The following is a 56,746-nucleotide window of genomic DNA, read 5'->3' on the forward strand; positions in this document are numbered from 1 at the left end:
CCTGTCCCTCGCCGCGCCGATCCCCGACCTCCCGCGAAATGACGAGGGCCTGTTGGTGAAACTCGATGGCGCGCCGTGTCTCGCCCAAAGCGGCGTGGGCGAGGCCCAGATTGCCGAGGTGGTTGGCGGCGAGGCGGAGGTTGCCCATCTGGCGCGCGGCGGCGGCGGCGACGGTCAGCCAGACGCTCCACTCCCGTTGGTGCAGGCGCAGATCCAGGACATACACCCCGGCGTCGGGCAACTCTGCAGCGACCCGTTGCGCCGTTGGGTTGTGCTCGGCGTGGGCGATGGCCCAGGCGGCGGCGGCGGCGATGTTGCGGGCGTCGGCGTCGTAGCGGGCCAGTCCGGCGGCCACGCCGTCCTGATCGCGCTTATAAAGCTCATTGGCCGCTTCCAACACCGCCATAAAATGGAGGGCGAAGCGGCCCTGCGCTGTGGCGAGGCGGGCGGGGGTTCCCGGTTCCGGGTCTTCGGCGGGGGCGAACAGGTCACGGGCCAACGGGCGCATCAGGTCGTGCAGGCGGTAGCGCCGCGTCGGCGCGTCGTGCAGCAGCAGGGAGCGGTTGAGCAGGGTGCTCAGGGGACGGGCGGCGTCCGCGTCCGGGACCTTCCACAGCGCCGCAGCGGCGGCGCGGTCGAAGTCGGCGGGGATGATGGACAGGCTTTGCCAGCGGGCGGCCAGGGCGGGATCCTGTTTGGTCAGGCGGTGCAGGCTGTGGCGGAGGATGGCGGCGACGTTGGAACCGCTGTCGCCGTCGAGGAACAACCGGTGCGGGCGGGTGCCCTCGTCCGCCAATTCGGTGAGGTAGTCGGACAGGGTCAGATCGATGGCGGCGGCCAGCGTGGCCCCGGCGACGCGCAGGGCCAGCGGCAAGCGCCCGCACAACTCGGCCAAGCGGGTCCACTGGTCCTCCGTCCCCGTCGCATCGGGGGCAAGGGTGCGCAGCAGGGCCACCGAATCGGCCAGCGGCAGCAGGCCGAGCGTCAACGGCCTTGGGCATCCCGGCGGCTGCACCAGCGTGCGCGCGGTGATGAGCGCGCCGCAGTGGGGTGGCGGGATCAGGTCGCGGATTTGATCGGTGTCGGCGGCGTTGTCCAGCAGGATCAGGGCCTTTTTGCCGGACAGCGTGGCGCGGTAGATGGCGCGGGCCTGGGCCGGATCGGTCAGGGCCGGGGTTTCCGGGTGAAAGGCGCGGATGACGTGCATCATCGCGTCCAGCGGGGCGGTGGGCGCGCCCACGCCATGGCCGTTGAGATCGACGACGATCTGCCGGTCGTAGCGGTGGGTCAGACGTTGGGCGGCGTGCTGGGCCAGCGTGGTCTTGCCCACCCCGCCCATGCCCTGCACCGCCGCAATCACCACCGTCGCGCCGCCGTCCTTGTCCAACGCCGCCGTCAGCGTCGCCAACTCCGCATCCCGCCCAACAAACTCCGGCAAATCCCCCGGCAGTTGCTGAAACGCGGTGGGCGGGACCGGTGGGGCGGGGAGGTGGATCGTCGGGTTGATGACGGCGTTGGGGGCATCCCCGTTGATGGCAACGGCCCCCGGAGCGCTTGCCGTTGTCTGATCTCCGGGGAGCGTCATTTCTTTTCCAGTCTGGTGGAGATCCGCGCACCATTCGCGTTGCCGCCAATCGCCACGGCCCCCGCGCCCGATGCGATGACCGTGTTGCCGCCCGTGCCGTCGGCCAACGCGGCGGCGACCTTTTCCAACAGGTCAGCGTTTCGTTTCAGCAGGCCGGTGATGGCGTCGTCGAGTTCGTTGCGGGCGTCATCGTCATCGGGCGTCGCCGCGAGTTGCTTGGCCTTTGCCACAACACTGTCGCCTTTGGGCGCGCCGCTCAACAGCGCCCAAATCGTCTTTCCCCGCTCAAAGGTGGCGGCAACAGCGGTTTTGCCGATTTCCTTCGCGCCGCCATCCAGAATGGCGGGCAGCAGCGGTGACAACAGAGCGGTGACTTGAGTGGCGGTGGTGACGGCGTCCATGTCGGCGTTTCCCCTGCGGTTTTTACCCGTATGGGTGGAAGCGTAGCAAAGGCATGCGGCGAAATGGAGAGAAAAATGCCCAAACAAAAACCCCGCCGCTGTGGAGCGACGGGGTTGTTTGACCCGCAGGGATGCGGATGGGTGTTACAGCGAGGATTCGACCCACTGGAACAGGGCGCTCTTGGGCAGGGCACCGATCTTGGTGGCGGCGACGTTGCCATCCTTGAACAGCATCAGGGTGGGGATGCCGCGCACGCCGTATTTGGTCGGGGTGGTGGGGTTCTCGTCGATGTTCAGCTTCACGACGGTCACGCGATTGGTCATTTCGGCGGCCAGCTCGTCCAGCGCCGGGGCGATCATCTTGCAGGGTCCACACCATTCCGCCCAGAAATCGACCAGGACCGGACCCGCCGCCTGCAGAACGTCCCGCTCGAAGCTCGCGTCCGTAACCTTGATGGTGCTGCTCATGTGACCTCGTGCCTGAATTCAGGGGGGATGCGAACGCGCGGGCGCGCCGCAGACCATCCACCCCTGTCTGTGGAATTGAGCAAAATGTAGGGTGTACCGCCGGTCCCGGTCAAGTCACCCCATCGGGTCCGGTCCTGCCCCCACCCGGTCGGCCCCCTATTCCACCCCCGTTGGCGGGGCGAAATCAATGGCGTCGAGCAGGGCGGCGGGCAGCTCCATGATGAACGGCCCGTCGGTCCACAGCAGGGCGCAGCGGATGGTTTTGCCGGGGTAAATCGCGGTGAGTGCGGCGCGGTAGGCGGCCATCTGGCGGCGGTAAACCGATGGAACATCGTCCAAAACGCGCGGCGGCGGGCGGTTGGTCTTGTAATCGACGATCCAGACCTCCGCCCCGCGCACGGCCAGCCGGTCGATCCGCCCGGCCAGCGCGCGGCCCTGGACGACGCCGACCAACGGAACCTCCGCCTTCGATCCCGCGCCGAACAGATGCGCGAAGTCCGCATGGCTCAACACCGCCAGCGTCTCCGCCGCGATGGCCTCGCGCTCCTCCGCCGTCAGCTTGTGCGCCGGGCGGTCGAGGAAGCGGCGGCAGGCGTCCGCGCGCGCGCCGGGGTCAAGGTCGGGCAGCGTCTGCAACAGCCGGTGGACCAGCAGCCCGCGCTTGAACCGCTGGCCGTCGTCGGTCCCCAGCGGGGAGCGCACCGCCGGTTCCTCCCCATCCGGGCGGGACGGGGTGAGCGGGCGCGAGGGTTCGGGTTCGGTCGGGGCGGGGGCGGTCAGCCAGACCGGGGTTCCGGGATCGGCGGCGGCGCTGGCGTCGGGCGCGGGAACGGGCGGGGTCGCGGTCTGCGGCCCGGTCAACCGCCAGCCCTCCCCGGCCCAGCCCGCCGGATCCAGCCCGGTGGCGTCGAAGGCCAGCGGCTGGGCGATGCGGCGCAGGGCGGCTTCGACCAGCCGGTACCAGCAATCCTCCGGCGGTTCACGGCGGCCCTGATAACCGCAGACATACAGCCGGTCCTCCGCGCGGGTCAGCGCGACGTAAAGGAGGCGGCGGTATTCCTGATCGCGCCGCCGGTTGGCCCGCGCCCGCGCCTGGGCGCTCTGCCCATCCTCCTGCGCGCGGCGGGCGGCGAAGAGGGGAACCGGGCAATCGGCGTCCGGCCACAGGATCGCCGGGCTTTGCGTCGGGCTGCCCATGGTGTCGGGCAGGAAGACGATGGGGGCCTGCAAGCCCTTGGACCCATGGACGGTCATGATCCGCACCACGCCGCCGCTCTGCTCCTGCTCGCGCTTGATCTCGGCGTCGCTGGCCGCCATCCAGGCCAGGAAATTTTGCAGGGAGGGCGGCTCGGTCCGTTCAAAGGCCAGGCAGGCGGCCAGCAACTCGTCCAACGGATCCTGCGCGTCCGGCCCCAGCCGTTTCAGGATGGCGCGGCGGCCCGACCGGGTGTCGGCCGGGCAGGGGCGGTTCAGCAGACCGGCGAACAGCTCATACGGGGCGGAAAAGTCGGTGCGCGCCAGCAGATCGCCCAGATAACGGCGGGCCGGGCGAAAGGCGGGGTCATGCTCCGCCCGCGCCACCAGCGCCCGCCACAGCGTGCCGCGTCGGCCGTTCGGCATCGACACTTGGGCCAGCGTGAACAGCTCCTCCTCGGTCAGGCCGATCAGCGGGCCTTTCAGCAGGGTGGCGAGCGTCAGATCGTCGTCGGGCAGCAACAGGAAATCGGCCAGCGCCAGCGCGTCCATCACCGCCAATTGCTGGGTCAGCACCATGCGGTCGACCCCGGCCACCGGCACGCCGCGTTCCTTCAGCGCCCGCACCAGTTCGGTGACGAAATCGGTGCGGCGGCGGACCAGCACCATGATGTCGCCGGGCTGGATGGCGCGGCCCTTGGCCGCCAGCCGTTCGCCGCGCGCCAGCCAATCGGCCACGGTGGCGGCCAGCACGGCGGCGAGCCGGGCCGACGGCGAATCGGCGGTTTCGCGCTCCACCGGCGGCGACCATGGCGCGCTGTCCACCGCATCGGCGGGCTTGACCGGCGGCCACAGCTCCACCAAGCCGCCCTGGCCCTTGCGGAAGGCGTGGTGGCGGATGACCGGGGCGGCGTCCGACGCCACGCCGTCGCGCGCGGTGTCGAGCGCGAAGACGGCGTCCACCGCGTCGAGCACGGCGGCGGTGGAGCGGAAGGACACGTCGAGATCGACCGACGCCCACAGCCGTTCCGACGCCTCCGCCTGCGCCTGGAAATGGCGGCGCATCCGGTTGAATTCGGCGGGATCGGCGCGCTGGAAGCTGAAGATCGACTGTTTCTCGTCGCCCACCGCGAAGACGGTGCGCAGCGTGCCGTCCGCCGCCCGCGCGTCCACCCCGGCGAAAAACTCGTCGGCCAGCGCCTCCACGATGCGCCATTGCTCCGGGTTGGTGTCCTGCGCCTCGTCGATCAGGATGTGATCCAGGCCGCCGTCGAGCTTGTAGAGCACCCAGGGCGTGGCGGGCGGTTGCCCCTGCTCGCCGTGCAGCAGGCGGTTGGCCGACAGGATGAGGTCGTCGTAATCGAGCAACGCCCGCCCGGCCTTGCGCGCGCGGTAGGCGTCGAGCATGGCGTCGCCCAGCGTCAGCAGCGCGGCGGTGGCGGCGGCCACCCCGGCGGCGCGCACCCGCTCGCCCACCATCACCAGCCGTTCGGCCTCCGCCAGCAGATCAGCGGGGGCCTGGGGGGCGGACGCGGCGGCCTTTTTGGTGATGAGGGTTTTGCGCGGCGTGCCTTCCGCCGTCAGGAACAGCTTTTGATAGGCGTCGAACCCGGCAACGCGGCGGGGGTGATCGGCGTCGAGCCAGCGTTGCAGGGCGATGCCGCGCTCCTGGTCGGTGGCGCTGCCGCTGGCGAGCGCGGCGCAGGCGGCGCGCAGGGCGGGTTCGTCGGCTGTGGCGTCGTCGCTTCCGCTGGCGCAGGCCGCCGCGATCAGGGCGGTTTCGCTGGTGCCGGGGGCCACCTCCAACCGGCGGTAAACCGCCTCGATCAGCCCGTCCAGCCCGGAAAAGGCGGTGGTCAGGCGCTGGATCTGGCCGCGCTCGGCGGTCAGGGTGGCGAGCAGGCCGGCGAAATCCTCCGCGTTCAGCTCGGCGGTCAGGCGGGTCATCGCCCGGCCCAGCGCGCTGTCGGGGGCCTGCCGCCCGGCGTGGAGCACGGCGTCGCGCGCCTCCACCAGCAGGGCCGAGGCGGTGCGGTCGTCCATCACCTCGAAATGCGGGGCGAGCCGGGCCTCCAGCGGGAAGCGGCGCAGCAGCGATTGGCAAAAGGCGTGGATGGTCTGGATCTTCATCCCGCCCGGGCAATCGACCACCTGGGCGAACAGGCGGCGGGCGTTGATCCGGGTTTCGCGGCTGGGCCGCTCCCCGCACAGCTTGGCGAGCTGGTCCTCCAGCGCGTCGTCGGGCAGGGTCGCCCAATCGCCCAGCGTGCGGTTCACCCGGTTGGCCATCTCCGCCGCCGCCGCCTTGGTGAAGGTCAGGCAGAGGATGCGGGCGGGCGGGGTTCCGGCCAGCATCAACCGCAGCACCCGGTCGGTCAGGACCTTGGTCTTCCCCGATCCCGCCGACGCCCCCACCCACACCGACGCGCCGGGGTTGGACGCCCGCAACTGCGCGACGTTGGGGTCGGGCGGCAGGCTGCGGGCAGGGTCGGGGGCGGGGGTGTCGGGCGGGGAGGCGGGGGCCGTCATCACGCCGCCTGGGTCGCGGTGTCCCCACCGGTCAGGGTGGCGGCCAGCGCGGCGGTGTGGGCGCGGATGTCGTCCGGCCAGGGCTGGATCAGCGCGGTGAAGCGGTCGGCGTCCTGGGCGAACAGGGCGCGCGTGGCCTCCTCGTAATTCGGCAGGTCGCCCGCCATCACGGTCATGAAGCGGTGGACGGCGTCGAGCGCGCGGCGGGCGCGGTCCTTGTCCTGGCTGGCGCGCTTGGCCTCCTCCACCAGCTTGCGCAGCGTCACCGACGCCCCGCCGGGTTGGGTGGCGAGCCAATCCCAATGGCGCGGCAGCAACGTCACCTCGCGCGACACCACGCCCAGCTTGGGGCGGCCCGGCCCGTTCTTGCGCGCGGCCTCCACCGGGGCGGGTTGCGGCAGGCGGGCCAGCACCTCGTCCAGGCTGCCGCGCAGGTCCAGCTCGACCCGCGCGCTGGTCGCGGCCTCGAACACCAGGATCGGGGCGGTGTCGCCGCCGTCGCTGTGCGCCTTGACCGCGCGGGCCAGCGTGGCCAGCGGCCCCATCGCGATGCGGCGGGACCCGGCGAAGGCGATGCAGGGGGTGGTGGGGGACAGGGCGGCGGGGCTGGCGGCGGCTCCGGTCGGGCTGATGGACGGGCTGTCGCTGGCGGACGGGTCGCGGCGGGTCACGGGGATGGGTCTCCTGGTCCTCCGGGAAGCGGAGGGCGGCGGGCGTGGTTTAGCCTGTTTGGTGAAGAAACGTCAATAACGCCGGGGTAAAATCACTCAATTTTTTCGCCGGGGTAGGTCCCCCAGAACTCCGACCGTTGCAACCAGCCGCGATAGCCCTTGATGTCGATCTCGCACCAATCGCCCTGGCACTTCTTCAGGGAACCGATGACGCCGACCTCGGCCCGCGCGATCACGCTGGCGTCGCTTTGCGGGTGCTTGCGCAGGGAACGGACCTGCCCGGTGACGAGCGCGCCGCGCCGCCCGGCCAGCGCGCTTTGGTGGACCCAGCCCTCGGCCCCCTCCCAATCGCGGATGCGCCGCCAGGTGTCGAACTCCTGGATGATTTCCACCGGCATGTCCTTGCGGGTGAACACCCAGTCGATGGGGTAGCTGCCGTTGGGGCCGGAGCGCAGATTGACCTCGCCCACGCGCAGGGTGACGAAGCGCGGGATCGGCAGGCCCGACGCGTGGGTCGGATCCTTTTCCTTGCGCGGTTCGGCGGCGTGGACCCCTCCGGCGCTCCCAATCAATCCAACCCCGAACATCAGGGCCAACGCGACGGAGGCGAAGCGGCGAGCGAGCATGGAGGCACCGGGGCGGAAACGGGTTGGCGAGTCGGGCGGATCGGCTGGACCTTGCGCCGCACTATAGGGAGGCGGACTCGTCCGGGGCAAGGCTCGCGGTGGTGTCGGGGCGGTGTTGGAGCGGTCATTCGTCACAGCGATCTGGACAGTGAAACAACCGCTTGGTATGGCAACCGCTGGCCGTCGCGCGCGCCCGCGCATGGCGATGGAAGGTTAGGGGAGGCACCAGCTCGATGACCGACAAGAAAAAGCCGCTCGTCGTCGTTACCCGCAAGCTGCCGGACGTCGTCGAAACCCGGATGATGGAGCTGTTCGACACCCGTCTGAACCCGGACGACACGCCCCTGTCCGCCGCCCAGCTGGCCGACGCCGTGGCCAACGCCGACGTGCTGGTCCCCACCGTCACCGACCGCATCGACCGCGAGCTGTTGGACAAGGCCGGGCCGCGCCTGCGCCTGATCGCCTCCTTTGGCACCGGCGTCGATCACATCGACCTGAAAGCGGCGCGGGAGCGCGGCATTGTCGTCACCAACACGCCCGGCGTGTTGACCGAGGACACCGCCGACATGACCATGGCGCTGCTGCTGGCCACCGCGCGGCGCGTGGCCGAGGGCGAACGGCTGGTGCGCTCGGGCCAATGGACCGGCTGGGGGCCGACGACCATGCTGGGCCACCGGATTTCCGGCAAGCGGCTGGGCATTCTCGGCATGGGCCGCATCGGGCAGGCGCTGGCGCGCCGGGCGCGGGCCTTTGGCATGTCGATCCACTACCACAACCGCCGCCGCGTGCATCCCGAACTGGAACAGGAGCTGGAGGCCACCTATTGGGCCAGCCTGGACCAGATGCTGGCGCGGATGGACATCGTGTCGATCAACTGCCCGCACACCCCGGCCACCTATCATCTGCTGTCGGAACGCCGCCTGAAGCTGCTGCGCCCGCACTGCTACATCGTCAACACCTCGCGCGGGGAGGTGATCGACGAGGTCGCCCTGACCCGGATGCTGTCCAAGGGCGAGATCGCCGGGGCCGGGCTGGACGTGTTCGAGCATGAACCGGCGGTCAACCCCAAGCTGCTGCGGCTGGACAACGTCGTCCTGCTGCCGCACATGGGATCGGCCACCATCGAGGGCCGCATCGACATGGGCGAGAAGGTCGTCATCAACATCAAGACCTTCATCGACGGCCACACCCCGCCCGACCGCGTGCTGGAAACCCTGCTGTAAGCGGCGGCGGGTTCAAGCAACAGAACCAGCCAACGAAGCCAATCAACGAAACGCCCCTTTCCCCGCCGCTGACGGGGGACGGGGCGTTTCGCTGTCCACCTTCAAGCGGCGAAGAGCTGCTCGTCGGTCAGCGCCATCACCGCGCCCGATCCGGTGACGATGGCGGCGCGCAGCGCGGCCACGCGGGGCAGGAACTGCGTGGCGAAGAAGCGCGCGGTCAGCGGCTTGGCCGACAGGAAGGCGGCGTCGGCATCCCCCGCGCCGCCCGCCAGCAGGCTCGTGGCCACCCGCGCGGCGCGGGCCAGTTGCCAACCGCCCGTCACCAGCCCCAACAGCTCCAGCAGATGGGCCGAGGCCGCCGCCGGCAGGCGGGCGTCGCCCGTCGCCGTCAGCAGCCATTCCACCGCGTCGCCCGCGTGGATGACGCTGTCGCGCAGGGCAAAGCCGGTCAGGCGCAGCGCCTCGTCCGGGCTGTCGCCCAGCTCGCGCCCGAGTGCGGCGATGTCGGCCAGCAGGCCGCGCACCGCCGCCCCGCCGTCGCGCAGGATCTTGCGGTTGACCAGATCGTTGGCCTGGATCGCCGTGGTCCCTTCGTAGATGGTGGTGATGCGGGCGTCGCGGTAATGCTGGGCCGCTCCGGTTTCCTCGACAAAACCCATGCCGCCATGGACCTGCACGCCGTCCGACGCGATGACCTGCCCGGTTTCGGTGCACCAGCCCTTGGCGATCGGGGTCAGCAGATCGACCAGCAGCGCGGCCCGCGCCCGTTCATCCGGGTCGGCGTGGCTGTGGGCGACGTCCACGGCGGCGGCTGCGGTGTAGAGCAGGCCGCGCATCGCCTCGATCCGCGCCTTCATCCCCATCAGAAGGCGGCGCACGTCGGGGTGATGGACGATGGCAAAGCGCCCGTCGCCGCTCCAGCCCACCGGCTTGCCCTGCACGCGGTCGCGGGCGTAGCCCAACGCCTGTTGATAGGCGCGCTCGGCGATCGCCAAGCCCTGCATCGCCACGTTCAGGCGGGCGTGGTTCATCATGGCGAACATGCATTCCAGGCCACGGTTCGGCTGGCCGACCAGCCAGCCGATGGCCCCGCCCTCGTCGCCAAAGGACAGGACGGCGGTCGGGCTGCCGTGGATGCCCAGCTTGTGTTCCAGCGACACGCAGGTGACTTGGTTGCGCGCGCCCAGGCTGCCGTCGTCGTTGACCAGGACCTTCGGCACGACGAACAGGCTGATGCCCTTCACGCCCGGCGGCGCGTCGGGCAGGCGGGCCAGCACCAGATGGATGATGTTGTCCGTCAGGTCATGGTCGCCGTAGGTGATGAAGATCTTCTGGCCGGTGACGAGGAAATGGTCGCCGTTCGGGACCGCGCGCGAGCGGGTGGCGGCAAGGTCCGATCCGGCCTGCGGTTCGGTGATGTTCATCGTGCCGGTCCATTCGCCCGACACCATCTTGGGCAGATAGCGCGCCTTCAACGCGTCGTCGGCGTAGAGCCGCATGGCGTTGACCGCCCCTTGCGTCAACATCGGGCAGAGGGCGAAGGCCATGTTGGCCGATTGCCACATCTCGTGCACGGCGGTGTTCAGCAGGTTGGGCAGGCCGGTCCCGCCCTGTTCGGGGTCGAAGGGCAGGCCGTTCCACCCGCCCTCGATCAGGGTCTGCCACGCGTCCTTCCAGCCATCGGCGGTGCGGACGGTCTTGTCGGCGGTCAGCGTCGCCCCCTGGCGGTCGCCGATTTCGTTGAGCGGGGCCAGCGTGTGTTCGGCGATCTTGGCGGCTTCCGACAGGATGCTGTCCACCATGTCGGGGGTGGCGTCGCCAAATCCGGGCAGGGCGGCCACATCGGCCATGCCGACGAGATGGTCGAGGACGAAGCGGATCTCTTTGAGCGGCGGAACATAGGCGGGCATGGCGAGACGCCTCCCTAACGGATGGGGGATGGACAGGTTTGCGGACGGGGGAGCCTCAGAGCGCGGCGGACAGCTCCGGCAGCGCCTTGAACAGGTCGGCGACCAGGCCGTAATCGGCGACCTGGAAGATCGGGGCCTCTTCGTCCTTGTTGATGGCGACGATGACCTTGCTGTCCTTCATGCCCGCCAGATGCTGGATGGCACCGGAGATGCCGACGGCGATGTAGAGGTCGGGCGCGACGATCTTGCCGGTCTGGCCGACCTGATAATCGTTGGGCACGAACCCGGCGTCGACCGCCGCGCGCGAGGCCCCCACCGCAGCGCCCAGCTTGTCGGCGATGGCCTCCAGCAGGTGGAAATTCTCGCCCGACTGCATGCCGCGCCCGCCCGACACCACGATGCGGGCCGAGGTGAGTTCGGGCCGTTCCGATTTGGACAATTCCGCCGAGACGAAGCGCGACAGGCCGGGATCGGCCACGGCGGGGATCGTTTCCACCGGGGCGGGCGCGCCGTCCCCGGCGGCCTCGAAAGCGGTGGCGCGCACGGTCGCGATCACCAGCGAATCGGCGGTTTCGACGGTGGCGAGCGCGTTTCCGGCGTAGATCGGACGGACGAAGCGGTGGGGGGCGACCACCCCGGTGATGTCCGACAGCATCGCCACGTCCAGCAGGGCGGCGACGCGCGGCAGGGCGTTTTTCGCCGTCGAGGTGGCCGGGGCCAGAATGTGGCGGTAGCCCCCGGCCAGCGTGACGATCAGCGCGCTCAACGGTTCGGCCAGCGGGTGGGCGTGCAGTGGCGACTCCACCAGCAGCACCTTGGTCACGCCGTCGATGGCGGCGGCGGCGCTGGCCACCCCGGCCACGCCCGACCCGACGACCAGCGCGTGGATGTCGCCGCCGATGGCCTTCGCGGCGGTGACGGCGTTGCGGGTCGCGGCCTTGAGCTGGCCCTGCTCATGTTCGACCAGAAGGAGGATGCTCATGGGATGACCTTCGCTTCGTTCTTCAGTTTGGCGACCAGGGTGGCGACGTCGGGCAGCTTCACCCCGCCGCTGCGGCCCGGCGGTTCCGACACCGACAGGGTGGTCAGGCGCGGGGTCAGATCGACGCCCAGCGCGTCCGGCGTCACGGTGGCGAGCGGCTTTTTCTTCGCCTTCATGATGTTGGGAAGGGTGGCGTAGCGCGGCTCGTTCAGGCGCAGATCGGCGGTGACGATGGCGGGCAGCGGCAGGGCCAGCGTTTCCATCCCGCCATCGACCTCGCGGGTCACGGTCAGGCCGCCGTCGGCGGCGGCGATCCTGGACGCGAAGGTCCCCTGGCCCCAGCCCAGCAGGGCGGCCAGCATCTGGCCGGTCTGGTTGCAATCGTCGTCGATGGCCTGTTTGCCGAGGATGACCAGACCGGGGGCCTCCTGCGCCACGATGGCCTTGAGCGCCTTGGCCACGCCCAGCGGCTGGGTTTCGGTGTCGGTCTGCACCAGGATGGCGCGGTCGGCCCCCATCGCCAGCGCTGTGCGCAAGGTGTCCTGGGCGGTGGCCGGGCCGACGGTGACGACGACGATTTCCGTCGCGACCCCGGCTTCCTTCAGGCGCACCGCCTCTTCCACGGCGATTTCGTCGAAGGGGTTCATCGAGAATTTGACGTTGGCGGTCTCAACGCCGGTCCGGTCGGTCTTGACCCGGATCTTGACGTTGTAATCCACGACGCGCTTGACGGCGCAGAGGATTTTCATGGCGGGGATCCTCAAGAACGGATGGGAAGAACGGATGGGGGAGTGGGGGGTGGTGCGGGCGCGCGACGGCCCTGCCCCTCCCCCGCTTGGGGGGCGGGAGAGGGTGGTGGTGGGGACCGTGGCGGGGACCGGGAAAAGGCGGGCGGGTGCCGGGAGGCCCGCTTACAGCTCTTCGGTCTTCTTGCGCAGGACGTATTTCTGGATTTTGCCGGTCGAGGTCTTTGGCAGCGGGCCGAACACCACGGTGCGCGGGGCCTTGAAATGGGCCATGTGGGCGCGGCAATAGGCGATGATGTCGGCCTCGGTCGCGGCGGCCCCGTCCTTCAGGTTGACGAAGGCGCAGGGGGTTTCGCCCCATTTCTCGTCGTGGCGGGCGACGACGGCGGCCTCCAGCACGTCGGGGTGTTTGTAGAGCACATCCTCCACCTCGATGGAGGAGATGTTCTCGCCGCCGGAAATGATGATGTCCTTGGAGCGGTCCTTGATCTCGACATAGCCGTCGGCGTGCCAGACGGCCAGATCGCCGGTGTGGAACCAGCCGCCCGCGAAGGCGTCCGCTGTCGCCTTGGGGTTCTTCAGATAGCCCTTCATCACGTTGTTGCCGCGCATCAGGATCTCGCCCATCGAGCGGCCATCCTTGGGCATCGGTTCCAGCGTTTGCGGATCGGCGACCACGATCTCCTCCAGCATCGGGCCGCGCACGCCCTGGCGGGCCTTGATCGCCGCCTTGTCGTCGATCGACAGGTCGTTCCAGCGGTCGTGCCAGACACAGACCACGGTCGGGCCGTAGCATTCGGTCAGGCCGTAGACGTGCGTCACCTCCCAGCCCATCCGCTCCATGCCCGCGATCACGGCGGCGGGCGGGGCGGCCCCGGCGACCATCACCTTGACCTTGTGATCGATGCCCGCCTTCAGATCGGCCGGGGCGTTGTTCAGCAGATTGAGCACGATGGGCGCGCCGCAGAAATGCGTGACCTGCTCCTCGCGGATCAGGCGCAGCACGGCGTCGGGGCGGACTTGACGCAAGCAGACGCTGGTTCCGGCGGTGACGGCGATGGTCCAGGGGAAGCACCAGCCGTTGCAATGGAACATCGGCAGGGTCCAGAGATAGACCGGGGCGTCGCCCATGTTCCAGGACAGCGCGTTCGACACCGCGTTCAGATAGGCCCCGCGATGGTGGTAGACCACGCCCTTGGGGTTGCCGGTGGTCCCGGAGGTGTAGTTGAGCGCGATGGCCTGCCATTCGTCGGTCGGCAGGATCCAGGGATGCTCACCGTCCGCCCCGGCCAGAAACGCTTCGTAATCGCAGGAGCCGATCAGCTCACCGCCGCTGTAGAGCGGATCGTCGATGTCGATCACTGGGATCGGCGCGCCGAGCAGGGCCAGCGCCTTTTTCGCCACGGCGGAGAACTCGCGGTCGACGAACAGGATCTTGGCCTCGCCGTGGGTCAGGATGAAGGCGATGGCCTCGGCGTCCAACCGGGTGTTGATGGCGTTCAGCACGCCGCCCACCAGCGGCACGCCGAAATGCGCCTCGAACAGTTCGGGCGTGTTGGCGGCCAGCATGGCGACGGTGTCGCCGGTCGTGATGCCGCGCGCGGCGAGCGCTGCGGCCAGACGGCGCACGCGGGAGAAGGTCTCGGCCCAGTTGCGGCGGACGGGACCATGGATGACGGCGGTGCGTTCCGGCCAGACCGACGCGGCGCGTTCCAGATAGGTCAGCGGCGACAGCGCCACGAAATTCGCGGCGTTCCGGTCAAGGTCACGGTCGTAAGCGTTGGCTTCCTTCATCGGACCATTCTCCCCAGGGTAATTTTGTTGGTTGTGATTCTTGTTGGTTGGCGTTGCTGCCGTGACCGGTCGGGCCGGTTGGTTCGGCTCTGATCCGGTGCTGTATCAGGTCAGCTTTGCGAAACTTTCTCCCGATTATGACCAATTGTTGCGGGCGTCCGCGCCACGCCTCACCGCAACCAGGCCACATCCCCGGCAAAGAGATAGCCGGCACCGTAGACGGTCTTGATCAGGCGGGGCGCGCGCGGGTCCTCCTCGATCTTTTTGCGGATGCGCGACACCCGCACGTCGATGCTGCGGTCGTAGGGGAAATCGTCGCGGTCCAGGTCGGGGCCTTGCAACTGCTCGCGCGACAGCACCCGCTTGGGCGCTTTCAGCAGGGTCAGCAGCAGGGCGGCCTCGGCGGCGGTCAGGCTGTCCTGACGCCCGTCGTCGGCGGTCAGGGTCAGGTCGCCCAGATCGAACACCCAGCCGCCAAAGCGGGCGCGCCCGGTTTCCGCCGTGGCGGCGGCGGTGGTCAGTTGCTCGCGCCGCCGGATGGCGCTGTTGACGCGGGCGACCAGCTCGCGCGGTTCAAAGGGTTTGACGATGTAATCATCGGCCCCCAGCTCCAGCCCCAGCACCCGGTCGGAGGTGCCGCCCCGCCCCGACAGGATGATGACGCCAAAGCGGACGTCGGCCCACAGCTCGCGCACCAGGGTCAACCCGTCCATGTCGGGCAGGCCGAGATCGACGATGCACAGGTCGGGGGCCTGGCGCTGGATCGCCTGGCGCGCGTCGCGCCCGCTGCCCCAGGCCGCGACCTCGTAGCCGTAGCTTTCCAGAACCCCGGTGACGAGGTGGCGGATGTCGGCCTCGTCCTCCACCAGATAGATCCGCTTCTTGTGTGTCACGCGCGTTTCCCCCGTTTCCCCGTTTGCCGGGTGTCCTTGCTGCCCCGCACCGTCCGGTCCGTTCGCTTGTTGGACCGTGGCCGTTCAGGCCATGGTTGCTTCAGGCCGTGGCGGCGGGGGTTGCTTCAGGCCGTGGCGGCGGGGGTTTTGGCGGGATCGCCGATGCGGCCGATGGCGGCCACCAGATCCCGCTTGTCCCATGGTTTGCCCAGTATGACCGTGTCGGGGGGCGGCTCGCCAGACTCCACGGAAAAACCGCTGACCAGCACCACGCGCAGGTCCGGGCGCAGCCGCCGGGCGCGGCGGGCCAGCTCGATCCCCGACAGGCCGGGCATGACGATGTCCGACACCAGCAGCGACAGGCCGTCGATCTGCTCCACCAGCTCCGCCGCCTCGTCGCCGCTGGCGGCCTCCACCACGGAAAAGCCCAGCTCGACCAGCTGTTGCCGCATCACCTGCCGCACGTCGTCGTTGTCCTCCGCCACCAGGGCCAGCGTGCCGCGCCACCCGCTGTCCAGTGCGTCGGGCGGCGGTGGGGCGGTGTCGGCCCGGTGCGGGGCCGGTTCGGCGCGCGGCAGCAGCAGGGTGATGGTGGTCCCGCGCCCGGCCACGCTGTCGATGCGCAGATAGCCGCGCGATTGCTTGACGAAGCCATAGACCATCGACAGCCCCAGGCCGGAGCCTTGCGCCTTGGTGGTGAAAAAGGGTTCGACGGCGCGGGCCAGCGCTTCAACCGTGAAGCCGCTGCCGCTGTCGCGGATGCGCAGCTCCAGATAATCGTCGGGGCGGACCGGCTCGTCGAAGGGCAGTTCGTCGGGCGGGGGGGAGTCCGCCACCCCCTCCGCCATCACGGTGCGCCGGGCGACGGCGATGTCGAGCCGCCCGCCGTCGGGCATGGCGTCGCGCGCGTTGATCGCCAGATTGACCAGGGCGTTTTCCAACTGGGTCTGGTCGGCGATGGTCCAGACGTTCGGGGGGGAGGCGTCCGGCCCCTCTCCGGGCACGGTGATGGCGATGTTGCTGGGGAAGGAGCGGCGCAGCAGCACCGCCATGTCGCGCAGCAGGCCGCACAGCTCGATGGGTTCGGGCTTCAGCGGTTGCTGACGGGAAAAGGCCAGCAGCCGCCCGGTGATGTCGGCCCCGCGTCGCCCGGCGCGCTGGGCCGGTTCCAGATAGGCGTCCAACCCCTCCACCCCGGCGTAGCGTTCGCGCGCCGCCGACAGGTTGCCGATGATGATCGACAGCAGGTTGTTGAAGTCATGGGCCAGCCCGCCGGACAATTGGCCGACCGCCTTCAGCCGTTGCGCCTCCACCAGCTGGCGTTCGGTCTGCTTTTCGTCGGTGATGTCGAGCGTCAGCACGAACAGCCCGGCCACCGCGCCGTCCGCCCCGGTGTGGGGGATCAGGGTGGTTTTGGTGATCAGCGTGCGCCCGCCGCGCGGCAGGCTGTATTCGAACGTCACCGCCTCCCCCGCCCGGCAACGGTCGAGGTGGGGGGACAGGGTGGCGTGGGCGCGCCGCCCGACGATGGCGGCCAGCGGCTGGCCGATGACCTCGGCCTTGCTGCGCCCGACCAGCTCGGCCCAGCGCCGGTTGGCGAAGGTCAGCCGTTCCGCGCAATCCAGCCCGGCGATGCTGGCGGGGATGGCGTCGAGGATCACGCGCTGGCGGGCCTCGGCCTCGGCCAGGGCGCGGCGGGCGGTGTCCTGGCTGGCGACGGCGGCGCGCAGGCGGGTGTTGGCGTCCTCCAACGCGGCGGTGCGGTCGCGCACCCGGCTGTCGAGCGTGGCGATGTTGCCGCGCACCCGCCCGACCATGGCGTCGAAGGCGGCGGCAAGCTGGCCGATCTCGTCGTCGCGGCGGATGCCGCTTTCGGCGTTCAGGTCGCCCGCCCGCACCAGCGCGGCGGTGTCGGCCAGCCGCCGCAACGGCCCGACCAGCCGCCGCACCGCAACATAGCCCAGCACGCCGCCGGTCAGCATCAGCGCCACGGCGATGGCGAGGATGCGGTTGCCCAGCACCACCGACGACCGCCGCAGCTCCTCCACATAGACCGACGAGGCGATGTACCAGTCGAAGCCCTGGAAATGCCGGACCCAGCTGATCTTCTCATAGGCGTAATTGCCGGGGTCGTCGGGCTTGTCCCACAGATAGGTCAGCGGTTCGCCGCGCGCGGCGGCGATCTTCAGCTCTTCGGCGATGGGTTTGCCGGTGACGGGGTTGACCAGCGTGCCGAAGGCTGTGTTTTCGATGTTGGCGTTCGGGTGGATGATCATCCGGTTCGCCGAGTCGAAGATGTAGAGATAGCCGGTGCGGGCGATGCGCAGGTTGCGCAGGGCCTGGCGCAGATCCTCGATGGCCTCGGCCTTGCGCCGCTCCACCTCGGCGTCCACGTCGGCCAGATAGGCACCGGTGCCGACGACGATGCCGCGCTGGGGCAGGTCGCGGAAATAGCTGAGCTTGGGCGCGCGCTCGTCGCCGTTGGGCCGCCACCAGGGATAGGTCAGGAAGCCGTCGCCCTCGCGCCTTGCGGTGGCGATGATGGTGGGCAGGATGTAACGACCGGTGTTGTCGCGCAGGTCCGATTTGTCGTGGCCCTGATAGTCGGGCGACGGGTGGGAGAGAATGACCGACTGGTAATCGGTGGCCCAGATGTAGCCGTCGCTGCCATAGCGCAGGGCCTGCAACCCCTCCGCCACCTGCCGCTTGGCCTCCTCGCGGGTGATCTCGCCCCGGTCGGCGCGGCTGTGGACATGGTCGATGTAACCGGCGGCGGCCGACACCATGTCGCGCAGCCGGGTCTTGTAGGATTCGACGGTGGCCGTCCGCTGCTCCTCCAGCCCGCCCCGGATTTTGCTGACCAGCTCGAACACGTTGTCGAGGATGGTGCGGCTGGCGTCCCGCTCGATCTCATAGGCCTTTTCCTCGATCAGCGGGACCGACAGCAGATAGACCGCCGACGAAAACAGCCCCAGCGTCAACAGGATGGCCGAGAACAGCCGGAGGAACAGGGGCGAGCGGACCATGGTCGGGGGCGCGGATGGGGCTGGGGACAGGCCCGGCCATAGTTTCAGCTTCGCCGCCGCCGCTCAACCGCAAAGGCTGCGAAAATTGCCAAATTTGACCTGAAACAATTCGTCATATTTCCGGGAAATTTGGGCAAAAAAGCGGGTGTAGGGGGTGTGGCAGGATCCCCCGCCAAGGGGGCGCGCAACGACAAAAGACGGCCGTCGGCCACGACGGGCATCGTCTGGAGGAAGCATGTCAAACCCCATCTACGCGCGGGTTCGCCAGAACCCGAAATTCCACGATCTGGTCCGGCGGCGCAGCCGTCTGGCCCTGACCCTGTCGGCCATCGTGCTGGTGTCCTACTACGCCTTCATGATGGTGGTGGCCTTTGCCCCGCAGGTGCTGCGCGCCCCGCTGGGCGAGGATTCGGCCCTGAGCGTCGGCTTCCCCATCGGGGCGGCGATCATCGTGGTGTCGTGGCTGCTGACCGGCGTCTACTCGCACTTCGCCAACGGCGTGTTCGAAGAGCTGAACGACCAGATCACGCGGGAGAGCCAGCCATGAGCCGCGCGGGGGAACAGACGGTTTCGGGGCGTTCGACGGCGGCGTTGGTCGCCGGTCTGGCGGGTGGTCTGGTGGCGCTGGCCGCCGGGTCGGCGCTGGCGGCGGGCGGGGATTTGGGCGCGGTGGACAAGCAGCCGGTCAACGTCTCGGCCATCGCCATGTTTCTGGCCTTCGTCGTGATGACGCTGGGCATCACCTATTGGGCGGCGAGCCGGACCAAATCGACCGCCGATTTCTACACGGCGGGCGGCGGCATCAGCGGTTTCCAGAACGGGTTGGCCATCGCGGGCGATTACATGTCGGCGGCCACGCTGCTGGGCCTGTCCAGCCTGGTCTTCGCCAAGGGCTATGACGGCTTCGTCTACACCATCAGCTTTTTCGTCGGCTGGCCGATCATCCTGTTCCTGCTGGCCGAACGGCTGCGGAATTTGGGCCATTTCACCTTCGCCGACATCGCGTCCTACCGGCTGGACCAGAACAAGATCCGCAGCTTCGCCGCCATCGGCTCGCTGACGGTGGTGTGCTTCTACCTGATCGTCCAGATGGTTGGGGCCGGGCAGCTCATCAAGCTGCTGTTCGGGCTGGATTACAATGTGGCGGTCGTCGTGGTCGGCGTGCTGATGGTGGTCTATGTCACCTTCGGCGGCATGATCGCCACCACCTGGGTGCAGATCATCAAGGCGGTGCTGCTGCTGGGCGGCGGGGCGATGCTGGCCTTCCTGGCGCTGTCGCGCTTCGGCTTCAGCCTGGAGGCCATCGCCAAGAGCGCCGTCGCCTCGCACAAGGACGGCATCAAGATCATGGGGCCGGGCACGCTGCTGGCCGATCCGGTGTCGGCGGTGTCGCTGTCGCTGGGGCTGCTGTTCGGCACGGCGGCGCTGCCGCACATCATGATGCGGTTCTTCACCGTCCCCAACGCGAGGGAAGCGCGCAAGAGCGTGTTCGTGGCCTCGGGCTTCATCGGGTTCTTCTTCCTGCTGGTCTGCATCCTGGGGATGGCGGCGATCACCATCGTCGGCACCGATCCGCAATTCTTCGAAGGCGGCAAGGTCGGCGGCAAGCTGATCGGCGGCGGCAACATGCCGGTGATGCATCTGGCCAAGGCGCTGGGCGGCGACCTGTTCCTGGGCTTCCTGTCGGCGGTCGCCTTCGCCACCATCCTGGCGGTGGTCTCGGGTCTGGCGCTGGCCGGGGCGTCGGCCATCGCGCACGACCTCTACGCCCGCGTCATCCGCAAGGGGCAGGCGACGGAGCGCGAGGAGATGCGCGTGTCCAAGATCGCGTCGCTGGTGCTGGGCGTGCTGGCCGTCGTGCTGGGCATCGCGTTCGAGAAGCAGAACGTCGCCTTTCTGGTCGGCCTGACCTTCGGCATCGCGGCGTCGGTCAATTTCCCGGTGCTGATCCTGTCGATGTACTGGAAGGGGCTGACGACGCGCGGCGCGCTGGCCGGTGGTCTGGCCGGTCTGGTGTCGGCGGTGACGATGGTGGTGCTGTCGAACGCCGTCTGGGTGGTGGTGCTGAACAACCCGGCCCCGATCTTCCCCTACGAACACCCGGCCCTGTTCTCGATGACGCTGGCCTTCCTGGTGACGATCGTCGTGTCCAAGCTGGACCGCAGCGCCGGGGCGCAGGCCGAACGCGGGGCCTACGACGACCAGTTCGTGCGCTCGCAGACCGGCATCGGCGCGGCGGCGGCGTCCAACCATTGATGGGCAACCACTGACGCCCTGACCTCCAAACGCCGAGGCGGTGTTGCACGACGACGGCCCTCTCCCGTGTCCACGGGGGAGGGCCGTTGCCGTTGGGCACCGGGGAAGAGCAAGGGGAAAGTCAGGCCCCCGCCGACACCGTGTTGTCCTTGCGGCGGGACAATTGAACCTGACCGTCCAGGCATTTGACGTAGCCGGTCTTGCCCAGCTTCAACCCGTCGAGGATCGTCACCAGGGCGCGGGGGATGGCGGCGAACTCCTTCGATCCCCGGGACTGGGTGTTGTAGTTGGCGATGTGGGCGCGCAGGTCGGCCTTGGACACCGGCTTGCCGTCGTTTCCGATCATGGTGGGCTGTTTCCTGGTTGGGTGGGGCGCTGGGTGGGGGAAGGTTACGCCGGGGGGCTGGGATCGGCCACCGTCGCCATGGCGGCGCGTTCGACGCGGGCGGCGGGGAAGAGGATGCGCACGGTGGTCCCGCGATCCAGATCGCTGTCGATGGTCAATTTGCCGCCGTGCAGGTCGATCAGGTTGCGGCTGATCGACAGGCCCAGGCCGCTGCCGCCGAAGCGGCGGGCGATGGAGCTGTCGGCCTGCTGGAAGGGTTCGGCGATGGTGGCCAGCGCGTCGGGGGCGATGCCGATGCCGGTGTCGCGCACCGTCACCACCAAATCCCCCTGCGCCTCGCCGGAACCGCCGCCACAGCAGACCTCCACCTGCACCTCCACCCGTCCACCGCTGGGGGTGAATTTGACCGCGTTGGCCATCACGTTGAGCAGCACCTGACGCACCGCGCGTTCGTCGGCGTAGAGGCGGGGAAGATCGGGCGGAATCGTCACCGTCAACTGCACCTGGCCACGCTCGGCGGGCAGGATCGACAGCGCACGGCAGGAGTCCAGCGCGTCGGCCAGATCGATCCACTGTTCGTCCAGGGTGAAGCGCCCGGCCTCCAGCTTGGACATGTCGAGCACGTCGTTGATCAGTTCCAGCAGATGGCGGCCGCTGTTCTGCACATGGCGGGCGTAATCGTGGTAGCGCGGGTTGCCCAGAGGGCCGAACAGCTCGTGCAGCATGATGTCGGAAAAGCCGATGATGGCGTTCAACGGCGTGCGCAGCTCGTGGCTCATGGTGGCGAGGAAGGCGCTTTTCGCGCGGTTGGCGGCCTCGGCCTGCTCCTTCGCGGCGGCCAGCCGGTCTTCCGCCTCGATCCGTTCGGTGATGTCGCGCACCAGCATCAGCACGCTGGGGCGCGCGCCGAAATCATCGGCCAGCTTCTGGGTCCGCGCCTCGAACCAGCGCAGCCCCGCCTGCACGGTCAACTGATACTCCATGCGCTGGGGCTGGCCGGTGGACAGGGTGCGGCGCAGGCTGTCCATCAACTGCCGTCCGCGCCAGTCGGGCAACACCTCCTCCGCCCGCCGCCCGATCATCTGCTGGACCGGCAGCACCAGCAGCGCGTCGCTGTTGGCGAAGATCTCGCGGTAACGCCCCTCGTCGTCGAGGATGAAGACCAGATCGGGCAACGCGTGGACCAGAGCCGACAGGCGGGCGGTGCTGGCGCTCAACGCCTCTTCGGCCAGACGGCGTTCGGTGACGTCGCGGGTGACGCCCAGATACAGGCCGTTGTCCAGCCGCACCGCGTTGACCTCGACCCGCAGGGTCGCACCGTTCCGGTGCCGCAACGCCATTTCGCCGCGAAACACCCCGGTGCGTTTGCAGGTGCGGAACCCGTCGGCGCTGCTCGGTCCCATCGGGTGGTCCAGCGCGATCAGGTCCAGCACCCGCCGGTTCAAAATCTCGTCAAGGCTGTAGCCCAGGGTCTGGCAACCGGCGGGGTTCACATCGACGCACCGCCCGGACTCGTCGCTGATGAAAAACCCCTCCATCGCGGCGTCCAGGTAGGAGCGCAAGCGCGCCTCGCTTTCGCGCAGACTGTTTTCGAACCGTTTGCGCTCGGTGATGTCGCGCGCCTCCGTCACCATCAGGACGACGTGGCCCGCCTCGTCGAACACCGGCTTGATCGACACGTCCATGATGCGGACGCCGTCGGCGGTGTGGACGTCGGTTTCGTAGCGGACGAACTGGCCCGACGCGGCGGTTTCGATGGAATGGCGGAACTGCGCGGCGATTTCCGGCGTGCGCGCCCAGCCGCGAAACTCCCACGCCGGGCGGCCGATCACCGCTTCCGGCGGCAGGTTGGCCAGCGCGCAGGCGGGTTGGTTGAGCGCCACCACCAGGCCATCGGGCGACAACAGGCCCATGATCTGGAAACTGCTGTTGAACAGGGCCTGGGATTGCCGTTCGCTTGCGCGCAGGGCCTTGGTGGTTTTCTCCAGCCGTCCGAGATGGCGGAGCAGTTGAACGGCCAGCGCGATCAACAGACCGGTCATCACGGCGGTTTCCGCCACCCGCCGCCAGAGATCGGCGCGCCAGCTCGCCAGATAATCCACCGAACTCATCCGCACCAGAACGTGCAACGGCAGCCCTTCGACCGCGCGCACGGTGCCGACGCGGTCTTCCCCGTCGTAGCTGGACACGCCCGTCAGGGTGTGTGTTTGCAGACCGTCGGTGTAGCGCGGCAGGAAACGGGCGTTGGCGTAGGGATCCGACTCCGTCGGCACGTTGGGGCGCGAGTTGGCCAGCACCGCGCCGTCCTCGTGCCACAGGGTGATGAAGCCCTGCCGCCCGATGTCGAGCGAGGCGTAGAAGCGGGTGAAGCGGCGCAGGTCGATGATGGCGGCGGCCACCCCGGCGAAGTGCCCATCCGGGCCGGTCAGACGGCGGCTGACGGCGATGCGCCACCCATCGCCGTTGCCGTCGCGGAAGGGGGTGGACAGGTGGAGGGTGTCGGTCCGGGTGGCGCGCGGGGTTTCGAACAGATCCAGCCCCTGGACCCGGGTTATGGTCGACGCGCCGGTGTTGAAGCGCACCACCCCCTCCTGATCGGCGACCAGAAGGGAGCGGACGGTCGGGATGGAGCCGCCTTGCGACCCGCTGTCGGGAACCGTTGGCACAACCGCCGGGAGCGGGGCCGGGTGGCGCGCGCCCAGGCTTTCGATCAGCGCCAACAGCGATTGGTCGGCCGAGCGGATGGTGTTCAGCGCGTCGGCTTCCAGCGTGATCGCCAGATTGCGGGTCTGGCGCAGCGCGTCCTCGGTCGCCCGGTCGCGCGCGCGGCGCAGATCCTCGAAGGCGACCAGGGCGATGCCGCCGATCACCGCCGCCAACAGGCCGACACGCCACGCCACCACCCGCCCCATCACGCCGCCCCGTCCGCCCGATGGAAGAGGCGTGCCCCCGGACAGCCGCCAGCCAAACGAGCGTGGCTCCTGGGCCGATCCGGTCCCGGATTCAGGGGTTTCGGGCACTGATGCGTCCGCTCCGTTGGTTCCAACCACGCCATCCGATGGGCCAACCCGCCGCCAACCCACCGGAACGTTCGTCCGATACGAGTGTAGCACGCCCCCCCACCGGGTCCATCCGTTCCCGGCGGGACTGGTGAAAACCCGGATGGTCGCCCCCACGCGCCGGATCGGGCGGGTGTCGGAGTTTTGCTCGACAAAGCGGGCCGTCCGCGCTTCTCTGCCGGTCGTGTCATCGGTCGCCCGCTGGGGGAGCCTTCGTCGTGGATGTTCTTCAGGACCTCGTCAACAGCCCGCTCTATGGGTTGCTGCTGTTCAATCTGGCCATCGTCTGGCCGCTGTGGCGCATCCTGCGCCGGGCCGGTCTGTCGCCCTGGTGGGCGTTGCTGGCGCTGGTCCCGTTCGGGCAGGTTCCGGTGATCGGCGTGCTGGCGCACAGCCGCTGGCCGGTGCTGCCGGTGCGGGAAAAGCGCGCGGCCAAAACCCGCAGGAGCCTGTGAGATGGCCTTCATCAACGATCTGGAACCCTGGCAGCTTCTTCTCTTCATCTCGGTGGTGATGACCTACAGCATGGTCGCGGCCGGGTGGGTGGCGGCCAAGGCCGGGCGCAGCCCGCTGTGGGCGCTGCTGCTGCTCGTTCCTTACCTCAATGTCCTGGCGGTCTGGCTGTTCGCCTACGCCCGCTGGCCCTTCGTGGATGGCCCGGCGACGCCCGCCCCCCGCCCGGACGGCGACGACGCCTGAGGCTGCGGGCGGATGACACCGCTGTGAACGGGGGGGGCCGTGAACGGGGGGCCGTGAACGGGGGGCCGTGAACGGGGGGCCGTGAACGGGGGGTTGAAGGCGGGGGGGAAAGGCCTTACGGTCCCGCCCTATCTCCTTTTCCCACACCGCAAGAGCAGTCCCATGAGCGGCGCCTCCAAAAAGCAGGTCAAGAAAGTTGTGCTCGCCTATTCGGGCGGCCTCGACACCTCCGTCATCCTGAAGTGGCTTCAGGAAACCTATTCCTGCGAGGTGGTGACGTTCACCGCCGACCTCGGCCAGGGTGAGGAGCTGGAGCCGGCCCGCAAGAAGGCGGAGCTGCTGGGCATCAAGCCGGAAAACATCTTCATCGACGATCTGCGCGAAGAGTTCGTGCGCGACTTCGTCTTCCCGATGTTCCGCGCCAACACGCTGTACGAGGGCACCTATCTGCTCGGCACCTCGATCGCCCGGCCGCTGATCGCCAAGCGCCAGATCGAGATCGCCAACCTCGTCGGGGCGGACGCCGTGTCGCACGGGGCCACCGGCAAGGGCAACGACCAGGTGCGGTTCGAGCTGGGTTACTACGCCCTGCGCCCGGACATCACCATCATCGCCCCGTGGCGCGAATGGGATCTGAACAGCCGCACCACGCTGCTGGACTACGCCGAAAAGCACCAGATTCCGATCGCCAAGGACAAGCGCGGCGAAGCCCCCTATTCGACCGACGCCAACCTGCTGCACATCTCCTACGAAGGCAAGGCGCTGGAAGACCCGTGGGTCGAGCCGGACGAGGACATGTTCACCCGCTCCGTCGCCCCGGAAAAGGCCCCGGACACCCCGACCTACATCGAGGTGGATTTCCAGAACGGCAACGCGGTCGCCATCAACGGCGTCGGCATGACCCCGGCGCAAATCCTGACCGAGCTGAACCGCCTGGGCGGTGAAAACGGCATTGGCCGCCTGGATCTGGTCGAAAACCGCTATGTCGGCATGAAGTCGCGCGGCGTGTACGAGACGCCGGGCGGCTCGATCCTGCTGGTCGCCCACCGCGCGATGGAAAGCATCACCCTCGACCGGGGCGCTGGCCACCTCAAGGACGAACTGATGCCGCGCTACGCCGAGCTGATCTATTGCGGCTATTGGTGGTCGCCGGAGCGTCTGGCGCTGCAGGCCCTGATCGACCAGACCCAGGATGTCGTCAACGGGACCGTCCGTTTGAAGCTGTTCAAGGGCACGGTGTCGGTGGTCGGCCGCAAGTCGCCGAACTCGCTCTACCGCATGGATTACGTGACCTTCGAGCAGGACAGCGTTTACAACCAGAAGGACGCCGAAGGCTTCATCAAGCTGAACGCGCTCCGTCTGCGTCTGGGCGCGATGGCCAAGCAGAAGCTGGGCTGAGAGCACGTTTCAGAGTGCGAGAACAGCGGGAGGGCGTTTGCCCTCCCGTTTTTCATGTGTGGGAACCGTCCCTTGGCAAGGGATGGGGTGGTCACTCCGCCGTCAAACTCAGGTTCCCATCCGCGTCCAGCGGGAAGAAGGGGTTCCAGGCGATTTCCCACAAATGGCCATCGGGGTCGGCGAAATAGCCGGAATAGCCGCCCCAGAACACGTCTTGCGCCGGTTTCAGGATCCGCGCGCCCGCCCGTTCGGCCTCCGCCATCAGCGCGTCGACCGCGTCCTTTGACGGCAGATTGTGGGCCAGGGTGATGCCGCCGAAGCGGGTGGGGTCGCCCGCGTCGGGCAAATGGGCATCCTCGGCCAGGGCGGCGCGGCCATACAGCCCCAGCGCCATGCCGTTCAACTGGTAGAAGGCGACGTTCTCGTTGCCCGCCGGGGAGGGCGTCCAACCCAGCCCCTGTTCATAGAAGCGCTGGGCGCGCGGCAGATCGGCGACGCCCAGGGTGACAAGGCTGATGCGCGGTTGCATGGCGGGACTCGCGTGGTTTCCGGGAACGGGCGTCAGGAGGGCAGGGCCTCGACCGCGCCGCAATTGCGGCGGTGGGCCATCAGGCAATCTTCCAATTTGGATTGGCGGGACAAGGCCCCGGTCAGCCAATAGCCCAGCGCCAGCACGATGGCGACGGCGACCAGCGCCCCCAGAGTGGCGGCTTGGCGCGCGCGCTCACTGGTGGGAGAGGGAGCCGGGGACGTGGCGCTGTCAGGACGCGGGGGTACGGGAGGCATAGGCGCAGCGGGCTGATTGAAGAAAGCGGGATGCTACTGCGTTTCTCGGCCGGGCGCACGCCGCTCACGCCGTGGCCTCCCCCCGGACCAGCCGCAGCAGCGCGTGGGCGATCACCTGCTCGCTCATCACCGTGCCGGTGGCCCCGCATTCCTGAAGATGCTCGGCCCCGGCGTCGGAATGGGCGCGGGCCAGGATCTCCAGCGCCGGGTTCGCGGCGCGGGCCTGCTCCACCACCTGACCGGCCTCGAACGCGTCGGGGATGACGACGATCAGGCGCTGGGCGGCGGCCAGATTGGCGGCTTCCAGCACCTGCGGGTCGGCGGCGTTGCCGAACAGCACCTCCGCCCCGTCGGTGCGGGCGGCCTGCAAGGGGGCGGCGCGGTCCTCGATCACCAGGAACGGCACGCCGCATTCCTTCAGCCCCGCCCCGATCACCGACCCGACCCGGCCATAGCCGACGAGCACGGTGTGGTTGGTCAGGCGCGTCGGCTCCAGCGCCAGCGCCGGGGCTTCGGTTTCCGGGGCGGCGCTGGGTGAGGCCACCACCTCCTCCACCGGGACGATGCGGAACAGCAGGGTGAACAGCAGCGGGTTGACCAGGATCGACAGGATGGCCCCGGCCAGAATCAGGTCCTGGCCGATGGTCGGCAGGATCCCCATCCCCACGCCCAGCCCGGCGAGGATGAAGGAGAATTCGCCGATCTGCGCCAGGCTGGCGGCGATGGTCAGGGCGGTCCCCGGCGACCGGCCAAAGGCGCGGACGATCAGCAGGGCCGCCAGCGACTTGCCCGCCAGGATGATGGCCAGCGTGGCCGCCAGCGCCAGCGGGGCGCGGACCAGGATCGACGGGTCGAACAGCATGCCGACCGAAACGAAGAACAGCACGGCGAAGGCGTCGCGCAGCGGCAGGGTCTCTTCCGCCGCGCGCTGGCTGAGCGGCGATTCGTTCAGGATCATCCCGGCGAAAAAGGCCCCGAGCGCGAAGGACACGCCGAACAGCGCGGCCGCGCCAAAGGCCACCCCCAGCGCGATCGCCAGCACCGCCAGCCGGAACAGCTCGCGCGATCCCGTGTGCGCCACCCAATGCAGGAGCCAGGGGATCACCCGCCGCCCGGCGATCAGCATCACCGCAACAAAGGCCGCGACCTTGCCCAGCGTGACCAGCAGCACCCCGGCCAAGCCCAGGCCGAAGGGACCGGCGGCCCCGTCGCCGCCCTTCAGCGCCCCGGCCACCGCCGGAATCACCACCAGCGCCAGCACCATCGCCAGATCCTCGACGATCAGCCAGCCGACGGCGATGCGCCCGCGCTCCGTCTCCATCAGGCGGCGTTCGTGAAGGGCGCGCAGCAGCACCACCGTGCTGGCGACCGACAGGGCCAGCCCAAACACCAGCCCGGCCATCGGCGTCCAACCCAGGACCCAGCCCAGCCCCATGCCCATCGCGGTGGCCACGGCGATCTGCACCACCGCGCCGGGCACGGCGATGGCCTTCACCGACAACAGATCCTTCAGCGAGAAATGCAGCCCGACCCCGAACATCAGCAGGATGACGCCGATCTCCGCCAATTCGTTGGCAAGCTGCTGGTCGGCGACAAAGCCGGGGGTGAACGGCCCCACCACCACCCCGGCCAGCAGATAGCCGACCAGCGGCGACACGCGCAGCCGGTGGGCGAGGGCACCAAAGACGAAGGCAAGGCCGATGCCGGCAACGAGCATGGCGATCAGGGGGCCGAAATGCATGGGTCTCCTGCGCAAGGGCTTGGGGTGGGCGTTTGGGGCAAGCCCCACAGATTGGGGTGCAGGGCGCGGGTTTCAACCGATTGTCGTGGCAAGCGGGCCGGGAAACCTCTCTTGGAAACGAAAAACGGCCCCTGGAAGGGGGCCGTTGCCCGTCGTCGCTGTCCGGTTTGCGCCGGGGTTATTGCGGGGCCATGCGGATGGCACCGTCGAGCCGGATGGTTTCGCCGTTCAACATCTCGTTTTCCAAAATGTGCTGGACGAGGCGGGCGTACTCGTCCGGGCGACCGAAGCGCTTGGGGAACGGCACGGTGGCGGCAAGGCTGTCCTGCACCTCCTGCGGCATGCCCAGCAGCATCGGCGTGCCGATCAGGCCGGGGGCGATGGTCATCACCCGAATGGCGCTGCGGGCCAGATCGCGGGCGGCGCAGATGGTCAGGGCGACGACGCCGCCCTTCGACGCGGCGTAGGCGGCCTGACCGACCTGCCCCTCATAGGCGGCGACGGACGCGGTGTTGATGATGACGCCGCGCTCCCCCGACTCCAGCAGGTCCAGCTTGGACATGTCGGCGGCGGCCAGACGCAGGATGTTGAAGCTGCCGATCAGGTTGATTTCGATCACCTTGCGGAAGGCGTCGAGCGGCATCGCCCCGTCGCGCCCGACGATGCGCTGCGCCGGGGCCACGCCCGCGCAATTCACGGCGATGCGGGCCGGGCCGTGGGCGGCGCGGGCCTGTTCGAAGGCGGCTTCCGCCGAGTCGCCGTTGGTGACGTCGCAGACCAGTCCCAACCCGCCGATGTCGCGCGCCGTTTGCTCCACCGCGTCCTTGTTGACGTCCAGCACCGTGACCTTGGCCCCCAGGCTGGCGAGATGGCGGGCGGTGGCCGCCCCCATGCCCGACCCACCCCCGGTGACGATGGCGGACAGACCGGCGATGTTCATGCTGTTTCCTCCTGATGATGGCCTGACGGTGATGGCCAGATGGCGATGGGCCGCCGCGTGGTGGCCGGTGGATCCGGCCTTGGGTTCCACACCAGTCTATCAGAAGTCAGAGCCTCACCAAACTATACCGTATGGTTAACGGTGCGCGCCGCCAATCATGGGAGGGTTGCGCGTTTCAGGGCGCGGGGATGGGGCGGGAAATTGGGCGAGGGTCAGGCGGCCTGCTGGTGGGCTTCGGACCGGGTGTTGACGGCGCTGGGGCGGCGGGCGTGGCTGGCGTCGCGGTGCATGGTGAACAGGGCGGCCGCCACGATCAGCGCGGCGCCGATCCAGCCGCGCAGATCCATCGCCTCGCCAAAGGCGATCCAGGCGATCACCGCGCTGAAGGGCAGGCGGGCGTAGTCATAGGGCATCACCGCCGGGGCCGGGGCCATCGACAGCGCCCGCGTCATCGCCAGTTGCGCCAGGGTCAACGCCCCGCTGAGCAGGAACAGCCAGCCCCACGCGCTCCAACTTGGCCAGACCCAGGCGAAATGCGATGGCATCGCCAGGGCCGGCAGCGCGGCCAGCGGGGCGGAAAACAGGCTGAGGAACAGGACCACCACCAGCACGCTGTCGTCCCGGGTCAGGCGGCGGGTCATCAGCAGGGTGGCGGCGGCGGCGACGCAATGCAGCACCAGCACGGCGAACGACGCGTCGATCCCGCCGCCGTCCGGTTTCAGCACGATCACCACGCCGGTCAACCCCAGGGCGATGGCGGCCAGCCGGTGCGGGCGCAGCCGCTCGCCAAAAAACAGGGCGGCGCCCAGCGTGACGAACAGCGGGGTGGTGAAGCTGACGGCGGTGGCGGTGGGCAGGGGGATGTGGGCCAGACTGTAATACCACGCCATCATCGCGGCGACGTTGACGGCGGCCCGCGACGCGAACAGCCCCAACCGTCCGCCGGTGACGACGGCGCGGCAGGCGCTGGCCCCGCGCGTGACGATCCAGGGCAGCAGCAGCACCACGCACAACAGGTTGCGCAGGAACACGATTTCCAGCGACGGCAGCGAATCCGTGATGTGGCGGATGGTGGCGTTGCCCATCGCAAACAGCAGCGTGGCGGTCAGCATCCACAATGCGGGTTGCAGCAATCCCCCAACGGAGCGGGTCGACGGGACGGTGGACGGTTCGGTTGACATTGTGGTGCACGCCCGATGGTTGGCGAGCAACACCATGGGTCACGGGGACAATGATGCTGCCGAAGCGTCATCATTCTCGTGCAACCCATGCTCTTCAAGTCTGACCTTAGCGCTATGGTTGTTTGGAATAGCGCATAGTGCGCGGAAACGGCTGTTTCATCCATCTGCCACCCCCCAAAAGGGTTGAGCGGCCGGGGCGGGGGTCAGACCAGCTTCAGCGCGATCACCGCCAGCAACCCGGCGATCACCCACAGGGCGGCGCGGTCGCTGCGGCGGCGACGGTCCCAGCCTTGCAGCATCTGGCGCACCGTGTGCGGGTGCAGGCGCAGGCCGCCTTCGGCCATGTCGGCGGTCACGCGTTCGGCCTCGCGCACCAGGGCGGGCAGGCGGCGGATGGTGGACAGGGCGGCCCCGACATCCTCGACGATCTGCGCCTCCGGCCCGCGATTCTCGCGCATCCACTGCTCGATCAGCGGGCGGGCCAGTTCCCACATGTTGATGCTGGGGTTCAGCAGCCGTCCCACGCCCTCGGCGGTCAGCATGCTTTTTTGCAGCAGCAGCAATTGCGGCTGGGTTTCCATCTCGAACTGTTCGGTGACGGCGAAGAGCTGGGCCAGCAGCCGCCCGACCGAAATCTCGCTCAACGGCTTGTTCTGCAACGGCTCGCCGATGGCGCGGCAAGCCTGGGTGAAGATCTCGATTGATTGATGGCGGGGGACATAGCCCGCCTCGAAATGGACAATCGCGACGCGGCGGTAATCGCCGGACAGGAAGCCGATCAGCATGTCGGCCAGATAGCGGCGGGTGGCCTGGTCCAACCGCCCCATGATGCCGAAATCCACGGCGGTGATGGTCCCCTGTTCGTTGATGAACAGGTTGCCAGGGTGCAGATCGGCGTGGAAAAAGCCGTCGCGGAACACCTGGTTGAAGAAGCTGGCCGAGGCCATGGCGAGGATGGCGTCGCGGTCGAAGCCCGCCGCCTCGATCCGCGCGGCCTCGTCCACCTTGAAGCCGCGAATCCGCTCCAGTGTCAGCACCCGACCGCCGGTGCGGTCCCAATCGACCGCCGGGACGTTGAAGGTCGGGTCGTCCGTGAAATTGCCGCCGAGTTCGGAGGCCGCCGCCGCCTCCATCCGCAAATCCATCTCCAGGCGGGAGGTGCGGGCGAAGGTGTCCACCACCTCGCGCAGGCGCAGGCGCTTCAGCCGGGGCAGCACCGTTTCGGCCAGCGCGGCCAGCCAATAGAACAGGTCGATGTCGCGTTCGAACGCGGCGGCGATGCCGGGGCGCAGCACCTTGACCGCCACCTCCTGCCCGTCGGCGGTGACGGCGAAATGCACCTGCGCGATGGAGGCGGCGGCGACCGGCTTGTCGTCAAAGCTCTGGAACAGCGCCGACAGCGGTTGCCCGAACTCCTCCTCGATGATGGCGCGGGCCTCGCGACCGGGGAAGGGCGGCAGCTTGTCCTGCAACTCCGCCAGATCGACGGCCATCCGCTCCCCCACCAGATCGGAGCGGGTGGAGAGCAATTGCCCCAGCTTGATGTAGGTCGGCCCCAGTTCGGCCAGCGCGCGGGCCAGACGCTGGCCGTCGCGGCCCGGCACCCCGCGCCGGGCGATCCGCCGCCACAGCCAGGACAGGGCGGGGGCGTTGGCGAGCAGCGAGTCGGGCAGGGCGTCGTAACGGGCCGCCGTGCGGCCGATCACCGCCAGACGGAGGAGGTTGCGCAGAATCAGGAACACGGTGCGTCAGATCCGCCAGCCGGAATGAATGGCGGCGATCCCGCCGGTCAGGTTGCGCACGCGCACGGAGGCAAAGCCCGCCGCCGCGATGCGCCGGGCCAAATCCTCCTGCGCCGGAAAGCGCCGGATGCTTTCGGCGAGGTAGCGGTAGCTGTCCTCGTCCTTGGCCACGATGCGCCCGATCTTCGGCAGCACCTGAAAGGAATAGACGTCGTACAGCTCGCGCAGCACCGGCAGCACGACGTGGCTGAACTCCAGGCAATAGAATTTGCCACCGGGCTTCAGCACCCGCCGCGCCTCGGCGATGGCGGCGTCGATGCGGGTGACGTTCCGCAGGCCGAAGGCGATGGTGTAGGCATCGACGGAGCGCGAGGCGATGGGCAGCTTTTCCGCGTCGCCCACGGTCCACTCCACGCCCGACAGGATGTTGCGGTCAATCGCGCGGTCGCGCCCGACGCGGACCATCGCCTCGGTGATGTCGCAGACGATGGCGGCCCCGCCGCCGCGCTGAAGAAAGCGGAAAGCGATGTCGCCGGTCCCGCCGGCCACGTCCAGCAGGGTCATGCCCGGTTTGGGGGCCACCATCTCCATCAGCGTGTCTTTCCACAGCCGATGGATGCCGCCCGACATCAGATCGTTCATCAGGTCGTAATTGGTCGCCACGCTGCCGAAGACGGCGCGGACCAGTCCCGATTTGGCCTCGGGGTTCACGGGCTGAAAACCAAACCATTCCCCTTCGGACCCCGAAACGGGCGGCGGAACGGCGGCGGGCGGGTGGTGGGGCGTGTCGCTCATGACCGGGACCATAGCGCGGCGCGCGGGGCGATGCCAGTGGGGGGATTGCGGTGCGGGTGCGGCGGTTTGGGGGACGGTGGAACGCGTTGGGTGTGTATCCCTTGAACGCATATGGCGCATGATGACATAGTGGCTGATGCAACCTTGGGAGACGATGTGCCGAAGGCCGAGCTGCGCTACAGGGAGCGGAGGGAGCTTGCGGATGGGTCCATCCTGCAGGCGACGATCTGGCAGGTTCCGGCCCCGGTTCCGCCCAGCGGACACACCCTGAAATACAGCCTTGTCTACATCGTCAACGGGGTTCGCGTGGTTGGGTATGACAACGAACGGGGCAAGGGCGATCATCGGCACTATGGCCCCCGTGAAGAGCCTTACCGCTTCACCACGCCAGAGCAATTGATGATCGATTTTCTCGCCGATGTGCGAGCGGCAGGAGGGAGGGTGTGATGGCCGATCTGCAGGTGCTTGTGGGCGATGCCGCCCAGGACTTCGCCGGTCGCTTCGCCGACGCCTGGCACCGCATCGAGGCGGGGGACGCGGTGAATGAGCGGCATTTGTCCTTTGATCGCTTTGAAACCTTGGCGCGCGTGCTGACCGGCAAACGGCTGGAGTTGCTGCGCCATCTGCATCGCCAGCCCGCCGCCAGCGTCAACGCGCTTGCCAAGGCGCTTGGTCGGGATTACCGGCGGGTTCACGAGGACATCGAGGCTCTGGCGCGGGCGGGGTTGGTGGACCGTGAGGATGGTGGAACCGGGTTGACGGCACCGTATGACGTCATCGCCACCCGCATCGCGCTTTGACGTCAGGTCGCAAAGGGACATCAGGTCGTCAAGGTTGGTTGTTCCATCCTGTCTATTCCGCGCCTGTGCTGGACAAGGGGGGCCGTTTCAGCGCGCCCCTCATCCCCCTTGCGCTATCCCCCTCCTTCCCCCCACCCTGACGCCCATGCCTGAGCTTCCTGAAGTCGAAACCGTGTGCCGGGGCCTTGCCCCGCATCTTGAGGGGCGGGTTCTGGTCCGTGTCGATCAGAACCGGCCCAATCTGCGCACGCCCTTTCCGCCGGACTTTGTCGCGCGCCTGACCGGGCGGCGGGTCACGGCGGTGCGGCGGCGGGCGAAATACATTCTGGTGGATTTGGACGATGGGGCGGTGCTGATCGTCCATCTCGGCATGTCCGGGCGGATGCTGATCGCGCCGCAGCGGCCCGAGTCGCCGGGCAAGCACGACCATGTCGTGTTCGAGGTGGACAGCGGCACGACCGTGACCTTCAACGACGCCCGCCGCTTCGGTCTGATGGATCTGACGACGGCGGACGGGTTGGCCGACCACCCGATGCTGCGCGCCCTGGGGCCGGAGCCGCTGGGCAACGCATTCTCCGGCCCGGTGCTGGCCGACCGGCTGGCCGGGAAGATCACGCCGATCAAGGCCGCACTGCTCGACCAGGGCGTCGTCGCCGGGCTGGGCAACATCTATGTGTCGGAGGCGCTGTTCCAGGCGGGCATCCACCCGACCCGGGCGGCCGCCGACGTCAGCCGGGCCGAAGCCGATCAACTGGCCACGGCGATCCGCGAGGTGCTGGGCCGCGCCATCGCGGCGGGCGGCTCCTCCCTGCGCGATTACCGGCAGGCGTCGGGGGAGCTGGGCTATTTCCAGCACCAGTTCGCCGTCTATGACCGGGCGGGGCAACCCTGCCCCGGCTGCGACTGCGACACGGCGGTCAGCGGGGGTGTTCAGCGGATCGTGCAGTCGGGGCGCTCGACTTTCTATTGTGCGGCGCGCCAACGCTGATATACCTGAGCGCATGACGGCTTTTTCGGCCACGCTTCGGGCGACGTTCGGCGCCCTTCTCCTTGCCGGCCCCGCGGTCGCGGGCCTGGGGAGCCTCGCTTTTCCCTTGCTTCCGGCTGCCGCCGTTGCGGCGTCGCCCTTCGTTCCCGGTCTGGCCGACGTGCCAGCGATGCCGGGACTCGAACCGGTGGACGCCGAACCGCTGGTGTTCGACAAACCCGATGGGCGAATCGTCCAGGTGGTGTTGTCGGGCATGGTCCCGCGCGGCGCGGTTCTGGCCTTTTACGACCAGACCCTGCCGCAACTGGGGTGGAGCCGGGCCGCCGAACAGCGTTTCGTCCGCGAGGGCGAGGGGCTGCGGCTGGATTTCGTCACGGGAAGCGGGTCGTCGGACCGGACGACTCTGCGCTTCACCCTGACGCCGCGCTGAGGCGGGGGACACCCTCCGCCCGGCCAGACCCTCCAGCCTCACCAACAACCCCGACCGGAAGCCGAACAACCACAAGCAAGAAACCGGACGCACACCACACGCGGGGCGGCAGAGCCGATCCCTGCCAGAACGGGAGACCGCTGCAATCATGTCGTACGAAACCATTCTCGTCGAAACCCGTGGCCCCGTCGGCCTCATCACCCTGAACCGTCCCAAGGCGCTGAACGCCCTGTGCGACCAGCTGGTGACGGAGCTGGGCCAAGCGCTCGACGGCTTCGAGGCCGACAGCGCCATCGGGGCCATCGTCATCACCGGGTCGGAGCGCGCGTTCGCCGCCGGGGCCGACATCAAGGAGATGGCCGGTTTCACCTATATGGACGTCTACACCTCCAACTTCATCACCGCGAAGTGGGAGCAACTGGCCAAGTGTCGCAAGCCGACCATCGCGGCGGTCGCGGGCTTCGCGCTCGGCGGCGGGTGCGAGCTGGCGATGATGGCCGACTTCATCCTGGCCGCCGACACCGCCAAGTTCGGCCAGCCGGAAATCACCATCGGCACCATCCCGGGGGCCGGCGGCACCCAGCGCCTGACCCGCTTCGTCGGCAAGTCCAAGGCGATGGAAATGGTCCTGACCGGCCGCATGATCGACGCGGCGGAGGCCGAGCGTTGCGGGCTGGTCAGCCGCGTGGTCCCGGCGGCCGAACTGATCGAGGAGGCGGTGAAGGTCGCCACCAAGATCGCTTCGCTGTCGCAGCCCATCGTCGCCATGGCCAAGGAGGCGGTGAACGCCGCCTATGAAACCACCCTGGCCGAAGGCGTGCATTTCGAACGCCGCGTCTTCCATTCGACCTTCGCCACCGAAGACCAGAAGGAAGGCATGGCCGCCTTCGCTGAAAAGCGTCAACCGGTGTGGAAGAACCGCTGAGTCTTGTGACGCCGTCCCCCGCATCTTGTGGGGGACGGTGCCGTTTCAATCATGATGATGTTTCGCTGGGATTGAATGAGATCTGGCCCGGTCGGTGTCTTGACTCTCATTTGGCCTGAGCGTATAAGGCGCGCTCGCATTGCGACAGACGTGTCGTTCGGAGTAGGGTTTCCATGGCCAATCACAAGTCCGCTGAAAAGCGCATCCGTCAGACCGAGCGTCGTACGGAAGTCAATCGTAACCGCATCAGCCGCATCCGTTCCTTCGTCAAGAAGGTTGAGGGCGCGATCGAGGCCGGTGACAAGTCCGCCGCCGCTGAGGCCTTCAAGTCCGCCCAGCCGGAAATGATGCGTGGCGTCACCAAGGGCGTGCTGCACCAGAACACGGTGTCGCGCAAGCTGTCGCGCCTCTCGGCCCGCATCAAGGCTCTCTGATCGAGCCTGTTTGCCGGTTTCAAAAAGCCGCGCCCGAGATTCGGGGCGCGGCTTTTTGCGTTTCAAGGGTATGCGTGGGATTTTGAACAATTGTTTGGAAAAACCCACGGGTCTCTCAGAAGATTCAGCAATGAAATCTTGGTGTTAGGCGTGTCAACCGAGTCTTTTTGACCCGTTCGCCATCTGTCCCATTGCCAGCCATCTGGCAGGGGATTAAAGTTTTCTTCCGTCCGATGTGGCGAAATGGTGTGTTCAACACGCCGCGCACCGTTCGGGTAAACGCTAGAGATGGTGAAGGTCTTGGGCCGAGCGGGCATTTTTATGTCTCGGTTGGTACAAGATTGTTGTTTTTCTAAAAACACGCGCCGGTGATGCTGGTTTGTGCAACCGAATCGGTGGTGTGTGTTTGGTCTTGCCCGCCACTGCGGTCGGCGGGGCCGTGAATGGCGTGAATGGTTTGATCCGTGGGTGTGTGGCGCGTTGGGGCGGGATGGACCCGCCCTTTCGGTGGTGAACGCGTGGTGGCGGCACCGCCGTGGGGAACGGGGGCGGGGGTAGAGGAGCATGTCGGTCGGCGTGTCGTTGGATCAGCAGTGGGCGCGGGTGCGTGGGCGTCTGAAAGACGAGGTGGGCGAGATCGCCTACCGCAGTTGGCTTCAACCGCTGTCCGTCGCCAGCATGACCGGCGGCGAGGTGTGCATCGTCGTGCCCACCCGCTTCATGCGCGATTGGGTGCTGACCCACTACGCCGACCGGATTCGCGCCCTGTGGTCGGGAGAGAACCCCGACGTCCAATCCATCGATGTGGTGGTCGCCTCCACCAGCGCGCCCGCCGTGCTGAGCGCGGACAACGACGACCGCGACGACCCCGGCCCGCGCGATTCCCTGCCATCGCGTGACCGGGGCGAGGCCCGCACCCTGTTCACCGCCGCCGCCGAACGCCGCCCGCCGGATTCGGGCACCATGACGGTCCCGTCCTCCGTCGCGGTGGCCACACCCGCCACCGTCTACACCTCCGCCTCCTACGGCGGGGCGTCGGACGAGTCGCCGAACGGGGTCCCGGCCATTCTGGAAGACCGCTCCGACCTGTCGGCGGCGCTCGACCCGCGCTTCACCTTCGAGAATTTCGTCGTCGGCAAACCGAACGAGCTGGCCCACGCCGCCGCCCGCCGCGTCGCCGATGCCACGACCGTCACCTTCAACCCGCTGTTCCTCTATGGCGGGGTCGGGTTGGGCAAGACCCACCTGATGCACGCGCTGGCCTGGCAAATCCGCAAGAACGATCCCAACCGCAAGGTGCTCTACCTGTCGGCGGAAAAGTTCATGTACCAGTTCATCCGCGCCCTGCGTTTCAAGGACACGATGGCGTTCAAGCAGCAGTTCCGTTCGGTGGACGTGCTGATGATCGACGACGTGCAGTTCATCAGCGGCAAGGATTCGACGCAGGAAGAGTTCTTCCACACCTTCAACGCGCTGGTCGACCAGAACCGGCAGGTCATCATCTCCGCCGACAAAAGCCCGTCCGACCTGGAAGGGATGGAGGAGCGGTTGCGCTCCCGCCTGGGCTGGGGGCTGGTCGCCGACATCCACCCGACCACGTACGAACTGCGGTTGGGCATCCTTCAGGCCAAGGCCGACGCGCTCCAGGCGAGCATCCCGCTGAAGGTGCTGGAGTTCCTGGCCCACAAGATCACGTCCAACGTGCGCGAGCTGGAAGGGGCGCTGAACCGCATCGTCGCCCACGCCGACCTCGTCGGGCGGTCGATCTCGCTGGAAACGACGCAGGAGGTGCTGCACGACCTGCTGCGCGCCAACGACCGCCGCGTGACCATCGACGAGATCCAGAAGCGCGTCGCCGAGCATTACAACATCCGCGTCGCCGACATGCATTCGGCCCGCCGCGCCCGCGCCGTGGCCCGGCCCCGGCAGATCGCCATGTATCTGGCCAAGCAGCTGACCGCCCGCTCCCTGCCGGAGATCGGTCGCAAGTTCGGCGGGCGCGACCACACCACCGTGATGCACGCGGTCAAGAAGGTGGACGAGCTGCGCAGCACCGACCCGTCCTTTGCCGAGGATGTCGAGCTGCTGCGGCGGATGCTGGAAAACTGAGCCGCTTCAGTCGCTTTGCCGGTCTGAAGCGCCGCTGTCGGGCTGTCCGGGGCGCGACGAAATGCCCCATACCCTGACCTTTGGCTGGTTTTCTGTGACTTTTGGCTAGAATGCTGCGAAAATCCCGCCATTGGGTTGCAATGGATGGGAATGGCGCGCGCCGTGGAGACCAATGTTCTCGTCGTTGACGACTCGTCGGTTGTCCGCAGACTCATCAAAGAGCATCTGGAAGACTACAATTACCGGGTCCTGCTCGCCAGGGATGGGGCGGAAGCGTTGGAGCTGTACCGCAGCCAGGACGTCCACGTCGTCATCACCGACCTGGAAATGCCCCGGATGAACGGGCTGGAGCTGTGTTGGCTGATCCGGGCCGACGATGACCAGCACCGCACCTTCACCATCCTGATGACCACCGACGCGGACAGCCAGCGCCGGATCGAAGCCTTCGACGCCGGGGCCGACGAGTTCCTGATCAAGCCGATCGATCTGCCGATGCTGCGCGCCCGCGTGCGCGCGGGCGAACGGATCACCCGGACGCACCGGGCGATGGCCAATCTTCTCAACACCGATTACCTGACCGGGGTGATGAACCGCCGCCATTTCATGGAACGGCTGGAGCGTGCCTACGACGAATCGGTGCGCCACGGCGCGCCGCTGGCGGTGGCGATGTTCGACATCGATCATTTCAAGACGATCAACGACACCCACGGCCATTCGAACGGCGATCTGGCGCTGAAGCGCTTTGCCGAAAACAGCGCGGCGCTGGTCCCGGAGGGCGGTTTCCTGGGCCGTCTGGGTGGGGAGGAGTTCGGCATGGTCCTGCCCGCCGATGATCTGGCGGCGACCATCGCCCAACTGGAGCGCATCCGCGAATCGACCGCCGCCCTGACGGCGGTGCGGGCCGATGGCGGTTGTTTCGGTTTCACCGTCAGCGTCGGAGTCTGCCCGACCCAGGGGGCCGAGTCGGCGGTGGCGGTGCTGGCGCGGGCCGACGAGGCGCTTTATTTCGCCAAGCGCAACGGGCGCAACCGCACCGTGGTGTGCGGGGCGGAGGGGGTGGTGCTGAAGGCGCGCTTCCATGTGATGTGATCGCGACAGGGTTAGGTGATCGCGACAAACGCATGACGCCGCTGTGAAACTTTTCCATCGCCCCGCAGTCGGTCGTGGACGATCCCGGTTTTTCTCAGGCACACTCCTTGCCCTATGCGGAAGCCGGACGGCGCGGTGCGCGGTCGGGTCTCCGCCAACGCTTTGCGAACAGGGAGATTGGGTGCCATGCCGACGATCACGCCGACGCTCGCCACCGCCGCGATGACCGAATCCCAGCGGTCCAGCGTCGAAACCCAACGCGCCGCCAAGAGCTTCTCCCGCCGCCTGCTGCTGAAGAGCGCGGCGGCGGTGGCCGGTGTGGCCTCGGTCGGTCCCTTCATCCTGCGCGAAGGCCGCGCGGCCTCCGGATCGGTCAAGATCTTCTCCTGGGCCGGTTACATCAGCCCGGACATGCTGGCCGATTTCGAAAAGAAGACCGGCGTCAAGGCGACCCTGACCGAATACGGCACCAACGACGAGCTGCTGAACCAGCTCAAGGCCACCGGCGGGGCCGGGTTCGACATCATCCACCCCACGGTGGACCGCGTGCCGAACTACGTCGATTTCGATCTGGTCCAGCCGCTCGACGAATCGAAGGTCAAGTGGGACGGCTGCCTGAAATCGTCGGTCGAGGGATCGGCGGGCATGGGCGGCGTCGTCGGCGGCAAGCGCTACTTCGCCCCGGCCGATTGGGGGACCGAGGCGCTGGCCTATGACATGAAGAAGGCCCCGCTCGCCTATGGGACCGCCAGCTACGGCGACCTGTGGGCACCGGCCAACGCGGGCAAGGTGACGGTGCGCGGCCATTCCTCGCTGATCGGCATCGGGCTGTGGCTGGAAAGCCAAGGCAAGCTGCCGCATTCCCTGCGCGACCAGTTCAAGGACGAGGCCAAGGCCCGCGCCAACTTCGACGCCATTCTGAAGGTGGCGGTTGCCAACAAGAAGTCGGTCGCCCAGTTCTGGACCAACGAGAACGAGGCGCAGGGTGCCTTCCGCACCAACGGTTGCGTCATCGGCCAGACCTGGGATTCGACCGCCGTGGCGCTGCGCAAGGAGGGGCTGCCCGTCCGCTTCATCGCGCCGAAGGAAGGCTCGCTGGCCTGGATGGAAGGCTTCGCCATTCCCAAGAAGGCGGAAAACCTGGAAAACGCCTACGCCTGGATCAACTGGTTCTACACCCCGCAGGCGGGCGCGCTCTACACCAACTTCTCCGGCATCTCCAGCACGGCGGTGGGGGCGGAAGCGCACCTGACCGACCTGAACAAGCAGTTCTTCGCCGACGCCTATCCGGGCGACGCGCTGCAAAAGCTGTGGTGGTGGCCGATCCAACCGGCCTGGTACGTCTCGATCCGCAACGAGTACCAGGACCGCTTCCTGGCCGCGTAAGGCACGGCGCGACGGGGAGGGGGCCGTCCTCCTCCCCTCTCGCCACCCCGTCGCTGATGGGGGAGGATTCGCAGGGACGCATCAGGGGACTCCATGAGCCAAGACGTTCAACTCGATTCCGTGACCATGCGGTTCGGCGAGGCCATCGCCGTCAACAACGTGTCGCTGACCATCAAGGCCGGGGAGTTCTTCAGCTTTCTCGGCCCGTCGGGCTGCGGCAAGACCACGATCCTGCGGATGATTTCCGGCTTCATGGAGCCGACCAGCGGCGTCGTCCGCATCGGCGGGGCCGACATGCGCGGCATCGGCCCGAACAAGCGGCCCACCGCCCTGATCTTCCAGAATCTGGCCCTGTTCCCCCTGATGACGGTGGCCGAGAACATCGGTTTCGGGCTGGAGGTGCGCGGCGTGCCGTCCGCCGACCGGGCCAGGCGGGTGCGCGAGCTGCTGGAGCTGGTGGCCTTGCCCGACACGGCGAACAAGCGCGTCACCGACCTGTCGGGCGGCCAACGCCAGCGCATCGCCATCGCCCGCGCCCTGGCGGTGGAACCGGCGGTGCTGCTGCTGGACGAACCGCTGTCGGCGCTGGATCTGAAGCTGCGCCAGCACATGCGGGCGGAGTTGCGCGAGTTGCAGCGGCGGACCGGCGTCACCTTCATCTACATCACCCACGACCAGGGCGAGGCGCTGACCATGTCCGACCGCATCGGCGTGATGTCGCGCGGCGTGCTGGAGCAGGTGGGCGACGGCCCGACCATCTACGACCACCCGGAAACCGCCTTCGTCGCGTCCTTCGTCGGCGAAACCAACCGTTTTGCCGGAACGGTGGCCGAATCGGCGGAGGGCTGGGCGGTGGTGGACACCGGATTCGGGCGGCTGCGCGGGCGCAACCCCCGGCGGCTGTCGCCGGGCGACCGCGCCACCCTGTTCGTCCGTCCCGAACGCTTGACCCTGGGGCAGGAGGAAAACGCGCTGGAGGCCCGGGTCAGCCACCGCGATTTCGAAGGGGCCTTCGTCAACGCCTTCCTCGACGGCGGGTTGACCGTGCAGGTTCCGCATCTGGGCCATGACCCGGTGTTCGTTCCCGGTCAGGCCGCCCGGCTGGGGTTCCGCGCGACGGACGCGGTGGCGTTGCCCACCGCGCCCTGAGTTGCGATCAGCCCGCGCATTCAGCCGCCGCCCACCGGCAGGCTGGCGCGGAAGATCGCCTTGTCGAAATCGTCGATCAGGGCGTCGATGCGCAGTTCCCACCGGCCCTTCACCGGCAGGATCAGCCCGTCGAGCGCGAAGGCTCCGGGGCCGGTGCGGGTCGGGCGGCGGGTCAGCGGCTCGATCCCGGCGGCGGGCTGCGACAGCTCCACCACCAGCTCTTTCGGGTCGAACGGGCCGCCGTCGGCCTGGGTCAGGTGAATGGTCAACCGGTTGGGGCCGACCCGCGCCGGGTCCAGCCCGATCACCGCCTGCCGCCCCTTTGCCGCCGTCACGCTGCTGTAGCCGATCGGGGCGTCCGCCACCGGCTTGGCGGCGATCGTGCGCGGCGGTGGGGTGGTCCCCAGCCCGGCGGTCAACATCACCACCAGCCCCATCAGCGCCACTTCCGTGGTGATGCTGAGGCGCAGCAGCCGATTCGCCCGCTCCCGCTCCGCCCGCCCGCCGCGCTCCAGCGTCGGCGTCAGGCGCCAGCGGTTGACGGTGGCCAACCCGAGCAGGGCCGCGACTCCGGCCATCTTCAGCAGCCAGATTTGGCCATAGACGGTGGAGCCGACCCGGTCGGGGGCGGTGATCTGCACCACGCTCAACCCCAGCCCGGCCAACAGCAGCAGGGCCACCGCCGCCACCGCCAGGGTGGAGAAGCGGCGGACCAGCCGGGCCGCCTCCAGCGCCGGGGCGTGGCGCAGGATGGCGCGCAGCGGGGCGAGCGCCCCCAGCCAAAAGGCGGCGGTCAGCGCGTGCAGCCCGACCAGCGGGGCCGACAGCGCGGTGGGCGGGGCGGTGGCGGCGTGGCCGGTGGTGGTCAGGGCACCGACGGCGACCAGCGCCCCAGCCATCAGGAACAGCCCACCGCCGGTGCCGGAGCGGTTGCGCCACTGCCCAAGGGCGAGCAGCGCCAGACCGGCCAGCGCGATGGCGGCGCTGAGTCCGCCGGTGCTGGCCAGAACCACCCGCCACGCGTCCGCCGTCAGCAGGGCCAGCGGCGTTTCGCCGATCAGCACCGCCCCGGTCAGGCCGAGATTCAGCGGAACCGCCAGCAGGGCGATGGCCAACGTCATCGGTTGGCGGGCCAGCCGCGCCAGCGGTGCCCAGCTTGTGCCCGTTCCGCCCGCACCGGATCCTCTGGCGGTCTGGATGCGGTAGGCGGCACCCGGTGCCACCAGCGCCAGAAACAGCCCGCCGCCCGCCGCCGCCAGCAGGCTGCCGTAATGCAGCGCGCGGGCGGCCATGGCGGCCAGCAGGGTCCGATTGCGCCCGCGCTCCTCCGCCTGCTCCGGCCGTTCCGGCGTGACGCCGACGCCGAAGATCAGCGACCCCGCCACCGGATGCCCATCGGCCGAGGTGACGCGGTAGCTGAGGGTGTAGGCCCCCGGCGTCGTCGGCAACGGCGGCAGCGGGACCCGCAGATCGGAGTCGCTGGCCTGCGCCGGGCCGGGCAGCGCCAACGCCCCAGCGGGGCCGAAGGCGTGCAGCGCCACCGGCGTCACCGGCTCGTTGAAGCGCAGGCGCAGCTCGGCGGGCGGGCGGTCGAGTCGCGCGCCGTCCACCGGGCTGGACTCCAGCAGCACGGCGTGGGCGAACGCCGAACCGGGCATCAGCAGCAGGGCCACCAGACAGACGAGGCGGCGGAGGAGGCGGGCGGTGCTCATTGCGGCTTGGCCGTCAGCGTCAGGCTGGGGGCCGGTTCCTTGTAATCATGGGCGGTCTTGCCGGGTTCGGGGATCTCGATCCAGCGGTTCACGCCCTTGTCGCACTCCTGCACCACCGGCACGTGAATCACGGTTCCGGCGGGCTTCTCCGGCAATTTGGCCTGGAAGACGAACTCGTCATAGAAGGCGTCGGGCAGCGGGCCGCCGGTCCACGTCACCTCGGTCACGCCCTTGGTGATCGTCTTGCCATGGCTGACGAAGGGGGTGGCGTAGGGGCCCTCGACGGTGGACAGCGTCCAGCCCGGCTTGGGCATCGGCTTGACCGACACCACGCCCTCCGGGATGCGGACGCGGATGGCGGTGGTGGCGCTGCCGTCGCAGCCATGGCCGATGCGGATCACCGCCTTGTAATAGCTGCCGCTCGGGGCCTGCTGGACCTCCAGCGTGGCATGGGCGGCGGCGGTGACGGGCAGGACGGCGGCGGACAGGGCGAACAGGCCGACAGCGGCCAGCGTGGCGCGGGTGGCGCGAATCATGGGGAGTCTCCGAAAAACGGTCTGACGAGGAAGGATGGAACGCGAGTCGTCAGGCCGTGGCCGGAGGGGCGCGGGCGTGGAAGAGGTGATGGGGGTGGTCGGCGCGCGGGGCCGCGCCGCCGAGTCGCGGGCGGTCGGCCTCGACCCAGGCGGGGGTGGGCAACAACGGCCCATCCGCCGGGCCAAGCGCAACCGTGTCCGCCGACAGGCAGAGCGGGCAGCGCTTCAGATGGTCGCCAAGATTGGGGGCGTCCGGGGCGGACTCGCCGGGCGCGTCGGGGCTGGCGCTTTGAGTCGGGGCCAGGCACAGCCAACCGTCCGCCGCCAACGCCCGCAACGGCGGCGGGACATGCCAGCCCAGGACCAGGGCATGGACCAGCAGAACCGCCACGGCCACCAGGGCCGTCGCGTGGGTCCACAGTCGATGATCCGATCCGGTCCGGCGGGGCGCGCGCATGGTCCTGACTATGGCGTCCGAGTCGCGGCGGCGCAAAGGGGGAAATGCCGGTGCGGACGGTTGTGGTCACACGCGCGCGCTTGCGCCAGGCAAAAGCCCCATGATAGGCGTGGATTGTTCGGATTCGTATTTGAATGACCGTTCAACAAAAAGGAGCCGCCCGCGCGATGACCGAGGTGATCCGCCGATACGGCCCGGTTCTGACCGGCCTGATCCTGCTGGCGGTGGCGCTGTGGCTGGCGCTGCTGGTGGTGCTTCCCCAGATCATGATGGTGGATTTCTCCTTCCGCCCATCGCTGCCGCCGTCCAAGCTGGGCGGGCCGGAGGATGTCTACACGGTCAAGAATTACGCCACGCTGTGGACCAACCAAATCCATCTGGCGATCTTCATCAAGACGATCTGGGCCAGCGCCCTGGTGACGGCGGTGACGCTGGCGGTCTGTTACCCGGTGGCCTTCTATCTGGCCCAGGTGGCCCCGAAACGGCGGCTGCCGCTGTTGATGCTGATGCTGATCGTGCCCTTCTGGATCAACGAGCTGCTGCGGACCTTCTCCTGGTACATCATCCTCGCCTTCAACGGCCTGTTGAACAGCCTGCTGGTGGGGCTGGGGATCTTCGACGAGCCGCAACGGATGCTGGGCGGCGACGTCGGCGTGATCGTCGGCATGGTCTATGTCTACATCCTGTTCATGGTCTTCCCGCTCTACAACGCCATCGAATCGCTGGACCGCAACCAGATCGAGGCGGCGCGCGATCTGGGGGCCGGGTGGCTGCGCATCCATTGGCGGGTCGTGCTGCCCCACGCCAAGCCGGGCATCGCGGTCGGCTGCATCATGACCTTCATGCTGGCGGCGGGCAGCTACGCCGTTCCGGCCCTGCTGGGCGGGCCGCAAAGCCGCTGGTTCACCGAGGTCATCTACAACTGGTTCTTCGAGGGCGGGAACTGGAACCAGGGGGCGGCCTACGCCTTCATCCTGCTGGTCCTGTGCATCGGCGTCATCCTGACCGCGATGAAGCTGTTCCGCGTCGGCCTAACCGACATCGCCAAATGACCGGCATCACCACGTAAGGATAGACGGATGTCCGCCGACCGCTTCCGCCGCCTGCTCACCGGCTCCTATCTGGTGATCTTCTTCGCCTATCTGTTCCTGCCGCTGCTGGTGATGTCGGCGGCGACCTTCAACAGCAGCCGCTTTCCCACCATCACGCCCTGGATGGGTTTCACGCTCGGTTGGTTTTCGGCGCTGTGGGCCGATCAACGCATGTGGTCGGCGCTGGGGACCAGCCTGATCGTGGGGGCGGGCGTGATCCTGGTGTCGGTCCCGCTGGGGCTGGCGGCGGCCCTGCTGCTCGACCGGTTGCACAGCCGGGCCAAGACCTTCCTGTACGCGCTGGCGGTGTCGCCGCTGCTGACGCCGGGGGTGATCGTCGGCATCTCCACCCTGGTGTTCTGGCGCGAGTGGTTCGGCGTGACCGGCGGGCTGTTCCTGACCATCGTCGCGCAATCCAGCTTCATCGCCGCTTACGCGATGCTGCTGTTTTCCGCCCGTCTGCAACGGTTCGATCTGACGCTGGAGGAGGCCGCGCTTGATCTGGGCGCGACGCACGGGCAGGTGTTCCGCCGCATCACGCTGCCCTACCTGACGCCGTCGATCCTGTCGGCGTCGCTGCTGGCCTTTTTGCAGAGCTTTGAGAATTACAACACGACGCTGTTCGTGCGCGGCCTGGAAACCACGCTGACCGTCTACATCGCGTCCAAGGTCCGCACCGGCCTGACGCCCGCCGTCAACGCGCTGTCGCTGATCCTGATCGCGCTGACCGTGCTGGGGGCCGTGACCTACGAGATCCTGCGGCGGCGCGAGGCGCGCCGGGCCGCAGGAACCGCAGGGGCAGAGGGCTGAGAGCGCGCGCGGCGAAGGTCCCGCCGCGCGCCGTTCCGCCGGTCTGTTTACTCGTCGTCGCTTTCATCGGCGTCCGCTTCGATCTGCGAGGCGAGATCGCGCAGCATGTCGATGACGTCCTCGTGGCTCGTCTCATCGACGGCCGAGTTGACGGCGGCCTCGATCATGGCGACGGCGATGTAGGGGCCGAGCGGGCCGCCTTCCTTGATCGCCGCGTCCAGATGCTTTTCAGCGATCGACAGCGCCTTTTCGAACAGCGCTTCCGCCGTCTGGTTGGTGTCCTTGCTCATCGTCCGTTCCGTTGCGGAGGGTTGGTTTGGATTCCAATAACACGGACCCCGCGCGGCGGGCGCAGGAAATCGCCGGGGGCTGTGCAAATAGCCACGCTTGCGGGGGGAACGCCCATGCCGCACAGTGCGGCCCCGTATTGACCTTTGCGGCATAGGGCGGACATGAGCGACAACAAGGATCTGACCAACCCCGGCAGCTATGGGTTCTGGTGGGAGGAGCGCGTGCGCTTCAACGACCTCGACGCGCTGGGCCACGTCAACAACAACGCCTTGGGCGTCTTTTTCGAGCAGGGCCGCATCGCCATGTTGCAGGCGGCGGGCGGTTTCCGCGACTCCGACGATTGGACGGTCGTGCTGGCCCGCAGCCTGATCGAATACAAGGCCGAGCTGCTCTACCCCAACACGGTCCGAGTCGGGGTGTGCGGGCTGCGCTTGGGGACCAGCTCCATGACCATCGGCGTCGGCATCTTCCTGGGCGACCGCTGCATCGCCACGCAGGAGGCGGTGTGCGTCATCGTCGACAAGGCGACCCATCGCCCGACTCCGATACCGGAACCGTTGCGCGCGGCGCTGGCACCGGCGTAAAGGGGGGCGTTCCCCCTTTCCCCTGCGCCAAGGCCGCCCGTCGTGAAACCCTTCCCCAAGCGCCCCGTCGCGAAACGGCGTCCGCCCGCCGAACCGCGTGAGTTCGACGTCGCCATCACCGACATCGGCGCGCGCGGCGATGGGCTGGCGACGGTGGAGGGGGCGCGGCTGTTCGTGCCGCTGACCGTGGCGGGCGACCGGGTGCGGGTGCGCGTCACCGATCCGCTGGACGCCGCCACCGCCAAGGGCGAGGGCGTGCGCGCCGACCTGCTGGCGGTGCTGGAACCGGGGCCGGGGCGCGGCGATCCGGCCTGCCGCCATTTCGGCCGCTGCGGCGGCTGCACGTTGCAGCATCTCAGCGCCGACGCCTACCGCGCCTGGAACGTTTCGTTGGTGCAAGGATGCTTGGCGCGGGTGGGTCTGGGCGACACGCCGTTGGAACCGCTGGCCTGCACCCCGCCGGGTGCCCGTCGCCGGGCGCGCCTGGCGGCGTTGAAGCGCGGCAAGCGGGTGTGGCTGGGCTTCAACGAGCGGCAGAGTCACCGGCTGGTCGATCTGGAGGAATGCCCGGTTCTGACCCCGCGCCTGTTCGCGCTGGTCGAACCGCTGCGGGCGTTGTTGGCCGTGGTGTTGCCCGACGGCGATGGTTGCGACATCGTTCTGAACGACTTGGAGGGCGGCATCGACCTGCTGCTGGTTGGTCCCCGCCATTTGGAGCGCGGGGCGCGCGACGCGCTCGCGCTGTTCGAACCGGACGCCGTGGCCCGCATCGCCTGGAAGGCCGATGACCGCAGCGGGGTGGAGCCGGTGGCCAACCGACGCCCCGCCGCCATTCGTTTTGAAAACGTTCCAATTGTTCCGCCCCCCGGAGCCTTCCTGCAAGCCAGCGCGGCGGGGGAAGCCGCACTGGTGGAGGCGGTGCGCGGTGCAATCGGGGGAGCGGGCCGGGTGGCCGATCTGTTCGCCGGGATCGGCACCTTTTCCATTCCGCTTTCGGAACAAAACGCGGTTCACGCGGTGGAAGGCGACGTCGAGGCGGTGGCCGCGCTGAGCCGGGTGGTGCAGGGGCGGCGGTTGACTGTGGAGCGGCGCGACCTGTTCGAACAGCCGTTGACCGCCAAGGAACTCGGTCGTTTCGATGCGGTTGTCTTTGACCCGCCGCGCGCCGGGGCCGCCGCGCAGGCCGAAACCCTGGCGGCGAGCAAGGTTCCGCTGGTGGTCGGCGTGTCCTGCAACCCGGCCACCTTCGCCCGCGACGCCCGCAAGCTGGTCGATGGCGGCTATCGCCTGACGACCGTGCGGCCGGTCGACCAATTCCTGTGGTCGGCCCATGTCGAACTGGTGGGGGTGTTCACCCGCTGAAGTCCCCCCGCCTTGCGGCGGGGGAAAGCGTTCAGTCCAGTTGCAGGACGATGGCCTTGAGATAGGCCGATTCGGGCAGATTGGGGTGAACCGGATGATCCGGCCCGGCCCCGGCGCTGCGCAGGATGCGGCCGGTGCGCCCGGCGTCGTTCAGACCACGGGCGACCTGTTCGGCAAAGGTGGGCGGATCGACGTTGTGGCTGCACGAGCCGCAGAGCAGGAAACCGCCCGGCGCGGTGATGCGGGCGGCCAGACGCGCCATCTTGCGGTAGGCGCGGCAGCCCGCCCCCAAATCCTTCTTGGCCTTCACGAAGGCGGGCGGATCGGCGATCACCACCTCGAACCGCTCCCCGGCGGCGTCGAGCCGTTCCATCTCCTGGAAGGCGTCGGCCCGGCGGGCTTCGAAGCGGTCGGCGACGCCGTTGGCCGCCGCCGCGCGGGCGGCGTTTTCCAGCGCCAGGGCCGAACGGTCCACCGCCACGACGGAGGTGGCCCCGGCGACCGCGCATTGCACGCCGAATCCGCCGTTGTAGCTGTAGAAATCAATCGCCCGCCCGCCCTTGGCCAGCGACGCGATGAAGGCGCGGTTGTCGCGCTGGTCGTAGAACCAGCCGGTCTTCTGGCCGTCCAGCGGGTTGGCGAAGAAGGTGACGCCGTTTTCCTCCAGCCGGATCGGGCCGTCGATCACGCCCTTCACCAGCCGGGTTTCCTCCGCCAGCCCTTCCAACGCCCGTTGTGTCCCGTCGTTGCGCAGGATGAGGGCGCGCGGGGCCAGCACCGAATCGATGGCGGCCAGAACCGCGTCGATGTGGCGGTCCATGAACACGGAATTGGCCTGGACCGTCACCACATCGTCGAAACGATCAACAATCAGGCCGGGCAGTCCATCGGCCTCGGCGTGGACGACGCGGTAGAAGGGGCGATCGAACAGGCGTTGCCGCAGCGCCAGGGCGCGGCCCAGACGGTCGGCGAAAAAGCCTTCGTCGATTCGGGCCGCCGGATCGGGCGACAGCAGGCGCGCGGCGATCAGCGTGTGCGGGTTGAAGGCGGCGATGCCCAGGGGCTTGCCGCTGGCCTCCAGCAGGCGCACGGGGCTGCCGGGGGCGACCGCCTTGGCGGCGGCGTCCATCTGGACTTCGTTGGAATAAACCCAGGGGTGGCCATGCTGGACGCGCCGCTCACGGCCGGCCTGCATGTGAATCGTCGGGTATTTGACGGGCTTGGGGGCGCTGTCGGTCATGGGGCCGCATCCTAGCCACAAATCGGCCCGCCCGCAAATCAGCCCTCCCGCACTTTGGGCATGCACAATAGTTCCGCTGCGGTTTCCGCCGCCCGGATCGGCGCGCGAAATCACTCGGTCATGGCGCGGTCGGGCAGGCGGTTGTCGTTGCTGCTGTCCAGCGCCTTGCACAGCCGGATGGTTTCGCGTCTATGCCCTTGGCGAAAGAAGCAATCCGCAATCGGATTGTTTGTTGTATCATCAAATATACAACGCTCCGGCAGGCTGGTGTGGATGGCGGTGCAGCCAAACCGCCGCGCCACGCCATCCATGGCCTCCACCAGGGTTCCCGCCACCCCCGGAAGATCGAACAAATCCAGCACAACAAAGTTCTCCACGGTCATAACGCGACCGTGGCGCAGATGCTCCCCGATGGCGTATGAGAACAGCCCGTGGAGGTACCCACGCGCGTTCTGCACCGTCATGATGCCAGACCGCGCGTCGGTGGCTCCGCCCGCTTCCAGGACCGCTGCGGCAAAAGCGCGCCATTGCTCCACGGCAAGGCCGGGGGCGATGGTGCACACCAGTGGATAAGCCTGGTCAATCTGACGCCGACCAAGGGGTTTCGCGATGAAGCTGTCGTCCATGACTGTCCGGCCAATTGCGAGGACACTGAACGATGGCAGTCCGGACCCGGGGGCGGCGTTGACGTAGATCAATGTTGTGGCAGCCACCCCTACACATAGTGGGATTATTGGAGGCAGGCGTGTCCGAAGCCGATCCGTGCGTGCATCGGACCAGAACCTGCCCCCCTCCTTAACAGTACGTACCCAGCGGTGGTGCAACCCAGAAGGCGCGGCTTCCGGCCGCCCGGGGCAAACGGGAGAGATTGTATGACATCAGCGACTCTGACTTCAGGGGCCACCCTGGGCAGCCAGCGGGTGTCGGAAGACGTGCGTTACTACGAAGACGCCATCCGACTCTTCGTTATCGCTGCGACGTTCTGGGGCGTGGTCGGCTTTCTGGCCGGCACGTTCATCGCCCTGCAACTCGCGTTTCCGGCGCTGAATCTCGGTCTGGAATGGACCAGCTTCGGGCGTCTGCGGCCGGTCCACACCTCGGCCGTCATCTTTGCGTTCGGTGGCAACGTTCTGTTCGCCACCTCGCTCTATTCGGTGCAGCGCACCTGCCGTCAGTTCCTCTTCGGGGGCGAAGGGCTGACGAAGTTCATCTTCTGGAACTACAACATCTTCATCGTGCTCGCGGCGCTGAGCTACGTCCTGGGCTACACCCAGGGCAAGGAATACGCCGAGCCGGAATGGATCCTCGATCTGTACCTGACGGTGATCTGGGTGTTGTACGCCATCCAGTTCGCGGGCACGGTGATGACGCGGCGCGAGTCGCACATCTATGTGGCGAACTGGTTCTTCCTGGCCTTCATCCTGACCGTGGCCATCCTGCATCTGGGCAACAACATGAACGTCCCGGTGTCGTGGACGGGCATGAAGTCCTACCCGTTCGTGTCGGGTGTGCAGAGCGCCATGGTGCAATGGTGGTACGGCCACAACGCGGTGGGCTTCTTCCTGACCGCCGGTTTCCTTGGGATCATGTATTATTTCGTGCCCAAGCGCGCCGAGCGTCCGGTCTATTCCTATCGCCTGTCGATCGTCCACTTCTGGACCCTGATCTTCCTCTACATCTGGGCCGGTCCGCACCACCTGCACTACACCTCGCTGCCGGACTGGGCGCAGACGCTGGGCATGACCTTCTCGGTCATGCTGTGGATGCCGTCCTGGGGCGGCATGATCAACGGCATCATGACCCTGTCGGGGGCCTGGGATAAGCTGCGCACCGATCCGGTCCTGCGCTTCCTCGTGTCCTCGGTTGCCTTCTACGGCATGTCGACCTTCGAAGGTCCGCTGATGTCGGTGAAGCCGGTCAACGCGCTCTCGCACTACACCGACTGGACCGTCGGCCACGTGCATTCGGGTGCCTTGGGCTGGGTGGCCTTCATCTCCTTCGGCGCGCTGTATTTCCTGGTTCCGGTTCTGTGGAAGCGCTCGCAGCTCTACAGCCTGCGTCTGGTCAGCTACCATTTCTGGACCGCCACCGTCGGCATCGTGCTGTACATCACCGCCATGTGGGTGTCGGGCATCATGCAGGGCCTGATGTGGCGCGCGTACGACAACCTGGGCTTCCTCCAGTACTCCTTCGTGGAAACCGTCGCGGCGATGCACCCGTTCTACGTCATCCGCGCGATGGGTGGTGTGCTGTTCGTCATCGGCGCGCTCATCATGGTCTACAACCTGTGGCGCACGGCGAAGGGTGACGTCCGCATCGAGAAGCCTTACGCCTCCACCCCGCACAAGGCGGCGGTTGGCGCGGCCTAAAGCCCAGGAAGGATGCTAGAAATGGCTCAGGAAAAAAAGGGCTTCAGCCACGACCTGATCGAGCGGAACACGCTTCTGCTCATCGTGTTGACGCTGATCACCGTGTCGATCGGCGGTCTGGTGCAGATCGTCCCGCTGTTCACGATCGAATCGACCATCGAAAAGGTGGATGGGGTCCGTCCCTATTCGCCGCTGGAAGTGGCCGGTCAGTCGATTTACATCCGCGAAGGCTGCTACAACTGCCACAGCCAGCAGATCCGTCCGTTCCGTGACGAGGTCGAGCGCTATGGCCATTACTCGCTGGCGGCGGAGTCGATGTACGACCACCCGTTCCAGTGGGGGTCGAAGCGCACCGGCCCCGATCTGGCCCGCGTCGGTGGCAAATACTCCAACGACTGGCAGGTCGCCCATCTGGTGAACCCGCGCGCGGTCGTGCCGGAATCCATCATGCCGGGCTATGCCTGGATGAAGGACCGTCCGTTGAACTACGGCGACATCAGCGACGTCCTGAAGACGCTGCGGGTTGTCGGCGTCCCCTACACGGATGACCAGATCAAGAACGCCAAGGCGGACCTGGAAGCGCAGAAGAACCCGGACGGCGACACCGCCGCCCTGATGAAGCGCTACCCGAAAGCCGTCGTGGCGAACTTCACGGGCAACAAGACCGTCACCGAAATGGACGCTCTCGTGGCCTACCTGCAGGTGCTGGGCACCATGGTGGATTTCACCAAGTACCAGTCGCCGAAGCAGCTCCAGCAGTAATCGGGGGACAAATCCATGGATTTGGACGCGATCACAGTGATGCTTCGGTCGTTCTGGACCGTGTGGTTGATGGTGTTGCTGACGGGCATCCTGGTTTACGCCATGTGGCCCGGCAACCGCCGCACCTTCGATCACGCGTCCCAGATCCCGCTCAAGGATGATGGTCAGGAGTTTTAGGCCATGGCACAGAATTACAAGGACGAGTTGTCCGGGGTCGAAACCACCGGCCACGAGTGGGATGGGCTGCGCGAGCTGAACAACCCGCTGCCCAAGTGGTGGTTGTACATCTTCTACGTCTGCATCGCCTGGGCGATGGTGTATTACGTCTTCTACCCGGCCTGGCCGCTGGGCAAGACCTACACCAAGGGCCTGCTGGGCTATTCGCAGCGCGAGGAGCTGGTCGGCAAGTTGGCCGAGGCGAAGGCCGGTCAGGCCAAGTTCCTGACCGCCATCGCCGCCAAGTCGGTGGACGAAATCCAGAAGGACAAGGACCTGCTGGGCTTCGCCATGGCGGGTGGCCGGTCCTACTTCAACGAAAACTGCGCGGCCTGCCACGGTGCGGGCGGCCAGGGTGCGAAGGGCTTCCCGACGCTGGCCGATGACGTGTGGCTGTGGGGCGGCAAGACCGCCGACATCTACCAGACCATCCAGCACGGCATCCGTTCGGACGACAAGGACACCCGTGGCACGCCGGGTGCCGGCATGACCGCGTTCGGCAAGGACGGCATCCTGAACCGCGATCAGATCGATCAGGTGACGGACTACATCCTGTCGCTGAACAACAAGGCCGCCGATCCGGCGAAGGTCGCCAAGGGCAAGACCGTGTTTGAGGAAAACTGCGTCGCCTGCCACGGCGACGCGGCGCAGGGTTCGGTGGCCGCTGGTCTGGACGGCGTTGGCGCGCCGCCGCTCAAGCAGGCCAACTGGCTCTATGGTGGCGACAAGGCCACGCTGGTCGAGACCATCACCAACGGTCGCGCTGGCATGATGCCCGCCTGGTCGAAGCGTCTGGACGACGCGACGATCAAGTCGCTGGCCATCTACGTCCACAACCTGGGCGGCGGTCAGTAACCCGTCCTTCTGGTTGAGACGCGTTGATGCTGATGCCGGGGAGGAAACTCCCCGGCATTTTTTTGTTCCGCCCGCCTGTGCCCCGTCTGTGCCCTCATCCGCAGGCGCTGGTGGTGGTTTGATCCAGCGCAATGCCGCTGCGGCATTCGGTCGCCATAGTGGTGCCACGGCCCCCACCCATTCTTGTGTGCGGATGCGGAGCCGACAGCGGCCCGCCCCAACGAAAAGGCGAGGGAATGAGCACGGCCACGGACACGCCCGACAAAGCCCCCAGGATCCGGCGCACCCCTCCCGGCAAGCCCAAGGGTGGTCCGCCCGACACGCTGTTCGAGACGCACAGCAAGGTGTATCCGAAATCCGTCCATGGCCGCTTCCGCCGGATCAAATGGGCGGCGTTGATCGTCATGCTGGCGATCTATTACGTCCTGCCGTGGCTGCGCTGGGATCGCGGGCCGAACGCCCCGAGTCAGGCCGTGCTGCTCGACATCGAACACCGGCGCTTCTACCTGTTCTTCATCGAGCTGTGGCCGCAGCAGATCTATTACCTGACCGGGGCGCTGATCCTGGCGGCGTTGGGGTTGTTCCTCGCCACCTCGCTGGCCGGGCGCGTCTGGTGCGGCTACGCCTGCCCGCAAACCGTCTGGACCGACCTGTATGTCTGGGTCGAGCATCTGGTGGAGGGGGAGCGCGGGACCCGCATCCGCCGCGACCAGGGTGGTTGGACCGTTGACAAGCTGTGGCGCAAGGCGGCGACCAACGCGATCTGGCTGTTGATCGCGCTCGCCACCGGCGGGGCCTGGATCTTCTACTTCACCGACGCGCCGACCCTGCTGGGCGAGCTGCTGCGGCTGGAGGCGTCCTCCACCGCCGTCGGCTTCATCGGGCTGTTCACCGGAACCACCTATCTGCTGGCCGGATTCGCCCGCGAACAGGTCTGCACCTACATGTGCCCGTGGCCGCGCTTCCAATCGGCGATGATCGACGAGGACAGCCTGATCGTCACCTATCAGGAGTGGCGCGGCGAAGGGCGCGCGCCGCTGCGCAAATCCCAAAGCTGGGAGGAGCGGGCCGAGGCCGGGTTGGGCGACTGCATCGATTGTTCCAACTGCGTCCAGGTCTGCCCCACCGGCATCGACATCCGCGACGGCTTGCAGATGCAGTGCATCGGCTGCGGCCTGTGCGTGGACGCCTGCGACGACATCATGACCAAGATCGGGCGTCCGACCGGCCTGATCCTTTTCGACACCCAGACCAACCAGATCGCGTTGTCGTCCGGCGGCGCGCCGGTCAAGGCGCGCTGGCTGCGCCCGCGCGTCATCGTCTATGGGCTGGGGATGCTGGTGATCGGCGGGGCCATCGTCGCCGGTCTGGCCCTGCGCCCCGGCCTGGACATCAGCGTGCTGCGCGACCGCGCGCCGCTGTTCGTCACGCTGGCCGACGGCACGGTGCGCAACGCCTACACCTTCAAGATCTCCAACATGACCCGCGACCCGCGCGATTACGAGCTGTCGGTCAGCGGGTTGGCCGGGGCGACCATCGCCGTGGCGGGGGAGGGGCTGGCCGCCCAGACCGAGCGCCAGCGCCTGACCGCCGCCCCCGACATGGTCGCCACCTATCGCATTTTTGTGACCGTTCCGCGCGCCGCTTTGCGCGAGGCGTCGCAGCCGCTAAACCTCGTCCTCACCTCGGCCACCGGTGAACGCGCGTCGTACCAGACGGTGTTCATGGGGCCGGGAAACTGATAGGACCCGACACGGATTCGACTCCGATTTCGTGATAGGGTCCCGCAACACCAAGGCCATCACCGAGCATGACCATGACCTCTCCCACCACCGGCCTCCGCCCCACCCGCATGCCCCGGCAAAAGGGCTGGTACATCCCCTGGATTTTCGTGGGGCTGTTCCTGGTGGTCGCGGCGGTGAACGGGGTGATGATCCATTTCGCCGTGTCCACCTGGACCGGGCTGGAAACGGAGAATCACTTCCTCAAGGGCATCCAGTACAACCGCGATCTGGAGGGTGCCCGCGCCCAGGCCGAACGCGGCTGGCAGGTCCAGGCCGACTTCACCAGCACCGAACCGCGCAAGGGCCTGATCTCGCTGACCCTGCGCGACAAGGCCGGGGCGCTGCTGGAAGGGGCGAAGGTCACGGCCAAGCTGAT

General features: G+C 68.0%; 53 protein-coding genes (1 of these 53 only partly in view). 26 read left to right on the forward strand and 27 right to left on the reverse strand.

Translation table 11 applies throughout. The annotated features are described in order from the left end of the window. From EJ903_RS17065 to EJ903_RS17085, 6 genes are all read right to left on the reverse strand, one after another. Positions 1-1,585 (reverse strand): AAA family ATPase (locus EJ903_RS17065; RefSeq protein WP_148105285.1); only part of this gene is annotated, 1,585 nt, incomplete at its 3' end. After that, complete coding sequence (locus EJ903_RS27355) at positions 1,582-2,073, reverse strand: hypothetical protein (protein WP_210211465.1); 492 nt, start codon at positions 2,071-2,073, stop codon at positions 1,582-1,584. The genes EJ903_RS27355 and EJ903_RS17065, both read right to left, overlap by 4 nt. 57 nt (positions 2,074-2,130) lie before the next feature. Then, entirely contained in the window at positions 2,131-2,454 is a 324-nt protein-coding gene (gene trxA / locus EJ903_RS17070) for a thioredoxin TrxA (protein ID WP_126617649.1), read from the reverse strand. 156 nt (positions 2,455-2,610) lie between these two features. Next, the gene (gene addA / locus EJ903_RS17075) at positions 2,611-6,177 is read right to left on the reverse strand and encodes a double-strand break repair helicase AddA (RefSeq protein WP_126617651.1); all 3,567 of its coding nucleotides are present in this window, start codon (positions 6,175-6,177) and stop codon (positions 2,611-2,613) included. Further along, complete coding sequence (locus tag EJ903_RS17080; protein WP_246015682.1) at positions 6,177-6,848, reverse strand: DUF2239 family protein; 672 nt, start codon at positions 6,846-6,848, stop codon at positions 6,177-6,179. The genes addA and EJ903_RS17080 overlap by 1 nt, the downstream gene beginning before the upstream one ends. Before the next feature lie 92 nt (positions 6,849-6,940). Beyond that, a complete protein-coding gene (locus EJ903_RS17085; RefSeq protein WP_126617653.1) occupies positions 6,941-7,474 on the reverse strand; it encodes an SH3 domain-containing protein in 534 nt (177 codons plus the stop codon). 233 nt (positions 7,475-7,707) lie between these two features. Between EJ903_RS17085 and EJ903_RS17090 the strand changes: the two genes are divergently transcribed. Next, entirely contained in the window at positions 7,708-8,697 is a 990-nt protein-coding gene (locus EJ903_RS17090; RefSeq protein WP_126617655.1) for a 2-hydroxyacid dehydrogenase, read from the forward strand. Positions 8,698-8,798: 101 nt separating this feature from the next. Here EJ903_RS17090 and EJ903_RS17095 read toward each other — a convergent pair whose 3' ends face one another. From EJ903_RS17095 to EJ903_RS17120, 6 genes are all read right to left on the reverse strand, one after another. After that, positions 8,799-10,607 carry an acyl-CoA dehydrogenase gene (locus EJ903_RS17095; protein WP_126617657.1) on the reverse strand — a complete coding sequence of 603 codons (1,809 nt, stop codon included), beginning with the start codon at positions 10,605-10,607 and terminating at the stop codon, positions 8,799-8,801. Between the two features lie 55 nt (positions 10,608-10,662). Next, on the reverse strand, positions 10,663-11,589 hold the full coding sequence (locus EJ903_RS17100) for an electron transfer flavoprotein subunit alpha/FixB family protein (protein WP_126617659.1): 927 nt from the start codon (positions 11,587-11,589) through the stop codon (positions 10,663-10,665). Next, the gene (locus EJ903_RS17105) at positions 11,586-12,338 is read right to left on the reverse strand and encodes an electron transfer flavoprotein subunit beta/FixA family protein (RefSeq protein ID WP_126617661.1); all 753 of its coding nucleotides are present in this window, start codon (positions 12,336-12,338) and stop codon (positions 11,586-11,588) included. Before EJ903_RS17105 ends, EJ903_RS17100 begins: the two co-directional genes overlap by 4 nt. Positions 12,339-12,500: 162 nt before the next feature. Continuing rightward, positions 12,501-14,129: an acyl-CoA synthetase gene (locus EJ903_RS17110; protein ID WP_126617663.1), complete on the reverse strand. Its 1,629-nt coding sequence runs from the start codon at positions 14,127-14,129 to the stop codon at positions 12,501-12,503. Positions 14,130-14,299: 170 nt separating this feature from the next. Continuing rightward, on the reverse strand, positions 14,300-15,022 hold the full coding sequence (locus EJ903_RS17115; protein ID WP_126617665.1) for a response regulator transcription factor: 723 nt from the start codon (positions 15,020-15,022) through the stop codon (positions 14,300-14,302). Positions 15,023-15,147: 125 nt separating this feature from the next. Further along, positions 15,148-18,048, reverse strand: a complete 2,901-nt coding sequence (locus EJ903_RS17120) for a cache domain-containing protein (protein ID WP_126617668.1) — start codon at positions 18,046-18,048, stop codon at positions 15,148-15,150. 235 nt (positions 18,049-18,283) lie between these two features. Here EJ903_RS17120 and EJ903_RS17125 point away from each other — a divergent pair, with 235 nt between their 5' ends. Together EJ903_RS17125 and EJ903_RS17130 are read left to right on the forward strand one after the other, a co-directional pair. After that, the gene (locus EJ903_RS17125) at positions 18,284-18,595 is read left to right on the forward strand and encodes a DUF485 domain-containing protein (protein WP_126617671.1); all 312 of its coding nucleotides are present in this window, start codon (positions 18,284-18,286) and stop codon (positions 18,593-18,595) included. Further along, positions 18,592-20,304: a cation acetate symporter gene (locus EJ903_RS17130; protein WP_246015684.1), complete on the forward strand. Its 1,713-nt coding sequence runs from the start codon at positions 18,592-18,594 to the stop codon at positions 20,302-20,304. The genes EJ903_RS17125 and EJ903_RS17130 overlap by 4 nt, the downstream gene beginning before the upstream one ends. A gap of 121 nt (positions 20,305-20,425) precedes the next feature. Here EJ903_RS17130 and EJ903_RS17135 read toward each other — a convergent pair whose 3' ends face one another. After that, positions 20,426-20,650, reverse strand: a complete 225-nt coding sequence (locus EJ903_RS17135; protein WP_126617672.1) for a hypothetical protein — start codon at positions 20,648-20,650, stop codon at positions 20,426-20,428. 44 nt (positions 20,651-20,694) lie between these two features. Beyond that, entirely contained in the window at positions 20,695-23,670 is a 2,976-nt protein-coding gene (locus tag EJ903_RS17140) for a PAS domain-containing protein (RefSeq protein WP_126617674.1), read from the reverse strand. Between the two features lie 257 nt (positions 23,671-23,927). On the opposite strand from EJ903_RS17140, the gene EJ903_RS17145 reads away from it, so the two are divergent. The 3 genes from EJ903_RS17145 (at position 23,928) to EJ903_RS17155 (ending at position 25,806) form a co-directional block, all read left to right on the forward strand. Then, positions 23,928-24,164, forward strand: coding sequence for a hypothetical protein (locus EJ903_RS17145; protein WP_126617676.1), 237 nt, complete (start codon positions 23,928-23,930; stop codon positions 24,162-24,164). 1 nt (position 24,165) lies between these two features. Then, positions 24,166-24,408, forward strand: coding sequence for a hypothetical protein (locus EJ903_RS17150; protein ID WP_126617678.1), 243 nt, complete (start codon positions 24,166-24,168; stop codon positions 24,406-24,408). A 162-nt stretch (positions 24,409-24,570) separates the two neighbouring features. Next, positions 24,571-25,806, forward strand: a complete 1,236-nt coding sequence (locus tag EJ903_RS17155; protein WP_126617680.1) for an argininosuccinate synthase — start codon at positions 24,571-24,573, stop codon at positions 25,804-25,806. A gap of 91 nt (positions 25,807-25,897) precedes the next feature. On the opposite strand, the gene EJ903_RS17160 is transcribed toward EJ903_RS17155, so the two are convergent. The 7 genes from EJ903_RS17160 to EJ903_RS17190 all read right to left on the reverse strand — a co-directional run bounded on the left by EJ903_RS17160 (position 25,898) and on the right by EJ903_RS17190 (position 32,991). Next, complete coding sequence (locus EJ903_RS17160; protein ID WP_126617682.1) at positions 25,898-26,335, reverse strand: VOC family protein; 438 nt, start codon at positions 26,333-26,335, stop codon at positions 25,898-25,900. Positions 26,336-26,367: 32 nt separating this feature from the next. Further along, entirely contained in the window at positions 26,368-26,592 is a 225-nt protein-coding gene (locus EJ903_RS17165; protein WP_126617684.1) for a hypothetical protein, read from the reverse strand. A 64-nt stretch (positions 26,593-26,656) separates the two neighbouring features. Further along, a complete protein-coding gene (gene ybaL, locus EJ903_RS17170; protein ID WP_126617686.1) occupies positions 26,657-28,333 on the reverse strand; it encodes a YbaL family putative K(+) efflux transporter in 1,677 nt (558 codons plus the stop codon). Between the two features lie 178 nt (positions 28,334-28,511). Next, positions 28,512-29,273, reverse strand: coding sequence for an SDR family NAD(P)-dependent oxidoreductase (locus EJ903_RS17175; RefSeq protein ID WP_126617688.1), 762 nt, complete (start codon positions 29,271-29,273; stop codon positions 28,512-28,514). A 212-nt stretch (positions 29,274-29,485) separates the two neighbouring features. After that, positions 29,486-30,385 carry a DMT family transporter gene (locus EJ903_RS17180; protein ID WP_126617690.1) on the reverse strand — a complete coding sequence of 300 codons (900 nt, stop codon included), beginning with the start codon at positions 30,383-30,385 and terminating at the stop codon, positions 29,486-29,488. A gap of 272 nt (positions 30,386-30,657) precedes the next feature. Beyond that, complete coding sequence (gene ubiB, locus EJ903_RS17185; protein ID WP_126617692.1) at positions 30,658-32,196, reverse strand: 2-polyprenylphenol 6-hydroxylase; 1,539 nt, start codon at positions 32,194-32,196, stop codon at positions 30,658-30,660. 6 nt (positions 32,197-32,202) lie between these two features. Further along, on the reverse strand, positions 32,203-32,991 hold the full coding sequence (locus EJ903_RS17190; protein ID WP_246015686.1) for a class I SAM-dependent methyltransferase: 789 nt from the start codon (positions 32,989-32,991) through the stop codon (positions 32,203-32,205). A gap of 129 nt (positions 32,992-33,120) precedes the next feature. Here EJ903_RS17190 and EJ903_RS17195 point away from each other — a divergent pair, with 129 nt between their 5' ends. From EJ903_RS17195 to EJ903_RS17240, 10 genes are all read left to right on the forward strand, one after another. Further along, positions 33,121-33,438, forward strand: coding sequence for a toxin-antitoxin system TumE family protein (locus EJ903_RS17195; protein ID WP_246015688.1), 318 nt, complete (start codon positions 33,121-33,123; stop codon positions 33,436-33,438). Beyond that, entirely contained in the window at positions 33,438-33,791 is a 354-nt protein-coding gene (locus tag EJ903_RS17200) for an HVO_A0114 family putative DNA-binding protein (RefSeq protein WP_126617698.1), read from the forward strand. The genes EJ903_RS17195 and EJ903_RS17200 overlap by 1 nt, the downstream gene beginning before the upstream one ends. Positions 33,792-33,936: 145 nt before the next feature. Further along, positions 33,937-34,779 carry a bifunctional DNA-formamidopyrimidine glycosylase/DNA-(apurinic or apyrimidinic site) lyase gene (gene mutM, locus EJ903_RS17205; RefSeq protein WP_126617700.1) on the forward strand — a complete coding sequence of 281 codons (843 nt, stop codon included), beginning with the start codon at positions 33,937-33,939 and terminating at the stop codon, positions 34,777-34,779. A 106-nt stretch (positions 34,780-34,885) separates the two neighbouring features. Beyond that, positions 34,886-35,209, forward strand: a complete 324-nt coding sequence (locus tag EJ903_RS17210; RefSeq protein ID WP_246015690.1) for a hypothetical protein — start codon at positions 34,886-34,888, stop codon at positions 35,207-35,209. Positions 35,210-35,357: 148 nt separating this feature from the next. Next, positions 35,358-36,134 (forward strand): enoyl-CoA hydratase, encoded by a 777-nt coding sequence (locus EJ903_RS17215; protein WP_126617704.1) that lies wholly within the window; start codon positions 35,358-35,360, stop codon positions 36,132-36,134. A gap of 173 nt (positions 36,135-36,307) precedes the next feature. After that, on the forward strand, positions 36,308-36,568 hold the full coding sequence (gene rpsT / locus EJ903_RS17220) for a 30S ribosomal protein S20 (RefSeq protein ID WP_126617706.1): 261 nt from the start codon (positions 36,308-36,310) through the stop codon (positions 36,566-36,568). Between the two features lie 564 nt (positions 36,569-37,132). Continuing rightward, positions 37,133-38,677, forward strand: coding sequence for a chromosomal replication initiator protein DnaA (dnaA, locus tag EJ903_RS17225; protein WP_126617708.1), 1,545 nt, complete (start codon positions 37,133-37,135; stop codon positions 38,675-38,677). Between the two features lie 150 nt (positions 38,678-38,827). Next, the gene (locus EJ903_RS17230; protein ID WP_158627947.1) at positions 38,828-39,766 is read left to right on the forward strand and encodes a GGDEF domain-containing response regulator; all 939 of its coding nucleotides are present in this window, start codon (positions 38,828-38,830) and stop codon (positions 39,764-39,766) included. 186 nt (positions 39,767-39,952) lie between these two features. Next, positions 39,953-41,152: an extracellular solute-binding protein gene (locus tag EJ903_RS17235; protein ID WP_246015691.1), complete on the forward strand. Its 1,200-nt coding sequence runs from the start codon at positions 39,953-39,955 to the stop codon at positions 41,150-41,152. Positions 41,153-41,245: 93 nt separating this feature from the next. Then, a complete protein-coding gene (locus EJ903_RS17240) occupies positions 41,246-42,301 on the forward strand; it encodes an ABC transporter ATP-binding protein (RefSeq protein ID WP_126617712.1) in 1,056 nt (351 codons plus the stop codon). Between the two features lie 20 nt (positions 42,302-42,321). Here EJ903_RS17240 and EJ903_RS17245 read toward each other — a convergent pair whose 3' ends face one another. The 3 genes from EJ903_RS17245 to EJ903_RS17255 are packed head-to-tail and all read right to left on the reverse strand — an operon-like array spanning position 42,322 to position 45,006. Next, complete coding sequence (locus EJ903_RS17245) at positions 42,322-44,013, reverse strand: copper resistance CopC/CopD family protein (RefSeq protein ID WP_126617714.1); 1,692 nt, start codon at positions 44,011-44,013, stop codon at positions 42,322-42,324. After that, positions 44,010-44,549: a YcnI family copper-binding membrane protein gene (locus tag EJ903_RS17250; RefSeq protein ID WP_126617716.1), complete on the reverse strand. Its 540-nt coding sequence runs from the start codon at positions 44,547-44,549 to the stop codon at positions 44,010-44,012. The genes EJ903_RS17245 and EJ903_RS17250 overlap by 4 nt, the downstream gene beginning before the upstream one ends. Before the next feature lie 49 nt (positions 44,550-44,598). Beyond that, entirely contained in the window at positions 44,599-45,006 is a 408-nt protein-coding gene (locus EJ903_RS17255) for a hypothetical protein (RefSeq protein WP_126617718.1), read from the reverse strand. 167 nt (positions 45,007-45,173) lie between these two features. On the opposite strand from EJ903_RS17255, the gene EJ903_RS17260 reads away from it, so the two are divergent. Together EJ903_RS17260 and EJ903_RS17265 are read left to right on the forward strand one after the other, a co-directional pair. Continuing rightward, complete coding sequence (locus EJ903_RS17260; protein ID WP_126617760.1) at positions 45,174-46,058, forward strand: ABC transporter permease; 885 nt, start codon at positions 45,174-45,176, stop codon at positions 46,056-46,058. A 27-nt stretch (positions 46,059-46,085) separates the two neighbouring features. Next, positions 46,086-46,907 carry an ABC transporter permease gene (locus tag EJ903_RS17265; RefSeq protein WP_126617720.1) on the forward strand — a complete coding sequence of 274 codons (822 nt, stop codon included), beginning with the start codon at positions 46,086-46,088 and terminating at the stop codon, positions 46,905-46,907. Positions 46,908-46,954: 47 nt separating this feature from the next. On the opposite strand, the gene EJ903_RS17270 is transcribed toward EJ903_RS17265, so the two are convergent. Beyond that, positions 46,955-47,197, reverse strand: a complete 243-nt coding sequence (locus EJ903_RS17270; RefSeq protein ID WP_126617722.1) for a hypothetical protein — start codon at positions 47,195-47,197, stop codon at positions 46,955-46,957. A gap of 162 nt (positions 47,198-47,359) precedes the next feature. Here EJ903_RS17270 and EJ903_RS17275 point away from each other — a divergent pair, with 162 nt between their 5' ends. Together EJ903_RS17275 and EJ903_RS17280 are read left to right on the forward strand one after the other, a co-directional pair. Continuing rightward, positions 47,360-47,782, forward strand: coding sequence for an acyl-CoA thioesterase (locus tag EJ903_RS17275; RefSeq protein ID WP_126617725.1), 423 nt, complete (start codon positions 47,360-47,362; stop codon positions 47,780-47,782). A 42-nt stretch (positions 47,783-47,824) separates the two neighbouring features. Then, complete coding sequence (locus EJ903_RS17280) at positions 47,825-49,144, forward strand: class I SAM-dependent RNA methyltransferase (protein ID WP_126617727.1); 1,320 nt, start codon at positions 47,825-47,827, stop codon at positions 49,142-49,144. Between the two features lie 31 nt (positions 49,145-49,175). Here EJ903_RS17280 and EJ903_RS17285 read toward each other — a convergent pair whose 3' ends face one another. Further along, the gene (locus EJ903_RS17285) at positions 49,176-50,384 is read right to left on the reverse strand and encodes a class I SAM-dependent rRNA methyltransferase (RefSeq protein WP_126617729.1); all 1,209 of its coding nucleotides are present in this window, start codon (positions 50,382-50,384) and stop codon (positions 49,176-49,178) included. 110 nt (positions 50,385-50,494) lie between these two features. Beyond that, the gene (locus EJ903_RS17290) at positions 50,495-51,082 is read right to left on the reverse strand and encodes a hypothetical protein (protein WP_246015695.1); all 588 of its coding nucleotides are present in this window, start codon (positions 51,080-51,082) and stop codon (positions 50,495-50,497) included. Positions 51,083-51,256: 174 nt separating this feature from the next. On the opposite strand from EJ903_RS17290, the gene ccoN reads away from it, so the two are divergent. The 6 genes from ccoN to EJ903_RS17320 form a co-directional block, all read left to right on the forward strand. Beyond that, complete coding sequence (ccoN, locus tag EJ903_RS17295) at positions 51,257-52,753, forward strand: cytochrome-c oxidase, cbb3-type subunit I (protein WP_126617731.1); 1,497 nt, start codon at positions 51,257-51,259, stop codon at positions 52,751-52,753. A 21-nt stretch (positions 52,754-52,774) separates the two neighbouring features. Beyond that, entirely contained in the window at positions 52,775-53,515 is a 741-nt protein-coding gene (ccoO, locus tag EJ903_RS17300; RefSeq protein WP_126617733.1) for a cytochrome-c oxidase, cbb3-type subunit II, read from the forward strand. A 15-nt stretch (positions 53,516-53,530) separates the two neighbouring features. Continuing rightward, entirely contained in the window at positions 53,531-53,692 is a 162-nt protein-coding gene (locus tag EJ903_RS17305; protein WP_126617735.1) for a cbb3-type cytochrome c oxidase subunit 3, read from the forward strand. Positions 53,693-53,695: 3 nt separating this feature from the next. After that, positions 53,696-54,586, forward strand: a complete 891-nt coding sequence (gene ccoP / locus EJ903_RS17310; protein WP_126617737.1) for a cytochrome-c oxidase, cbb3-type subunit III — start codon at positions 53,696-53,698, stop codon at positions 54,584-54,586. A gap of 236 nt (positions 54,587-54,822) precedes the next feature. Next, positions 54,823-56,328 carry a cytochrome c oxidase accessory protein CcoG gene (ccoG, locus tag EJ903_RS17315; RefSeq protein ID WP_126617739.1) on the forward strand — a complete coding sequence of 502 codons (1,506 nt, stop codon included), beginning with the start codon at positions 54,823-54,825 and terminating at the stop codon, positions 56,326-56,328. Positions 56,329-56,402: 74 nt separating this feature from the next. After that, positions 56,403-56,746 carry the 5' portion of a FixH family protein gene (locus tag EJ903_RS17320; RefSeq protein WP_246015697.1) on the forward strand. The gene runs 169 nt beyond the window's last position, so only the first 344 of its 513 coding nucleotides appear in the window; the start codon lies at positions 56,403-56,405; the stop codon falls past the right edge of the window.

The sequence above is a fragment of the Azospirillum griseum genome (genome assembly GCF_003966125.1).
Lineage (GTDB): Bacteria > Pseudomonadota > Alphaproteobacteria > Azospirillales > Azospirillaceae > Azospirillum > Azospirillum griseum.

Excerpts from the sequence above, each read along its gene's own strand:
- trxA (WP_126617649.1), bottom strand. The coding sequence starts at position 2,454 with ATGAGCAGCACCATCAAGGTTACGGACGCGAGCTTCGAGCGGGACGTT.
- addA (WP_126617651.1), bottom strand. The coding sequence starts at position 6,177 with ATGACGGCCCCCGCCTCCCCGCCCGACACCCCCGCCCCCGACCCTGCC.
- EJ903_RS17085 (WP_126617653.1), bottom strand. The coding sequence starts at position 7,474 with ATGCTCGCTCGCCGCTTCGCCTCCGTCGCGTTGGCCCTGATGTTCGGG.
- EJ903_RS17090 (WP_126617655.1), top strand. The coding sequence starts at position 7,708 with ATGACCGACAAGAAAAAGCCGCTCGTCGTCGTTACCCGCAAGCTGCCG.
- EJ903_RS17095 (WP_126617657.1), bottom strand. The coding sequence starts at position 10,607 with ATGCCCGCCTATGTTCCGCCGCTCAAAGAGATCCGCTTCGTCCTCGAC.
- EJ903_RS17100 (WP_126617659.1), bottom strand. The coding sequence starts at position 11,589 with ATGAGCATCCTCCTTCTGGTCGAACATGAGCAGGGCCAGCTCAAGGCC.
- EJ903_RS17105 (WP_126617661.1), bottom strand. The coding sequence starts at position 12,338 with ATGAAAATCCTCTGCGCCGTCAAGCGCGTCGTGGATTACAACGTCAAG.
- EJ903_RS17110 (WP_126617663.1), bottom strand. The coding sequence starts at position 14,129 with ATGAAGGAAGCCAACGCTTACGACCGTGACCTTGACCGGAACGCCGCG.
- EJ903_RS17120 (WP_126617668.1), bottom strand. The coding sequence starts at position 18,048 with ATGGTCCGCTCGCCCCTGTTCCTCCGGCTGTTCTCGGCCATCCTGTTG.
- EJ903_RS17125 (WP_126617671.1), top strand. The coding sequence starts at position 18,284 with ATGTCAAACCCCATCTACGCGCGGGTTCGCCAGAACCCGAAATTCCAC.
- EJ903_RS17130 (WP_246015684.1), top strand. The coding sequence starts at position 18,592 with ATGAGCCGCGCGGGGGAACAGACGGTTTCGGGGCGTTCGACGGCGGCG.
- EJ903_RS17135 (WP_126617672.1), bottom strand. The coding sequence starts at position 20,650 with ATGATCGGAAACGACGGCAAGCCGGTGTCCAAGGCCGACCTGCGCGCC.
- EJ903_RS17150 (WP_126617678.1), top strand. The coding sequence starts at position 24,166 with ATGGCCTTCATCAACGATCTGGAACCCTGGCAGCTTCTTCTCTTCATC.
- EJ903_RS17155 (WP_126617680.1), top strand. The coding sequence starts at position 24,571 with ATGAGCGGCGCCTCCAAAAAGCAGGTCAAGAAAGTTGTGCTCGCCTAT.
- EJ903_RS17160 (WP_126617682.1), bottom strand. The coding sequence starts at position 26,335 with ATGCAACCGCGCATCAGCCTTGTCACCCTGGGCGTCGCCGATCTGCCG.
- EJ903_RS17165 (WP_126617684.1), bottom strand. The coding sequence starts at position 26,592 with ATGCCTCCCGTACCCCCGCGTCCTGACAGCGCCACGTCCCCGGCTCCC.
- ybaL (WP_126617686.1), bottom strand. The coding sequence starts at position 28,333 with ATGCATTTCGGCCCCCTGATCGCCATGCTCGTTGCCGGCATCGGCCTT.
- EJ903_RS17175 (WP_126617688.1), bottom strand. The coding sequence starts at position 29,273 with ATGAACATCGCCGGTCTGTCCGCCATCGTCACCGGGGGTGGGTCGGGC.
- EJ903_RS17180 (WP_126617690.1), bottom strand. The coding sequence starts at position 30,385 with ATGCTGACCGCCACGCTGCTGTTTGCGATGGGCAACGCCACCATCCGC.
- EJ903_RS17190 (WP_246015686.1), bottom strand. The coding sequence starts at position 32,991 with ATGAGCGACACGCCCCACCACCCGCCCGCCGCCGTTCCGCCGCCCGTT.
- EJ903_RS17200 (WP_126617698.1), top strand. The coding sequence starts at position 33,438 with ATGGCCGATCTGCAGGTGCTTGTGGGCGATGCCGCCCAGGACTTCGCC.
- mutM (WP_126617700.1), top strand. The coding sequence starts at position 33,937 with ATGCCTGAGCTTCCTGAAGTCGAAACCGTGTGCCGGGGCCTTGCCCCG.
- EJ903_RS17215 (WP_126617704.1), top strand. The coding sequence starts at position 35,358 with ATGTCGTACGAAACCATTCTCGTCGAAACCCGTGGCCCCGTCGGCCTC.
- rpsT (WP_126617706.1), top strand. The coding sequence starts at position 36,308 with ATGGCCAATCACAAGTCCGCTGAAAAGCGCATCCGTCAGACCGAGCGT.
- dnaA (WP_126617708.1), top strand. The coding sequence starts at position 37,133 with ATGTCGGTCGGCGTGTCGTTGGATCAGCAGTGGGCGCGGGTGCGTGGG.
- EJ903_RS17230 (WP_158627947.1), top strand. The coding sequence starts at position 38,828 with ATGGCGCGCGCCGTGGAGACCAATGTTCTCGTCGTTGACGACTCGTCG.
- EJ903_RS17235 (WP_246015691.1), top strand. The coding sequence starts at position 39,953 with ATGCCGACGATCACGCCGACGCTCGCCACCGCCGCGATGACCGAATCC.
- EJ903_RS17240 (WP_126617712.1), top strand. The coding sequence starts at position 41,246 with ATGAGCCAAGACGTTCAACTCGATTCCGTGACCATGCGGTTCGGCGAG.
- EJ903_RS17245 (WP_126617714.1), bottom strand. The coding sequence starts at position 44,013 with ATGAGCACCGCCCGCCTCCTCCGCCGCCTCGTCTGTCTGGTGGCCCTG.
- EJ903_RS17250 (WP_126617716.1), bottom strand. The coding sequence starts at position 44,549 with ATGATTCGCGCCACCCGCGCCACGCTGGCCGCTGTCGGCCTGTTCGCC.
- EJ903_RS17255 (WP_126617718.1), bottom strand. The coding sequence starts at position 45,006 with ATGCGCGCGCCCCGCCGGACCGGATCGGATCATCGACTGTGGACCCAC.
- EJ903_RS17260 (WP_126617760.1), top strand. The coding sequence starts at position 45,174 with ATGACCGAGGTGATCCGCCGATACGGCCCGGTTCTGACCGGCCTGATC.
- EJ903_RS17265 (WP_126617720.1), top strand. The coding sequence starts at position 46,086 with ATGTCCGCCGACCGCTTCCGCCGCCTGCTCACCGGCTCCTATCTGGTG.
- EJ903_RS17270 (WP_126617722.1), bottom strand. The coding sequence starts at position 47,197 with ATGAGCAAGGACACCAACCAGACGGCGGAAGCGCTGTTCGAAAAGGCG.
- EJ903_RS17275 (WP_126617725.1), top strand. The coding sequence starts at position 47,360 with ATGAGCGACAACAAGGATCTGACCAACCCCGGCAGCTATGGGTTCTGG.
- EJ903_RS17285 (WP_126617729.1), bottom strand. The coding sequence starts at position 50,384 with ATGACCGACAGCGCCCCCAAGCCCGTCAAATACCCGACGATTCACATG.
- ccoN (WP_126617731.1), top strand. The coding sequence starts at position 51,257 with ATGACATCAGCGACTCTGACTTCAGGGGCCACCCTGGGCAGCCAGCGG.
- ccoO (WP_126617733.1), top strand. The coding sequence starts at position 52,775 with ATGGCTCAGGAAAAAAAGGGCTTCAGCCACGACCTGATCGAGCGGAAC.
- EJ903_RS17305 (WP_126617735.1), top strand. The coding sequence starts at position 53,531 with ATGGATTTGGACGCGATCACAGTGATGCTTCGGTCGTTCTGGACCGTG.
- ccoP (WP_126617737.1), top strand. The coding sequence starts at position 53,696 with ATGGCACAGAATTACAAGGACGAGTTGTCCGGGGTCGAAACCACCGGC.
- ccoG (WP_126617739.1), top strand. The coding sequence starts at position 54,823 with ATGAGCACGGCCACGGACACGCCCGACAAAGCCCCCAGGATCCGGCGC.